The organism is Kitasatospora sp. NPDC034023, assembly GCF_055575795.1.
The window spans coordinates 1-56,076 of sequence record NZ_JBVIRY010000021.1; the positions used below are offsets into that span (position 1 = coordinate 1).

The window sequence follows — 56,076 nt, forward strand, 5'->3', positions numbered from 1 at the left end:
CATCCCCGCCGCGTCCGAACCCGCCTCCGGCTCCGACAGGCAGTACGAGAACATCCCCTCACCCCGCGCCAGCGCCCCCAGGTACTTCGCCTTCAGCTCCTCCGAACCCGACAGCTGCACCGGCAGCGACCCCAGCTTGTTCACCGCCGGGATCAACGACGACGACGCGCACACCCGCGCGACCTCCTCGATCACGATCACCGTCGCCAACGCGTCCGCACCCGCACCGCCGTACACCTCCGGCACGTGCACCGCGTGCAGGTCATTGCCCGCCAACGCGTCCAGCGCCTCCTGCGGGAACCGCCCCTGCTCGTCCACCTCCGCCGCGAACGGAGCGATCTTCGCCTCGGCCAGCGAACGCACCGCCTCACGAAGCATCTCGTGCTCCTCGGAGATACGGAAGAGATCGAAGTCAGCTGCCCCTGCGCTGCCCGCCATGATGCCTGCCTCGTCGTCCAGTGACCGAAGCCCGGCGAAGCCGGATCCGGCCCGATCGAACCGGTCCGATCGACGTCGAATCCGGGGTTAACTACCGTTCAGTAGCAATCCTAGGGCTCCGACCTGCGGCTGCCTAGCGTCCCGGGCGTGCGGCCGATCCCTGCACGCCCGGGCAGGACGGATAGCATCGGGGGCGTCCGTACCGGTCGGGTCCGCATCCAGACCGGTCGAGTCCGCCTCCAGGGAGAACCCGTGACCCTCCGCATCTCCGTGATCGGCACCGGCTACCTCGGCGCCACGCATGCCGCCGCGATGGCCGAGTTCGGCTTCGAGGTGCTGGGCCTGGACATCGACCCCGACAAGATCGCCATGCTCACCGCCGGCCGCGTCCCGATGTACGAGCCGGGGCTGTCCGAGCTGCTGCTCAAGCACGTGGCCGGGCACGAGGGTTCGACCGGGCGACTGCGGTTCACCACCTCCGCCCAGGAGGCCGCCGAGTTCGGCGACGTGCACTTCGTCTGCGTCAACACCCCGCAGCGCAAGGGCGAGTTCGCCGCCGACATGTCGTACGTCGACACCGCGATCGACGAGCTCGCACCGCACCTGACCCGCCCGGCCCTGGTGGTCGGCAAGTCCACCGTCCCGGTCGGTTCGGCGGCCCGGCTGGCCGAGCGGCTGGCCGCGCTCGCGCCGGTCGGCGAGGGCGCCGAACTCGCCTGGAACCCGGAGTTCCTGCGCGAGGGCTTCGCCGTCCAGGACACCCTGCGGCCGGACCGGATCGTGGTCGGCACCCAGAGCGAGCGGGCCGAGCGGCTGCTGCGCGAGGTGTACGCGGAGCCGATCGCGGCCGGGGTGCCGTTCGTGGTCACCGACTACGCGACCGCCGAACTGGTCAAGGCCGCCGCGAACTCCTTCCTGGCCACCAAGATCTCCTTCATCAACGCGATGGCCGAGGTCTGCGAGGCGGCCGGCGCGGACGTCACCCAGCTCAGCAAGGCCCTGGCCTTCGACGAGCGGATCGGCGGCAAGTTCCTCAACTCCGGCCTCGGCTTCGGCGGCGGCTGCCTGCCCAAGGACATCCGCGCGTTCATGGCCCGGGCCGGCGAGCTCGGCGCCGACCAGGCGCTGACCTTCCTGCGCGAGGTCGACTCGATCAACATGCGGCGCCGCTCCCGGATGGTCGAGCTGGCCCGCGAGCAGTGCGGCGGCGGCTTCCTGGGCCGGCGGGTCGCCGTCCTCGGCGCCGCCTTCAAGCCCAACTCGGACGACATCCGGGACTCCCCCGCCCTCAACGTGGCCGCCCAGATCCAGCTCCAGGGCGCCCAGGTCACCGTCTACGACCCGAAGGCCGTCGACAACGCCCGCAAGATGTTCCCCTCGCTCACCTACGCCGGCTCCGCCCTGGAGGCCGCCGAGGGCGCCCACGTCGTCCTCCACCTCACCGAGTGGGCCGAATTCCGCGAGCTGGACCCGGCCGAGCTGGGCGCCGTGGTCGCCGAGCGCCGCCTCCTCGACGGCCGCAACGTCCTCGACGCCGACGCCTGGCGCGCCGCCGGCTGGACCTACCGCGCCCTCGGCCGCCCCAGCTGAACCCCTGAGCCCCCGGCGCCCGCCCCCGAACCCGGGGGCGGGCGCCTTTTTCGGGCAACCGATTCGGGCAACCGATTCGGGCAACCGATTCGGGCAACCGAATTGAACATGTTCACCTAAGGCGACGACGACGGTACGGCCCGGGTCAGGCTCCGGGCCTTCGACGCCTGAGCCCTGGCCGGAATCCCGCGTCCCCGAACGTCGTTGGAACCGGCATGACGAGCTACGGCGACGACGCGACGGTCCGCGAGATCCTCACCGGCACCGGGGACACCTGGGCCGTGGTCGGCCTCTCCGACAACACCGCCCGGGCCGCCTACGGCGTGGCCCGGGTGCTGCAGCGCTACGGCAAGCGCATCGTGCCGGTGCACCCGAAGGCCGAAACGGTCCTCGGCGAGCAGGGCTACGCCTCGCTCGCCGAAATCCCGTTCGCGGTCGACGTGGTGGACGTGTTCGTGAACAGCGCGCTGGCCGGGGAGGTGGCCGGCCAGGCCGTGGCGGTCGGGGCGAAGGCGGTGTGGTTCCAGCTCGGGGTGGTGGACGAGGCCGCGTACGGGCGGACCCGGGAGGCCGGGCTCGCCATGGTGATGGACAAGTGCCCGGCCCTCGAGATCCCGCTGCTGGACGGGGACGGGGCCTAGGAGTTCGCGCCGTCCAGCTGGGCGATGGTGGCGATGGACGGGCGGCGGCCGGCGCGCAGTGAGGTGGCGGCGGACTCGGCGTCGCGCAGGACGCGGACGGCGTTGTGCCAGGTGAGCTTGGCCAGGTCGGCCTCCGACCAGTGGCGGCGCAGGAGTTCGGCGACCAGGTTGGGGTAGCCGGCCACCGAGTCCAGGCCGTCCGGCAGGAAGGCGGTGCCGTCGAAGTCGCCGCCGATGCCGATGTGGTCGATGCCGGCGACCTCGCGCATGTGGTCGAGGTGGTCGGCGACGGTGGCCGGGGTGGCGATCGGGCGCGGGTGTTCGGCCTCGAAGGCGTAATGCCGCTCCATGGCCGGCGGGGTGGTGTCCAGCGGATGGAAGCCGTGGGCGCGCATGTTGTCGTCGGCGGCGAGGGTCCACTCGATGGCGGCGGGCAGGATGAACTTGGGCACGAAGGTGGCCATCGCCACGCCGCCGTTGGCGGGCAGCTGGGCGAGGACGTCGTCGGGGATGTTGCGCGGGTGGTCGCAGACCGCGCGGGCGGAGGAGTGCGAGAAGACCACCGGCGCCTCGGTGACCCGCAGGGCGTCCCGCATGGTGTCGGCGGAGACGTGCGAGAGGTCGACCAGCATGCCGAGCCGGTTCATCTCGCGGACGACCTCCTCGCCGAAGCGGGTCAGCCCGCCGGCCACCGGCTTGTCGGTCGCGGAGTCGGCCCACGGCACGTTGTCGTTGTGGGTGAGCGTCAGGTAGCGCACACCCAGCTCGTACAGGGCGCGCAGGGTGGCGAGCGAGCAGTCGATGGAGTGGCCGCCCTCGGCGCCCATGAGGGAGGCGATCCGGCCCTCCGCGCGGGCGGCCTCGATGTCGGCGGCGGTGCGGGCCAGGCGGAGCCGGTCGGGGTAGCGCTCGACGAGGGCGTGGACGAAGTCGATCTGCTCGAGGGTGGCGCTCACCGCGTGGTCGCCGGCCAGCGAGGCGGGGACGTAGACGGACCAGAACTGCGCGCCGACCCCGCCCTCCGCGAGGCGGGCGAGGTCGGTGTGCAGGCGGTCGCTCTGGTCGGCGGCGAGGTCGAGCGCGCCGAGGTCGTACCCGGCCTGCTCGCGCATCGCCCAGGGGAGGTCGTTGTGGCCGTCCACCACGGGGGCGGTGCGCAGCAGGGCGCGGGCGCGGTCCAGCGGGGTGGGGGAGTCCGTCTCGGAAGTCATGCGAGCTGTTCTACCCCACCGCCGCGACCGTGGTTACTTGCCGAAGCCGAAGGAGGAGGAACCGGCCACCTTGGCCCGGAGCTTCTTGCCCTTCTCGGTGGCCTGGCTGTTCAGCTCGGCCTGGAAGTCGGTCATCCGCTCGGTGAGCTCGGGGTCGAAGGCGGCGAGCATCCGCACCGCGAGGAGGCCCGCGTTGCGCGCGCCGGCCACCGAGACCGTCGCCACCGGGACGCCGGCCGGCATCTGGACGATCGACAGCAGGCTGTCCATACCGTCCAGGTAGCGCAGCGGCACCGGCACGCCGATGACGGGCAGCGGGGTGACCGAGGCCAGCATGCCCGGCAGGTGGGCCGCGCCGCCGGCGCCCGCGATGATCGCCTTCAGGCCGCGCTTGTGGGCGTTCTCGCCGTACGCGACCATCTCGCGCGGCATCCGGTGGGCGGAGACGACGTCCACCTCGTAGGGGATCTCGAACTCGTCGAGGGCCTGGGCGGCGGCCTCCATGACGGGCCAGTCGGAGTCCGAGCCCATGACGATGCCGACGACGGGCTGGGCGGAGGCGCTCATTCGGTGATCGTTCCTCGCAGGTAGGCGGCCGCGTGGCGGGCGCGCTCGCGGACGTCTTCGAGGTCGTCCCCGAAGACGTTGACGTGGCCGACCTTGCGGCCGGGCTTCACGTCCTTCCCGTACATGTGGATCCGCAGCCCGGGGTCGCGGGCCATGCAGTGCAGGAAGGCGTGGTACATGTCCGGGTAGTCGCCGCCGAGGACGTTGACCATGACGGTCCACTTGGCGCGCGGCCGGGGGTCGCCGAGCGGGAGGTCGAGGACGGCCCGCAGGTGGTTCTCGAACTGCGAGGTGACGGCGCCGTCCTGGGTCCAGTGCCCGGAGTTGTGCGGGCGCATGGCCAGCTCGTTGACCAGGATCCGGCCGTCGCGGGTCTGGAACAGCTCGACGGCGAGGTGGCCGGTGATGCCGAGTTCGCCGGCGATCCGCAGGGCGAGCTGCTGGGCCTCGTCGGACAGGGCCGGGTCGAGGTCCGGCGCGGGGGCGGTGACCTCGGCGCAGACGCCGTTCTCCTGGACGCTTTCCACGACCGGGTAGGCGACGGCCTGGCCGCTGGGCGAGCGGACCACGTTGGCGGCCAGCTCGCGGACGAAGTCGACCTTCTCCTCGGCCAGCACGGGGACGCCGGCCAGGAACGGGGCCTGCGCCTCCTGCTCGCTGTCCACGACCCAGACGCCCTTGCCGTCGTAGCCGCCGCGGACGGTCTTCAGGACGACGGGGTAGCCCTCGCCCTCGGCCGCGAACGCGGTGACGTCGGCCGGGTCGGCGACGATCCGGTGGCGGGGGCAGGGCACGTCGATGGAGTCCAGCTTGGCCCGCATCACGCCCTTGTCCTGGGCGTTGACGAGCGCGTCCGGGCCGGGGCGGACGGCGATGCCGTCGGCCTCCAGGGCCCGCAGGTGCTCGGTGGGGACGTGCTCGTGGTCGAAGGTGACCACGTCGCAGCCCGCGGCGAAGCGGCGCAGGGTGTCGAGGTCGCGGTAGTCGCCGAGGACGACGTCGGAGACCACTTGCGCGGCGGAGTCCTGGGGCGTGTCGGCGAGGAGTTTGAACCTGACCCCGAGCGGGATGCCCGCCTGGTGTGCCATGCGGGCCAGCTGCCCGCCACCGATCATGCCCACCACTGGAAAATTCACATTGCCCGGGGAAGTCACGCCGCCAGGATATCCGGGCCGGTCGGGGGTGGTGGAGCCGCTGGTGGGCCCTCGAAAGCGGACGCGCGTAGATGTCAACCCGGGGGCCTCGCGGCTGAGCCGTTCGGCGGAAGCGGGTAGCCTGGACGGCCAGGTCCTGGTCTACGCGGTCAGATCATGTGCGTGCACGCAGGGCTCAAGGGGCGGCCGCGCCGCTGCGATCAGCCCTTTCGACCCGCAGGCACATGGAGGCAGTCCGGTATGGCGACGACCGCAGCTTCGAAACCCTCACTCGCGCAGAAACTGCGTGGGCTCAAGGGCGAAGTCGTGAAGTTCGGCATCGTCGGCCTGAGCGGCGTGGTGGTCAACTTCGCCGTCTTCTGGGTCTGCATCAACGGCCTGCACCTGGCCTCGGTGCGGTCGAACATCGCGGCGACGGTGATCGCTATCGCCACCAACTACCTCGGCTACCGCTACTGGCTGTACCGGGACCGCGACGCCGCCTCCCGCAAGCGGGAGATCACGCTCTTCCTGGTCTACAGCGGCATCGGCATGCTGATCGAGACCGGCGTGCTCGGCTTCTCGGTGTACGTGCTGAAGCTGGACTCGCACTACGAGCAGCTGGGCGCCAAGGTGATCGGCCTCGCGGTGGCCACCGTCTTCCGCTTCGTCTCCTACCGCACCTGGGTGTTCAAGGCCGAGCCGGAGCCGGTCGAGCTGCCGGCCCAGCAGGCGGCGGGCACCGCCAGCGGCCAGGAGCTGGCCGCCCAGGCCGAGCTGATGCTGGCCGCCGAGCAGATCCGCTACGCCAAGGCCGAATAGGCCCCGCGCCCGGTAGCCCTCCCCCGCGGGCCACGCGCACCACGCCCAGACCCGCGGACCGCACAGACCCCGCAGCCCCGGCAGGCCGATCCGGCCGCCGGGGCTTGCTGTCTGCGCCGCCGGCGGAGGAGAGTGGTGACCAAGGGCGAGCGCGGTCAGCGAACGATCACGGCCGGGGGGTCAGGAGGCTCGCCATGACGTTCGTCCAGATCATCGACTGCCAGACCGACAGGCTCGACGACCTCAACCAGCTGATGGACACCTGGGTCGAGGCGACCCGGGGCAAGCGGACCGCCTCGCACGCGGTGGTCGGCACCGACCGTTCCGACACCAAGCACGTGGTGGAGATCGTGGAGTTCCCCTCCTACGAGGAGGCGATGAAGAACTCCCACCTGCCCGAGACCGACCGGATCTTCCGGGAGATGGTGGCGCTCTGCGACGCGCCGCCGACCTTCACCGACCTCGACGTGGTCCGCGACGCGCGGTTCAACAAGGCCACCGCGAGCCGGGTCCTCGAACGGCTGTCGGCCGGCAACCTCGACATCATCGACGAGTGCATGACCGCCGACTACCGCGACCACGACTACGGCAGCGAGAGCGACGCGGTCGGCCCGGCCGCGTTCCGGGAGCGCTGCGGCAACTACCTGGGCGCCTTCGACTTCACCTTCGACACCGAGGGCCAGATCGCCGAGGGCGACGAGGTGGCCACCCGGTGGACCTGGCACGCCACCCAGAAGGCCGACTTCATGGGCGTGCCGAACACCGGCAAGTCGGTGGTCGGACGCGGCACGACCACCTTCCGCTTCAGGGACGGGAAGATCTGCGAGGGCTGGTGGCAGTGGGACGTGATGGGCCTGATGCGCCAGCTCGGCGTGCTGCCCAGCGCCTGACCCTGCCCGGCGAACCCCGACCGGCGACCCCGCTCGGTCCTCGTGCTCGGTCCTCGTGCTCGGTCCTCGTGCTCGGTCCTCGTGCTCGGTCCTCAAGCTCAGTCCTCGTGGCTGCGCCCGAGGAAGATCGCGAACACCGGGGGCTTCAGCGAGAGCAGTTCGAGCCGCCCGCCGTCCGCCTCCGCGAGGTCGCGGGCGACGGCGAGGCCGATGCCGGTGGAGTTGCGGCCGCTGACCGCGCGCTCGAACACCCGGTTGCCGAGGTCCGGCGGCACTCCGGCGCCTTGGTCCTGCACCTCGACCACGACCGAGGTGCCGGAGGGCCGGACCCGCAGGGTGATCGTCCCGGCGCCGTGCATCAGGGAGTTCTCGATCAGGGTGGCCAGCACCTGGGCGACCGTCCCCGGGGTGCCGACCGCGGTGATCCCGTGCAGGCCTTCCAGGGAGAGCACCCGGCCCTTCTCGCGCAGCGTCGGGCCCCACTCCTCCACCTGCTGCTTGATGACCTCGTCCAGGTCGAAGGCGACGGCGGTGGGGCTGCGCGGGTCGCGCTGGGTGGTGAGCAGCCGCTGGACGACGTCGGTGAGCCGCTCGACCTGCTGGAGGGCGATGGTCGCCTCCTCCTTGACGGTCTCCGGGTCCTCGGCGAGGGCGGTGATCTCCTCGAGTCGCATGGAGAGCGCGGTGAGCGGGGTGCGCAGCTGGTGCGAGGCGTCGGCGGCGAGCCGTCGCTCGGCGGTGAGCATCCGGGCGATCCGCTCGGCGCTGGTGTCCAGCACCTCGGCGACCCGGTCGAGTTCGGGCACCCCGTAGCGGCGGTCGCGCGGGCGCGGGTCGCCGGAGCCGAGCCGTTCGGCGGTCTCGGCGAGGTCGGTGAGCGGGCGGGCGAGCCGCTTGGCCTGCCAGACGGCGAGCGCCACGGCGGCCTGGACGGCGAGCAGGGCGACCACGCCGAGCAGCAGCAGGTTGTTGGCGATCTCGTGGTCGACGTCCTCGCGGGACTGCTCGACGGTGACGGTCTCGCCGCTGTTGCCGCGTTCGACGGCCTTCAGCAGGTGGCTGCCCGCCGGGCGCTGGCCGGCCGAGAGCACCTGCTGGCCGGGGATCTGCACCTCGACGTAGGTGCCCTCGGTGACCTGGCTCTCGAAGGCCCGCTCGTTGGTGACGCCCTCGTTCGCGCCGATCCGGCTCTCGACCAGGGCGAGCACCCGGACGGCGGCCGCGTCCACCCGGTCCTGGGCCGAGTTGACGATGGTGCGCTTCTCGACCAGGGCGAGCGGCACGCAGAACACCACGACGACCACCAGGACGACGCCCAGCAGCGAGTTGATCATCCGGCGTTTCACGCTGCCGCTCCCCGAGGTGTTCCGCTTCACCGGCTGTGGCCCGGTCCCGATCTCCGTACGGGGGCTAATTCTTCTCGAACCGGAACCCCACTCCGCGCACGGTGGCGATGTAGCGCGGGTTGGCCGCGTCGTCGCCGAGCTTCTTGCGGAGCCACGAGATGTGCATGTCCAGGGTCTTGGTGGAGGTCCACCAGGTGGTGTCCCAGACCTGGCGCATGATCTCCTCGCGGGTGACCACCCGGCCGGCGTCCCGGACCAGCACGCGCAGCAGCTCGAACTCCTTGGCGGAGAGGGTGAGCTCCTCGTCGCCGAGCCAGGCGCGGTGGGACTCGATGTCGATCTTCACCCCGTGCGCGCCGGTGGTGAGCTGGTCGACGTTGCCGCGCCGGAGCAGGGCCCGGACGCGGGCGAGCAGTTCGGCCAGGCGGAAGGGCTTGGTGACGTAGTCGTCGGCGCCGGCGTCCAGGCCGACCACGGTGTCCACCTCGTCGGCGCGGGCGGTGAGCACCAGGACGGGGCAGCTCTTGCCGTCGGCACGCAGGCGGCGGCAGACCTCCAGGCCGTCCATCTCGGGCAGGCCGAGGTCGAGGACGACGAGGTCGACCTCCTCGGTGAGGCCGGCGGCCAGTGCGGTCGGACCGTCCTCGCGGACGAGCACCTCATAGCCCTCGCGTCGCAGGGCCCGGGCGAGCGGTTCGGAGATCGCCGGATCGTCCTCGGCAAGCAGCACACAGGTCATGGGGTGATGGTAGTCCGCCGGGGTAAGCCCGTACGCCCTGTGAGGTAGTTCACAGAGCGTGATCGTTATACGGGCATCCGACTGAGTTCAACAGAGCGTTGCGGCCCGCCGGTTCAGCGAAGAATCCCCTACTGGATCTTGAATCCGAAGGAGGATAACCGCATCTACCATGGATCGATCGGGAAGATCTGTTCATCTCTTTGCCATTGCCATACCTAATTCGTGGCTTTTGTCATCTGATAGAGCCGAATATCGCCACGTAGAGTGGTTTCGTCCACGTCCGCCGCCACCCCCCTAGGCGGACGCTGTCAGGCAAGGAACCCCTACACATGGCGTCTACGACCCTGGACGCCGACGTTACGTCGGCCTCTCCCAGCGGCAAGACCTTCCTCGGTCACCCCCGAGGCCTCGCCACTCTCTTCATGAGCGAGATGTGGGAGCGCTTCAGCTACTACGGCATGCGCGCCCTGCTGGTGCTCTACATGACCGCCTCCATCACGGACGGCGGGCTCGGTATGAAGGCGGCGGTCGCCGCCGCCGTGTACAGCGTTTACACGGCCATGGTCTACCTGCTGGCCCTCCCGGGCGGCTGGATCGCGGACCGCTTCCTCGGCGCGCGCAAGACCGTCGCGGTCGGCGGCACGATCATCATGATCGGCCACTTCCTGCTGGCCGTCCCGTTCAGCGCGTCGTTCTTCGTCGGCCTCGCCCTGATCGCGATCGGCTCGGGCCTGCTCAAGGCCAACATCTCGACGATGGTCGGCCACCTCTACGACGGCCCGAACGACCCGCGCCGCGACGGTGGCTTCACCGTCTTCTACATGGGCATCAACCTCGGCGCCTTCGCGGCCCCGCTGGTCATCGGCACCGTCGGCCAGAACGTCAGCTGGCACCTGGGCTTCGCCCTGGCCGGCGTCGGCATGGCGCTCGGCCTGGGCCAGTTCCTGCTGGGCACCCGCCACCTGAGCCCGAAGAGCAACGTCGTCACCTCGCCGATCAGCGCGGACGAGAAGCGGAAGATCTTCACCAAGGCCGGCATCTGGCTGGCCGTCGCGGCCGCCTTCTACGTGATCGTCGCCGTCACCGGCCACTTCACCATCAACTGGGCGATCTGGCCGCTGTCCATCGCGGGCCTGGCGATCCCGGTCTTCGTCTTCGCCAAGGTGAAGCGCGACAAGGACCTCGACGCCGCCGAGCAGTCCAAGATGAGTGGCTACATCTGGTTCTTCGTCGCCGCCGCCGTGTTCTGGATGATCTACGACCAGTCCGGCTCGACGCTGAACATCTTCGCCGACGAGCACACCGCGTCCACGCTGCTCGGGTTCGACTTCCCGTCCAGCTGGTTCCAGTCGCTCAACCCGCTGTACATCATGGCGCTGGCCCCGGTCTTCGCCTGGATCTGGGTCGCCCTGGCCCGTCGGTCGAAGAACCCCAGCACCACCATGAAGTTCGCCTTCGGTCTGCTGATGATCGGCGCCTCCTTCATCGTCATGATGCTGGCGATGGCCTCCGCCTCCGGCGGCGCCAAGGTCACCCCGCTGTGGCTGGCCATGGTCTACCTGGTCCAGACCGTCGGTGAGCTCACCCTCTCCCCCGTCGGCCTGTCCGTCACCACCAAGCTGGCGCCCACCAAGTACGCCAGCCAGATGATGGGCGTCTGGTTCCTCGCGGTCACCGCGGGCGACTGCGTCGCCGCCATCTTCCAGCTGGTGCTGGGCGACAAGGTGGTCGGCGGCACCGCGTACTTCGCGGTGCAGGGCGCCATGGCGATCCTCGCCGGCATCGCGCTGGCGATGTACCGCAAGAAGGTCGTCAAGCTCATGGGCGACGTGCACTGACCCGACGTGCACTGATGCACTGACGATCGGCTCACGACTCCGGGGCCGCCGTGGATTCCTGAGATCCACGGCGGCCCCGGCCGTTTTCCCCCGTTCCCCCGACGGGACCGGGCCGGCCATGCCTACGGTGCCCGGTATGACGACCGACTCGCTCCCCCGTCAGTTGGCCCGCACCCGCCGGTTCACCCTCGGCGCCCCCACCCGGCCGCAGCCGTCCGCCGACGGCGCCACCGTGCTGTTCCTGCGCGGCCGGGACGGCACCGACCCGCTCACCTGCCTCTGGGCCCTGGACACCGACGGCGGCGGGGAACGACTGATCGCCGACCCGGCCGCCCTCGGCGCCACCACCGGCATCACGGCGTACGGCACCGACGCCGACGGACGGTACGCGGCCTTCGCACTGGACGGCGCGCTGTGGCTGGCCGACACCGCCGACGGCACCGTCCGCACCGTCCCGGCCGCCGGTGAGCCGCAGGAGGTGCGGCTGGACCCGACCGGCCGCCGGATCGCCTACGTCAGCGGCGGCGCCCTGCGGGTGGTCGGCGTCGACGGTGCGGACGACCGGGCGCTCGCCGAACCCGAGGCCGAGGACGTCTCCTACGGCCTCGCCGAGTACGTCGCCACCGGGGAGATGTACCGCACCGACGGCCACTGGTGGTCCCCCGACGGCAGCGCCCTGCTGGTCGCCCGGGTCGACGAGCGCCCGGTCACCCGTTGGTTCCTCACCGACCCGGCCGACCCGCGGCAACCGCCGCGCGCCATCCGCTACCCGCCGGCCGGCACCGCCAACGCCGACGTCTCGCTGTGGCTGCTCGGCCTCGACGGGAGCCGCACCGAGGTCCGCTGGGACCGCACCGCCTTCGAGTACCTCACCGCCGCCGGCTGGGACGGCCACGGCCCGTACGCCGCCGTGCAGAGCCGTGACCAACGCACCGTCCGCACCCTGGCGATCGGGGCGGACGGCACCATCCGGGTGCTCGCCGAGCGAACGGACCCGCATTGGGTCGAACTGCTCCCCGGCCTGCCGGTCCGGACAGCGGGCGGAGCATTGGTCGACACCGCCGACGACGGCGACACCCGGCACCTGACTGTCGACGGCAAGCCCGTCACCCCGGCCGGGCTGCAACTGCGGGCCGTCCTCGGGACAGAGGGCGAGCAGGTGCTGTTCACCGCCTCCGAGGAGCCCACCGAAACTCACCTCTGGACGTACGAACCGGGCCACGGCATACGACAGTTGAGCAGCGGCCCGGGCCTGCACGACGGGGTCGCGCGGGGCGGAACGCTGGTCCTCACCACCCGCTCCCCCGGCGGCCGCACCACCGTCCTGCGCGAGGGGCGTCCGGCGCTCCCGCTGGTTTCGCACGCGGAGCCGCCCGTGCTCGCCTCCCGCCCCGAACTGCTCCGCCTCGGCCCCCGCGAACTGCGCGCCGCGCTCTACCTGCCCACCGGCCACCGCCCCGCCGACGGCCCGCTGCCAGTCCTACTCGACCCGTACGCCGGGCCCGCCATGCAGAAGGTCACCACCGGCGGCGCCTGGCACGAGCAGGTGTCCCAGTGGTTCGCCGACCAGGGCCTCGCGGTGCTGGTGGTGGACGGCCGCGGCACCCCCGGACGCGGGCCGCGGTGGGACAAGACGATCTACGGCGACAAGGCCGGCCCCGCTCTGGAGGACCAGATCGACGGCCTGCACGAGACCGCCCGGCTGCGGCCCGGACTGCTCGACCTCGACCGGGTCGCCATCCGCGGCTGGTCGTACGGCGGCTTCCTCGCCGCGCTCGCCGTGCTGCGCCGCCCCGACGTCTTCCACGCCGCCTCCGCCGGGGCCGCCCCCACCGACCACAGGATGTACGACACCCACTGGCAGGAACGGTTCCTCGGCCACCCCGACGAGCACCCCGAGCACTACGACGCCGGCGACCTGATCGCCGAAGCGCCGAAGCTGCGCCGCCCGCTGCTGCTGATCCAGGGCCTCGCGGACGACAACGTCTTCCCCGCCCACACCCTGCGGCTCTCCCGGGCCCTGCTCGCCGCGGGCCGCCCGCACGAGGTCCTGCCGCTCGCCGCCACCGGCCACCGGCCGAGCGACGAGGCGGTGGTGGAGCACCTGCTGGGGCACGAACTGGACTTCCTCCGGCGCTCCTTGGCCTCGGATGACACACCCGGACCCGGACAGCAGGCCTCGGAATAGCGAAAGGCTCCCGCGCCCGCCACCCCGGGGGCGCGGGAGCCTCCCGCCGACCGCAGGTCAGACCTCGCGGACGCCCGCCCGCCAGACCGCGGCCGTCAGTGGCACGCCAGGCCGGTAGGCCAGGTGGACGTGCGAGGGCGCGTCGAGCAGCAGCAGGTCGGCCCGGGCGCCGGGCGCGACCACGCCGACGTCGGTGCGCCGCAGCGCGTGGGCGCCGCCCGCGGTGGCCGCCCAGACCGCCTCGTCCGGCGTCATCCCCATCTCCCGCACCGCGACCGCGATGCAGAACGCCATCGAACTCGTGAAGCTGGAGCCCGGGTTGCAGTCGGTGGACAACGCCACCACCGCCCCCGCGTCCAGCAGTCGGCGCCCGCTCGGGTACTCGGCCCGGGTGGAGAACTCCGCCCCCGGCAGCAGCGTCGCGACCGTCCCCGACCCGGCCAGCGCCGCCACGTCCTCGTCCGTCAGATGGGTGCAGTGGTCCGCCGAGGCGGCCCCCAGCTCGACGGCGAGCTGCACGCCGGGCCCGTACGAGAGCTGGTTGGCGTGCACCCGGGGGGTGAGGCCGCGCTCGATGCCGGCGGTCAGGATCGCCCGCGCCTGGTCGCCGTCGAAGGCGCCCTTCTCGCAGAACACGTCCACCCAACGGGCGTGCGGGGCGCAGGCGTCCAGCATCTCGCCGGTGACCAGGTCGACGTACCCGGCCGGGTCCTCGGCGTACTCGGGGGCGACCACGTGCGCGCCCAGGTAGGTGGTCTCCGGGGTGTGCCGCGAGGCGATCCGCAGCGCCCGGGCCTCGTCCGCCACCGTCAGCCCGTAGCCGGACTTGCACTCGATGGTGGTGGTGCCCTGGCGCAGCGCCTCCCGGACGAACCGGTCCAGGTTGGCGTCCAGTTCGGCGTCGCTCGCGGCCCGGGTGGCCGCCACGGTGGTGCGGATCCCGCCCGCCGTGTACGCCTGGCCGGACATCCGGGCGTTGAACTCGGCGGTGCGGTCGCCCGCGAACACCAGGTGGGCGTGCGAGTCGACGAAGCCGGGCAGCAGGGCCCGGCCCTCGGCGTCGAAGCGCTCGTCCGCGCCCGGGGCCTGCGCCGCCGGCCCGACCCAGGCGACGGTGGCGCCGTCCAGCACCACGGCCGCGTCGGTCAGCAGGCCGAGCGGCCCGGCGCCCTGCCCGGGGTCGTTGGTGACCAGGCTGCCGATGCCCGTGATCAAGGTGGTCCTGGTGCTCAAGACAAGGCCTTCCGAGGGGAGTTGGGGAGGTGGGCTCAGTAGTCCAGCGCGCCGATGGCGGACCGCAGCGCCCCCGGAACGTCGGCCACCAGCTGGTGCGCGCCGTCCCGGACGACGTGCCGGCCGCCGACCACCACGTGCCGCACGTCCGCCGCCGAGGCCGCGAAGACCGCGATCTCGGCGCCGAGCCGGGGCGGCGGGCCCGCGGTGCGGACGGAGTCCAGCGCGATCACCGTGAAGTCGGCGAGCGCCCCGGCCTCGATCCGCCCGGCCTCCGGCCAGCCGAGCGAGGCGTGCCCGTCCTCGGTGCCGGCCCGCAGCAGCGCGTTGGCCGTCCAGTGGCCGCGGGTGCGGGTGCGCAGCCGCTCGTCCAGCTCCAGCGCGCGGGCCTCCTCGAACGGGTCGACGACCGCGTGGCTGTCGCTGCCCAGGGTGATCGGGCAGCCCGCCGAGGCGAGCCGGCGGGCCGGGCCGATGCCGTCCGCGAGGTCCCGCTCGGTGGTGGGGCACATGCAGACGGTCGTGGAGGAGTCGGTGAGGAGCTTGACGTCCTCGTCGGTGAGGTGGGTGGCGTGCACGACCGAGGTGCGTGGGCCGAGCGCGCCGTGGTCGGCGAGCAGCCGGGTCGGGGTGACGCCGTGCGCGGCGAGGCAGGCGTCGTTCTCGGCGGTCTGCTCGGACAGGTGGACGTGCAGCGGCGCCCTGCGCATCGCCGCCCAGTGCGCGACGGTGCCCAACTGCTCGGCCGGGACGGCCCGGACCGAGTGGATGGCGGCGCCGATCCGGGCGTGCTCGCGCGGCTTGAGCGCGTCCGCCCGCTCGGCCCAGGCCTGCGCGTCGCCGTCGCCGAACCGCTGCTGCGGCTTGGTCGGCTCGGCGCCGAAGCCGGCGGACAGGTAGCAGGTGTCCAGCAGGGTGATCCGGATGCCGGCCCGGGCGGCGGCCTCGATCAGCGCCTCGCCCATCGCGTTCGGGTCGGTGTAGCGGGCGCCGCCGGGCGCGTGGTGCAGGTAGTGGAACTCGCCGACGGCCGTGATCCCGGCCAGCGCCATCTCGGCGTAGACGGCGGTGGCGAGGTCCAGGTAGCTGTCCGGGTCGAGCGCGCCGGCGAACCGGTACATGGTGTCGCGCCAGGTCCAGAAGGTGCCGGAGCCGACCTGCACGTGCCCGCGCAGCGCGCGGTGGAAGGCGTGCGAGTGGGCGTTCGCCTGGCCGGGCAGCAGCAGCCCGTCGAGGCGGACGGCGCCGGGCGGGCAGGGCCCGCTGTCCGGCGTCACCGAGGTGATCAGGCCGCCGGGGCCGGTGGCGATCAGCACGTCCCGCTCGACCACCGGCCCGTTGGGGTGCGGCAGCCAGGCGTGCTGCGCCCAGTAGCTCACCGCGGTCACCGCGGCCGTTGAGGACGGTGAGGTCGCTGAGGTCACTGACACGCCAGGTCCTCCAGTACGTCGGCGAGGGCGGTGACCCCGGCCAGGCAGTCCGCCACCTCGGCGTGTTCGGCCGGGGAGTGCGAGACGCCGCTGGGGTTGCGCACGAACAGCATGGCGGTCGGGATCGCGGACGCCAGGATCCCGGCGTCGTGTCCCGCGCCGGTGGGCAGTACCGGGGCGTCCAGCAGCTTGGCGAGCCGGTCGCGCAGCGGACCGTCGAAGTCCACCACCGGGGTGTACGACTCGCGGGTCAGCTCGACCCGGACGCCGTCGCGCCCGCCGCGCTCGGCGGCGGCCTGCTCGATCTCGGCGACCAGCGCGGTGAGGGTGCGCTCGTCGGCCGCCCGGGAGTCCAGCCAGCCGCGCACCAGCGAGGCGATCGCGTTGGTGCCGTTGGGCTCGACCGCGACCTTGCCGAAGGTGGCCAGCGCACCCGCCTGCTTCGCCTTCTTGCGGGCGGCGAGCACCGTGTTGGCGTAGGTCAGCATCGGGTCGCGGCGGTCCTCGATCCGGGTGGTGCCGGCGTGGTTGGCCTCGCCGTGGAAGTCGAACCGCCAGCGGCCGTGCGGCCAGATCGCGCCGGCCACGCCGACCGGCTGCCCCTCGGCGAGGTAGCGGCCCTGCTCGACGTGGAGTTCGACGAAGGCGCCGATCCGGGCCAGCCGGTCGTCGTCCGCGCCGATCCCGGTCGGGTCGTAGCCGGCCTTCTCCATCGCGTCGGGCAGCCGGACGCCGGCGGCGTCGCGCAGCTCGTACGCGGCCTCGCGGGAGAGCACCCCGGCGGTCAGCCGGGAGCCGATGCAGGCCACGCCGAACCGGGCGCCCTCCTCGTCACCGAAGTTGACGACCGCCAGCGGCCGGGTGAACTCGGTTCCCCGGGCGCGGAGTTCGTCCAGCGCGGCGAAGGAGGAGACCACCCCGAGCGGGCCGTCGAAGGCGCCGCCGTCCGGGACGGAGTCCAGGTGCGAGCCGGTGACGACGGCCCCGCCGGCCTGCGGGTCGCCCAGCCAGGCCCACTGGTTGCCGTTGCGGTCCAGCTCGTACGCCAGGCCGCGGCTGCGGGCCTGCTGCTCGAACCAGGCGCGGCACTCGGCGTCGGCGGAGTTCCAGGCGAACCGGCGGTAGCCGCCGGAGGAGGCGGAGCGGCCCACGGGGAGCAGCTCCGCCCACATCTCTTCGAAACCGGAGGTCACAGCTCACCCATCGGGACGCGGACCCCGCGCTCGGCGGCGACCTCGGTGGCCCGGTCGTAGCCGGCGTCGACGTGCCGGATGACGCCCATGCCCGGGTCGTTGGTGAGCACCCGGCGGATCTTCTCCCCGGCCAGCGCGGTGCCGTCGGCGACGGTGACCTGGCCGGCGTGGATCGAGCGGCCGATGCCGACGCCGCCGCCGTGGTGGATGGAGACCCAGGAGGCGCCGGAGGCGACGTTGACCATGGCGTTGAGCAGCGGCCAGTCGGCGATCGCGTCCGAGCCGTCCAGCATCGCCTCGGTCTCCCGGTACGGGGAGGCGACCGAGCCGCAGTCCAGGTGGTCGCGGCCGATGACGATCGGCGCGGACAGCTCGCCGGAGGCGACCATGTCGTTGAAGCGCTCGCCGGCCTTGTCGCGCTCGCCGTAGCCGAGCCAGCAGATGCGCGCGGGCAGGCCCTGGAAGTGCACCTTCTCCTGGGCCAGCTTGATCCAGCGGGCCAGCGACTCGTTCTCCGGGAACAGGTCGAGGACGGCCTTGTCGGTCTTGTGGATGTCCTGCGGGTCGCCGGACAGCGCCGCCCAGCGGAACGGGCCCTTGCCCTCGCAGAACAGCGGGCGGATGTACGCGGGGACGAAGCCGGGGAAGGCGAAGGCGCGGTCGTAGCCGGCCAGCTGGGCCTCGCCGCGGATCGAGTTGCCGTAGTCGAAGACCTCGGCGCCGCGGTCCAGGAAGCCGACCATCGCCTCGACGTGCGCGGCCATCGACTCGCGCGAGCGCTGGGTGAACTCGGCGGGCTTGGCGGCGGCGTAGTCCGCCATGTCGTCGAAGGCGACGCCGACCGGCAGGTAGCTGAGCGGGTCGTGGGCGCTGGTCTGGTCGGTGACGATGTCGATCGGCGCGTCCATCGCGAGCAGCTGCGGGAAGAGCTCGGCGGCGTTGCCCAGCAGGCCGATGGAGAGCGGCTGCTTCTTGTCGCGGGCGGCGGTGGCCAGCTCCAGAGCGTGGCCGAGGTCCTTGGCCTCGACGTCCAGGTAGCGGTGCTCGATCCGGCGGGAGATCCGGGACGGGTCGCAGTCGATGCAGATCGCCACGCCGCCGTTCATGGTCACGGCCAGCGGCTGGGCGCCGCCCATCCCGCCGAGGCCGGCGGTGAGGGTGATGGTGCCCTCCAGCGTGCCGTTGAAGCGCTTGTTGGCGACGGCGGCGAAGGTCTCGTAGGTGCCCTGGAGGATGCCCTGGGTGCCGATGTAGATCCAGGAGCCGGCGGTCATCTGGCCGTACATGGTGAGCCCGAGGCTCTCCAGCCGGCGGAACTCCTCCCAGTTGGCCCAGTCGCCGACGAGGTTGGAGTTGGCGATCAGCACGCGCGGCGCCCACTCGTGGGTCTGCATCACGCCGACCGGTCGGCCGGACTGGACCAGCATGGTCTCGTCCTGCTTCAGGCCCTGCAGCGTCTTCACCATGGCGTCGAAGGAGCGCCAGTCCCGCGCGGCCTTGCCGGTGCCGCCGTACACGACCAGCTTCGACGGGTGCTCGGCCACCTCGGGGTCGAGGTTGTTCATCAGCATCCGCAGGGCGGCTTCCTGCTGCCACCCCTGCGTCGTGAGTCCCGTACCACGCGCCGCGCGCACCTCACGCGGACCGCTCGCCTGCTGCACCATAGTCCCGGCCTCCTGCGGATGGATTCATTCAAGCTCTGCTCGACTGAATATAACTAAACAGCAGGGTTTCGACCAGACCCCGGAACAATCCGATCAGCCCCGGCATCCGCCGACTTGGCGCGCTAGCCTGAACGCGGCGAACACCAGCCGCTCGGCCCAGCTCCAGGGAGCGGAGGACACGATGACGGCCATCAGCGTGCGGCCCGGCAGACTCCGGGATGTGGCGGAGGAGATCGAACAGCGCACGGGACTTCGCGTCCAGATCATCGGAGGAACGCTGCTGATGCCCCCGACTCTCCGCGGTAAGCACGCGGGGACCGTCAAGCGCTTGTCCCGCCAGCTCGACGACAAACTTCCGGCCGGTCTCGGCGCCTATGAGGTCTCGTCGATCAACATGCCCGACGACGCGGAGGACTACGCGACACCCGGCTTGGTCGTCCTGCCGTCCGACTGGGAGGACGACGACGACTGGCTGGCAGACCCCCACGACGTCGAGCCGGCCGTGGAGGTCGTCTCAACCTCTGAGCGTGTCAGCCACATCGCCGCCAAGACCAAGACCAGTTGGTACGCGATCGCGGGCGTGCCGGTCCTCCTCGCGGTCGATCCCCGCCAGGGCGCCTGGACCCTCCACACCCACCCTCGCGACGGCGAGTACCAGGGCGTGCTGCACGGCAAGTACGGCGAGCCCGTCCCGCTGACCTCACCGCTGCCGGCCGAACTGGACACGTCCCGGCTCCCGCTGTACGCCCCCCGCAGCTGAGTCAGGCCGCCGCGTCGCCGTCCCAGTCGATGCCGATCTCGGCGAGCCAGCGGCGGTCGGCGTCGTCGGGAGCGGGCGGGGACGGCGGGCGGGGAATGTTCTGGACGGGGCCGAGGCCGTACTTCTCGGCGGCCGCGCCGGCCCGGGCGTCGGCTTCGACGACGCCGACGTGCACGGCCGACTCGTCGCCCGGGTCGAGGACGGTCAGTTCGGGTTCGGGCAGGCGCCGCAGGGTGACGCGGCGTCCGCAGGCGGGGCAGGACCATTCGTCGGCACCAGAGGACAGGCGGGCGACGAACTTCATCTCGTGGATCACGCGCATGGGCGCACCCCCTGTAGGAGGGGATGCCCGGGTTCGTGACGGCTATTCCGGCCGCGCCCATTCCGGGCCGCGTTTGTTCCGGGAGCCGGGCTTATTCCAGGAAGAGGCCGCGCGCCGTCGCCGACTGCTCGATCGCCTCCAACCGGGCCTCGGCACCGGGGAGTTCGTCGCACATGGCCTGCAGCAGCACCCGGCCGAGCATCATCGGCGCGCACGCGGTGTCGAAGACCAGCCCGGTGCCGACGGCGGCCGGCAGCATCAGGTCGGAGAGCTTGGCGACCGGCGCGAACGCGCTGTCGGCGACGGTGAGCACCGTCAGCCCGCACTCGCGGGCCACCGTCAGCGCGTCCATCAGCTCCCGCGGGTAGCGCGGCAGCGCGAAGCAGAGCAACGCGGTGGCCCCGGCCGCGGCGGCCTGTTCCAGCCGGTCGGCGAGCATGCTGCCGCCCTCGTCCAGCAGCCGGATGTCCGGGTGCACCTTGGCGGCGAAGTACGAGAAGCCGCACGCCTGCGCCGAGGCGGCCCGCAGGCCGAGCACCGGCAGCGGGCGGGAGGCGGCGAGCATCCGGGCGGCCCGGATGATCGGCTCCGGGTCGGCGAGGAGTTCGGCGAGGTGGCGCAGGTGCGCGATCTCGGCGAGCACGGCCTGCTGGTGCTCGTTGCGCACCGCGTCGTCCGGGGTCTCCGGCGCGGCCGGTTCTCCCCCGCCGAGCTCGCGCAGTTGCTTGCGCAGCGCCGGGTAGCCGTCGTACCCGAGCGCGACCGCGAACCGGGTGACGGACGGCTGGCTGACGCCCGCGAGTTCGGCGACCTCCACACTGGACAGGAACGGCGCCTCGGTGGCGTGCCGCACCAGCGAGTGCGCGATCCGACGCTGGGTCGGGGTCAGCCGGTGGCCCTCGAACAGCTGGAGCAGCCGGGCGGAGGGGCCGACGCTGCCGGTCTCGTCGGTGGCGGTCATCAGCGGTACCTCCGGGTGCGAGCGGTTCGGACGACGACTGTGCAGCAGCGGGCCGCGCCTGGCAAAGACGTCTCGTACGGCGGAACGCCTCGTGGGACGTCCCGGGGGTCGGACAGGAGCGGAGAGGGCCGGGGACGGTCCGCGGCTCGGGGTAACCCTGATTTGTCCCTGAGCCCGCCCGGATTCCCCCCGCGAACAGGTGGACCGGGCGGGGCCGCCGCGCCACGCTGTCCCCCATGGACACTCGCCAGGACGACCTGCGGCGCGACCTCGACGCCACCCTGCAGGCCCGCAAGGAGCTCGGCAAGGAGTACGAGGACGAGCTCGTCGACTCCTTCATGAAGCGCCTGGACGCCCGGCTGGACGCCCGGGTCGAGCGCTCGGTGGCCCAGCGGCTGGACGACTACGAGCCGCGCTCGCACCCCGACCGCCACCAGCGCCCCCGCCGCCAGGGCTGGGGCAGGCGCTCCGGCACCGGGCTCGCGGTGGCCTCGATGGCACTCGGCATCCCGCTGACGGCGATCGCCACCGACCCGTCGAGCGGCTCCGGTTTCGCCGGTCTGCTGGTCTGCTGGGCGGGCATCGTCGGGGTCAACGTCGCCGCCGCGTTCGGCGATCGCCGCCACCGCGAGGAGCGCCGGCCGCGGGGCGACTGGGACTGAGTCCCGGTCACCCCGCGCCGAGGGGCGTCGGACGGCAGGCGCGTCCGACCGCGGGTGCGTCAGGCCAGCGGGCCGGTGACCTGCTCGACCGCGCGCACCAGCTCGCCGGAGGCGACCAGCGCCGCGGCCGCTTCCAGGTCCGGCGAGAGGAAGCGGTCGCGGCCGGCGCCGCCGACCCCCGCCTCCCGGGCGACGGCCAGCGCGGCCGCGGTGGCCGGGGCGATCCGGCCGGCCGAGTCGGCCTGCTGACGGATCTCCAGCGCGCGGGCGGCGGCGGTGAGTTCGACGGCGAGGATCCGGCCGAGGTTCTCGACGGCCTGGCGCAGCTTGCGCGCGGCCGACCAGCCCATCGACACGTGGTCCTCCTGCATCGCGGAGGACGGGATCGAGTCGACCGAGGCCGGGACGGCGAGCCGCTTGTTCTCGCTGACCAGCGCCGCCTGGGTGTACTGGGCGATCATCAGGCCGGAGTCCACGCCCGGGTCGTCGGCCAGGAAGGCCGGCAGGCCGTGCGAGCGGGCCTTGTCGAGCATCCGGTCGGTGCGGCGCTCGGAGATCGAGCCGAGGTCGGCGGCGGCGATGGCGAGGAAGTCCAGCACGTACGCGACCGGGGCGCCGTGGAAGTTGCCGTTGGACTCCACCCGGCCGTCCGGCAGCACCACCGGGTTGTCCACCGAGGCGGCCAGCTCGCGGGAGGCGACCAGCCGGGCGTGGGCCAGGGTGTCGCGGCCGGCGCCGGCCACCTGGGGGGCGCAGCGGATCGAGTAAGCGTCCTGGACCCGCGGCGCGTCGTCCTGGTGGTGGCCGGTGAGGCCGGAGTCCTTGAGGACGGCCAGCATGTTGGCGGCGCTCAGCGCCTGGCCCGGGTGCGGGCGGATCGGGGCGTGCAGCTCGGGGGCGAGCACCTTTTCGGTGCCGAGCAGCGCCTCCAGGGTCATCGCGGCGGTGATGTCGGCGGTGGTGAACAGCCGCTGCAGGTCGGCGATGGCCATCACCAGCATGCCGAGCATGCCGTCGGTGCCGTTGATGAGGGCCAGGCCCTCCTTCTCCAGCAGCTCGACCGGCTCGATGCCGGCGGCGGCGAGCAGCTCGGCGGCGGGCTTCTCCACGCCGTCCGGGCCGGTGGCGGTGCCCTCGCCCATCAGGACCAGCGCGCAGTGCGACAGCGGCGCGAGGTCGCCGGAGCAGCCGAGCGAGCCGAACTCCCGGACCACCGGGGTGATGCCCGCGTTGAGCAGGGCGGCCATGGTCTGGGCGACCAGCGGGCGCACACCGGTACGGCCGGAGGCCAGCGTCTTCATCCGCAGGAACACCAGCGCGCGAACCACTTCGCGCTCGACCACCGGGCCCATGCCGGCGGCGTGCGAGCGCACCAGCGACCGCTGCAGCTGCGCGCGCAGCTCGGGGCTGATGTGCCGCACGGCGAGCGCGCCGAAGCCGGTCGACACGCCGTAGACGGGGCGCGGCTCGGCCGCGAGGGCGTCGATCCGGGCGCGGGCGGCCGCCATCTCGGCCTGCGCGTCGGGACCGATCTCGACCCGGGCGTTGCCCCGGGCGACGGCCAGAACGTCCTCGGCGCTGACGTCGGCCTTGCCGACCAGGACCAGCGGAGCGTCGGGGGCCACAGCACTGTGCATATCCATATACACCATCACATCAGGTGAATGAGAATATGACAACAGGTGTTCGTCATCCGGATTCTCCTTCGCCCGGATCCGCGCCGCACGCGGCGACCCCCGTCCCGGCTCACCTCAGCTCCGCCTCGATCAGGTCGACCGCCCGGGCGGTGCCGCCCTCGGCCCGTCCGGCGGCGGACAGCTCCCGCAGCCGCTCGGCCACCGCCGGGTCGCCGACCAGCTCCAGCAGCGCCGCGCGCAGCGCCTCCGGGGTGGCCCGGTCGGTGTCCAGCCGACGGGCGACGCCGAGTCCCACCAGCGCGTCCGCGTTGGCGAACTGGTCGACGGCCTGCGGCACCGCGATCATCGGCACCGCGTGGAACAGCCCCTCACTGGAGCCGCCCATACCCGCGTGGGTGACGAAGGCGTCCGCCTGGGCGAGCACCGACAGCTGCGGCACCCACCGGTGCACCTCGACGGTGTCCGGCACCTCGCCGAGCTCGGCCAGGTCGGTGTGCTCGCCGACCTGCAGCACCGTGTGCCAGCCCGGCAGGTCGCCGAAGGCCTGGACGCAGGCCCGGTAGAACGCCGGATGGTGGGTGAACGCCGAGCCCAGCGAGACCAGCAGCACCTTCTCGGCACCGGCCGGCCGCTGCCACTCCCCCTGGTGGGCCCGGTCGCCGAAGCAGGGCCCGACGAAGCTGAAGCGCCGGTCGTCGACCCGGTCGGCGTTGGGCTGGAGCGCGCGCGGGACGAGCGCGACGCACCGCTCCGGGCGGCCCTTGAAGGCCTCGACGTCGCGCTCCACCGTGCCGGCTTCGGCCAGCCACTCGGCGAACCGCCGGTAGTGCTCGGGGCCGCCCGGGCCGTTGCGGGTCGCCTCGAAGACCTCGGCCAGGTCCTCCTCGATGCCGTCCCAGCCGACGAAGGTGGACGACAGCTGCACCACCGGCACGCCCAGCCGCTCGCCGAGCGCCCGCCCGGCGAAGCCCGCGATGTCGTAGAGCACCAGGTCGGGGCGGTCGCCCTCGAAGGCCTCCAGCATCGCAGACCACATCGACAGCGTGTCGTCCAGGAACACGTCCTGGATCGCCACCGGGTCCTCCGGCCAGCCGCCCGGGTCGTCCGCGAGCGGCAGCTTGGTCGGGTAGGGGACGAAGGCCGCGCCGGTGGACTCGACGATCTCCCGGAAGGACGGGTCGTTGACGTAGCTGACCCGGTGGCCCCGGGCGACCAGCTCGGTGATCACGGCGAGGCTGGGGTTGACGTGCCCGTGGGCCGGGACGGAGACCATCAGGATGTGTGCGGGGCGTGCGGGGCGGGTCATGGGCACCTCCGGAACGGCGGATGAGACGAGACGGACCGTCTCGCAAGGGCTTGAGAAGACAATACGTCTCGTCTCGTCATTGCGCATAGACTTTTTCCCATGACATCCGGAACCGCCCCCGATCCGGCCCGCCGCAGCGAGCGCGCCCGCACCGCCGTCCTCGCCGCCGCCGCCGAACTCGTCGCCGACGTCGGCTACCGCAAGCTGACCATCGAGGCCATCGCCGCCCGGGCCGGCGTCGGCAAGCAGACCATCTACCGATGGTGGCCCTCGAAGGGCGCCGTCGTCTTCGACGCCTTCCTCGCCGGCAGCGAGCACGAGGGCAGCCTCGCGCTCCCCGACACCGGCGACCTCGCCGCCGACCTGCGGACCGTCCTGCGCCCCACCACCGACGAACTCGCCGACCCGGCCACCGACCGCACCTACCGCACGATGATCGCCGAGATCATCACCGACCCCGCGCTGCACGCCGACTACCGCACCCGCCTCCTGGACCCGCTGCTGGAGGTCACCCGCGACCGGCTGCGCAGCGCCCGCGAGGCCGGCCAGATCGCCCCCGACACCGATCTCGACCTGGCCGTCGAACTCGTCTACGGCCCGCTCTACTACCGCTGGCAGTACCGGCTCGGCCCGCTCACCCACGAGCACGCCGACCGCCTGGTCGACGCCGTCCTGCGGGCCCTCAACCCGCCTACGACTGCGGGCGGTTCGAACGCCTGACCCACAGGACGACCAGGAGGGTCATCAGCAGGACGGCCAGCAGGACCGTGGTGAACCACCCGAGAAAGCCGTGGAAGAAGCCGTGGAGGAAGCCGCGCTTCACCTTCGTCTTCGTCTTCGTCTTCGACTTCGATTTCGACTTCGACCCGGAGACCTGGGTGATCCGGTGCACCCGAGCCCCGTCGCGCACCCGCGGCACCGCCGGCGCCGTCCGCACCGCCCCCGCCGTCCCCACCACCGGCACCGCCGACGCCGGAGCGGCCACCACCACCCCGCCCCCGAGCACCAGCATCCCGGCCACCGCCGCACCCACCAACCGTCTGCCCACGACCGCCCCCGCTCCCGCTCCCGCTCGACCGGCCACCCACCCTCCCACCGCCCCACCCGGCCACGGCACCCCCGGCCCCCAACCGCGACGCACCCGCGACCCACCGGTCACCAAACCGGCACACGACAGCGGCGGACCACCGAAGACGGCCTCGGCACCCCCGCCCGGGGCCGCCGTACGCGCCGTCAACGGGCCGCCACGTCATCAGTGGCGACCGAAGCACGCTCCCGCCGAAACCGCTTCCCCGCTCAGACCACCGGCGGTGAGGCCGCGCCGGCCAGGGAGACGGCGACCAGGGCTCGCATGGCGCAGGCGGCCTGGCCGAGGGGGAGGGTGGCGTCGTCGGCGAAGAGTTCGACGAGCCAGCCGCCGGCCGGGTTCTGGCCGCCGGCGGCGACCATGCCGCGGTAGCCGGAGACGACGAGCATGGCTTCCTCGGCCGGGTCGTTGCCCACGGCACCGGCCCGGAGGGCGAAGGCGCCGCCGCGGACGGCGCGGCGGGTCATCGGGTAGTGGCGCAGGTCGAAGACGGCGTCGGGGGCCTCGATCTGGGCGCGCTGGGTCTCGGCGCGGGTGCTGCTGGGGCCGCTGGTCATCCGGTAGACGGCGTGCTGGGCGGTGCGCATGAGGTGGGAGCCGGGCGGGACGTACGAGATCCACCAGCCGACGGCGTCGAGCAGCCGGGCGGAGGTCTCGGCGACGACGGCGAGTTTGCCGAGGGTGTCGGCCGGGTGGACGGCGCGGGCGGCGGCGGCCTGGTCGAGGGCGGTGAGGACGGCGGTGAGCAGCTGGCCGGGGTCGGCGCTGTGGGCGGCGCCGCGGAACCGCCGCCGGTCGCCGGCGCCGGCCCGTCCGTTCGCGCCGCGCCGCCCGTCGGCCCGGTGGTGGGGGTCGGCGGCGTCGGCGAGCAGCACGGTGGGGTCGGGCGAGAAGCCGGGGCCGTGGCTGCGTCCGGCGACCACGGGGTGGGCGGCGCGGGCGGCCTTGGCCCGGTACTGGGCGGCGTCGGCGAGCCGGAAGAGCCGGTCGGGGGTGGTGACGGGCCCGATCGAGTCTCCGGTGGAGGCGACGCCGCAGGCCACGCCCTCGCCCTCGGACAGGGCGAGCGCGCGGGCGCACAGCTCCTCGGCGACGGCGACCACTTCGTCGGCCTTCTGCCCTTCCACGAGCAGGCAGAACTCGTCCCCGCCGAGCCGGGCGGCGAGGCTGCCGGGGAGTTTGGCGGCGGCCAGCGAGAGCTGGTGGGCGAACCGTTCCAGCAGCCGGTCGCCCATCTCGTGGCCGAGCTGGTCGTTGACCCGCTTCAGCCCGTTGACGTCGCAGACGACCAGCGAGACCACGGTGTTGTCCCGGTTGTGCGCTTCCAGCGCGCTCTCCAGCCGGGCGTCGACGGCGCGCCGGTTGGCGAGGCCGGTGAGCGGGTCGGAGAAGGCGAGCTTGCGCAGGTCGGCGAGGCGCTCGGTCTGGGCGAGTCCGGCCGAGACCTGGGCGGCGAGCAGGGTCGCGTGGTCGGCGTCGGCGTCGGTGAACTCGGGCATGCCGATCGACCGGGCGAGGTACAGCTCGCCCCAGGCCTGCCCGTGCAGCACGATCGGCGCGACCACGCAGCAGGCCCGCCCGCGCCGGCGCAGCGCCGCGGCGCGTTCCTGGCAGTACGCACCGGCGGTCGGGTGCGCGTGGCCGGTGTGCGGTTCGCTGCTTTCGGCGCTCTGCAGCCAGGCGCGCGGCAGGCGCCCGGTGGTCCAGCGTTCCTCCAGGTACGTGACGATCTCGGGGAAGTCGGCGACGGGGTAGGACTCGTCCTCGGGCAGTTCCTCCTCGCCGGGGGCGAGGTCGCCGTGGTTGACCAGGACCCGCAGCCGACCGGATTCGCGGTCCCAGACCGAGACGGCGGCCATGGTGGCGCCGAGCGCCTCGGTGGCGCGGGTGGCGGCGGCCCGGACGGCTTCCAGCGGGGTGAGCGCGCCGGCCATGTCCTGGGCCAGCTCGACCACGGACTGCAGTCTCAGGTCGGGCAGCGGGTCGCGGTGCCGCGAGCCACCGCAGTCGCAGCCGCGGTCCGTCATGATCGCCTCACTGCTCACCGGCTCGCCTCGCTCCCTGTGCTCGGTCCTGCCGGACCCCCGTCGGCCGGGCGCACCCGACCGGCCGCTTGCACCAAGACTATGGCGGTTTCGCTCGGTTATGCCCCGTTTGCCCGGATGGACCCACGCCAGACCGTACGGGTTTCAACCGTTCGGCACCCGGAGACGGCCGACGGAGCCCTTCCCGTGCCCCCGGCTACCCCGCCTACGGCCGGCTATTCCGCCACCCCGCCCACGGCCGGCTCGGCTACCCCCGCACACGGCCGGCTACGCCGCTACTCCGCCTACAGCCGCCGGGTGAGCAGCCACGGTTCGACGAGCCCGAGCCCCCGCACCGGCCGCCGCCACATCGGCTGCAGGTGGAAGCGGGCGCCGGTGTCCGGCGCGGGCATCGGCAGCCCGGAGGCGGGCATCCCGGCGGCGGCCGACAGTGCCTCGGCCAGGCCTGGCCCTTCCGAGTCGGCCGGGGCGACGCTGCCGTTCTGCTCCAGCGCGGCGGCGAACTCGCCGTCGATCAGCACCGCGTCCTTGGGCGCGATCGAGGTGAGCCGGCTGGCCAGGTTGACGGTGGTGCCGAAGACGTCGCCCATCCGCGAGGTGACCGTGCCGAAGGCCATGCCGACCCGCAGTGGCGGGATGGCCTCGTCCCCGGCGAGTGCCTCGACCAGGCCGAGCGCGATCTCGGCGGCGGTCGCCGGGTCCTCGGAGACGTAGAGGATCTCGTCGCCGAGGGTCTTGATCACCCGGCCGCCCTGGCCGACGATCAGGTCGGAGCAGGTGTTCTCGAAGGTCTCGACGAGTTCGCCGAGCTCCTCCTCCTCCAGCCGCCGGGACAGCCGGGTGAAGCCGACCAGGTCGGCGAAGCCGACGGCGAGCCGCCCGCTGGTGATCTCGTTGTCCTCGGCGGCCTGCACCACCCGGCCGGTGACGGCGGCCAGCTGGCGCCGCCAGACGTACACCAGGAACTGCTCCAGTTCCGGCAGCAGCAGCTCGACCAGCGGGTAGGCGACGTCGGCCCGGGTCAGCCCGGGCTCGACGGACTGGGTGAGGTTCTCCAGGAAGGTGTCCATCTGCCAGCCGGCCAGCCGGGCCGTGGTCTGGCCGGTGGAGCGGGCGACCTGGATCGCCATCGACTCGCTCAGCAGCCCGGACTCGACCAGCCCGGCCAGCCGCCGCAGGGCGATCACATCGCCGTCGGTGAGTGCCCGGGACTGGCCGATGTCGGGGAAGCCCATGGCACGCCAGAACCGGGTGGCCAGCTCCATCGGGACGTCGGCGGCGCGCGCGGCCTGGTACGGCGTGTAACGGCGTGGCGCGTCCAGGATCAGGCGTTCCAGTTCGAGCGCGACCGTGGGGTCGTGGCTGCCCGCCGTCGCGCCGCTGCTGCCGTCCTCTGCCACCGGTCCGTCCCCGTGCGGTCGCCGCACTCGCCTCGTGTCCTACCTGTCCGGGCCCGCCGCCCGCCACCCGGGCGGGCAGTGGCGCGCCTCACACCGTTGCCAGGTGGAATGTTCGCACGGAATCACCGGATCCGGGGCATCCGCCCGAGTCAAGGAGAAGTGAAGACTGCCGTTCAGCGGGGTTCGGGGCGCACGTGGACGACGTCGCCCGCGCCGACCGCCCGGCGTGCTCCGTCGGGCGTACGAACCACCAGCCGCCCGTCGCCGTCGATCGCCACCGCCTCGCCGGTCAGCTCGGTGTCGCCGGGCAGGTGGACCTTCACCTGGCGGCCGAGCGTGCTGCAGCGGTCCACGTAGGCGCGCAGCAGGTCGCTGGTGTGCGGGTCGCCGGCGGCGGCCGTCCACTCGCGGTACAGCCCGGCGAGTTCGCGCAGCAGGGCCCGCAGCAGGGTGCTCCGGTCCGTGGTGGCGGCGCCGGCCAGCGCGAGCGAGGCGGCGGTGGGCACGGGCAGCTCGTCGGCCCGCAGCGAGACGTTCAGGCCGAGGCCGACGACGACCGCGCCGCCCGCCAGCTCGGTGAGGATGCCGCCGACCTTGCGCTCCGCGCCGTCGATCTCCACCTGCAGGTCGTTGGGCCACTTCAGCCCGACCTCGACCTCGGCGACCCGGCCGAGCGTGGCGGCCGCGGCCACCCCGACCAGGATCGGCAGCCAGCCGTAACGCTCGACCGGCACCTCCTCGGGACGCAGCAGGAGCGACAGGAACAGCCCGGAGCGGGCCGGGGCGGTCCACTGCCGGTCCAGCCGGCCGCGCGCGGCGCTCTGCGCCTCGGCCACCAGCACCGCGCCCTGGGCGGCGCCGGCCTTGGCCCGGGCGGCGAGGTCGCTGTTGGTGGAGCCGGTCTCGGTGACGACGTCCAGGGAGGTCCAGAGGCCGCCCGGGACGAGCAGGTCGTGGCGCAGCGCCTTCTCGTCGAGCGGCGGACGGTCCAGGTCGGTCCAGGGCGACGGTCCGGTGTGGCCGAAGCCGCGCAGTCCGCTGCGGCGGGGGGTGTCGGGGGCGTCCATGGGGGAAACCCTAGGTGGTGGGTGCCGGCATGGGACGTAGGCCGCCCCATCGTCCCGCAGAACGGCCGTCAACCAAACTGTGTCGATGGCCATAACGCCAGGACATGACGGATGGCCCTCCGCGCTCGCTACGCTACCCAGCGGTAGTTCGTAGCGCCGCCCTGCCCTCATGCGCGGGCCCCCACCACCCGGTCCGCGCGCAATCGAACAGGTCGCGGCCATGGATCAGGGAGAGCCACCGGATGACCGAGGCGTCGTACGACCCCCACACCACCGCGGGCAAGCTCGCCGACCTGCGGCGCAGGCTGGACGAGGCGGTGCACTCCGGCTCGTCCAAGGCCGTGGAGAAGCAGCACGCCAAGGGCAAGCTGACCGCCCGCGAGCGGGTCGTGGAGCTGCTCGACGAGGACTCCTTCGTGGAGTTCGACGAGTTCGCCCGGCACCGCTCGACCAACTTCGGCCAGGAGAAGAACCGCCCGTACGGTGACGGCGTGGTGACCGGCTACGGCACCGTCGACGGCCGCCAGGTCGCGGTCTTCGCCCAGGACTTCACCGTCTTCGGCGGGTCCCTCGGCGAGGTCTTCGGCGAGAAGATCGTCAAGGTGATGGACTTCGCGCTGAAGACCGGCTGCCCGGTCATCGGCATCAACGACTCGGGCGGCGCCCGGATCCAGGAGGGCGTGGTCTCGCTCGGCCTGTACGGCGAGATCTTCCGCCGCAACGTGCACGCCTCGGGCGTCATCCCGCAGATCTCGCTGATCATGGGTCCGTGCGCGGGCGGCGCGGTGTACTCCCCCGCGATCACCGACTTCGTGGTGATGGCCGACCAGACCTCGCACATGTTCATCACCGGCCCGGACGTGATCAAGACCGTCACCGGCGAGGACGTCGGCATGGAGGAACTGGGCGGCGCGCGCACCCACAACACCAAGTCCGGCAACGCGCACTACCTGGCCTCGGACGAGAAGGAGGCGGTCGAGTACGTCAAGAGCCTGCTCTCGTACCTGCCCTCCAACAACCTGAGCGACCCGCCGTCCTACCCCGAGCAGGCCGACCTCACGGTCACCGAGGACGACCTCGAACTCGACACGATCGTGCCGGACTCGGCGAACCAGCCGTACGACATGCACAAGGTGATCGAGCACATCGTCGACGACGGCGAGTTCCTGGAGACCCAGCCGCTGTTCGCGGGCAACATCATCACCGGCTTCGGCCGGGTCGAGGGCCAGTCGGTCGGCATCGTCGGCAACCAGCCGATGGACCTGGCCGGCTGCCTGGACATCAACGCCAGCGAGAAGGCCGCCCGCTTCATCCGCACCTGCGACTCGTTCAACATCCCGGTGCTGACCTTCGTGGACGTGCCCGGCTTCCTGCCCGGCACCGAGCAGGAGTGGGACGGCATCATCCGCCGCGGTGCCAAGCTGATCTACGCCTACGCCGAGGCCACCGTCCCGCTGATCACCGTGATCACCCGCAAGGCCTTCGGCGGCGCGTACGACGTCATGGGCTCCAAGCACCTCGGCGCCGACCTCAACCTGGCCTGGCCGACCGCCCAGATCGCCGTGATGGGCGCGCAGGGCGCGGTCAACATCCTGCACCGCCGGGAGATCGCCGAGGCCGAGGCGTCCGGCACCGCCGGGGAGAAGCGGGCCGAGCTGATCGCCTCGTACGAGGACACCCTGCTGAACCCGTACCTGGCGGCCGAGCGCGGCTACGTGGACGCGGTCATCGCGCCGAGCGAGACCCGCCGGCACATCGTCCGGGGCCTGCGGGCGCTGCGCGGCAAGCGCGAGGTGCTGCCGCCGAAGAAGCACGGCAACATCCCCCTGTAGGCCCCATCCCTGTCGGGAGAGAACCAGCCATGTCCCCGATCCACGTGCTGCACGGGCAGCCGACCCCCGAGGAGCTGGCCACCGTTCTGGCGGTGGTCCAGGCCCGGGCCGCCGCCGCGCAGGCCGCCGCCGAGGCGGCGCGTCAGGCCGGCGTCGGCCCGGCCTCCCCCTGGAACGACCGCTCCCGCCTGCTCCGCCCCGCCGTCCACCCGGGCGTCCACGCCTGGCGGACGTCGGGCTGGGCACGCTGAACCGACCGTACGCGGCGCAGGAAGTCGGCCCGTCCGACTTCCTGCGCTGCTATTCGCCCGCTCGCCCGTGACGCTGCTCGGGGCGCCCCTTCGGCTCGGGGCGGTCGTGCGCCGTTGCCCGCCCGGATTGCCCTAAACCTGAGTACGGATACTCAGGCGCCCGGGCCCGGCCGCGGCGCACTCTGGACGGGTGCTCTGGTCAGACCCCCGCGACGAGCCCTCGCCCGAGGCCCGTCGGATGCAGGAGCGGATGCAGCGGGCCGGACGGGTGCTCGCCGCCCTGGTGCTGGTCGGCGCCGTCCTGATCATGATCGCCCGGTCGTTCACCTGAACGGCGGACACCGGCACCCCCTACGCTGGTGGGCATGACCGACCAGCGCGCCCTCGTCCTCGCCTCCGCCTCCCCCGCCCGCCTCGGGCTGCTGCGCCAGGCGGGTCTCGACCCGCGCGTGGTGGTCAGCGGCGTCGACGAGGACGCGATCAGCGCCGCCTCCCCCGCCGAGCTCGCGCTCGTCCTGGCCGAGGCCAAGGCGAAGACCGTCGCCGCCGAACTCACCGGCAGCGAGCTGGTGATCGGCTGCGACTCCGTCCTGGAGCTGGACGGGCAGGCGCTCGGCAAGCCCGCCGACGCCACCGAGGCGCTGGCCCGCTGGCAGTCGATGCGCGGCCGCGCCGGGGTGCTGCGCACCGGCCACTGCGTGATCGACACGGTGACCGGTCGGCAGTCCTCGGCCACCGCCTCCACCACCGTCCGCTTCGGCACCCCGGACGACGACGAGATCGCCGCGTACGTGGCCTCCGGCGAACCGCTGTACGTGGCCGGGGCGTTCACCCTGGACGGCCGCTCGGCCCCGTTCGTCGACGGCATCGACGGCGACCCGGGCAACGTCATCGGCCTCTCCCTGCCGCTGCTGCGCCGCCTGCTCGCCGACCTGGACGTGCGCATCACCGATCTGTGGACCAAGTGACCTGCCGCTTCCTCCCGTTGGCCCTCTAAGCTGACGGGCGTTTCGAACGGGGAGGGAACGCGGCGATGACCGACAGCGTGCTCAACGTGGTGCTGGGCCTGGTGGCCAGTGCCATCAGCGCCGGCCTCGGCTGGCTGGCCCAGGCCCTGCGGCGGCGCCGCCGGGTCGAGCGGGTGCGGGAGTTCCTGGGGCTGCCCGCCGACAGCGAGTGCCTGATCGTGGTGCCGCGCAGCATCGGCGCGGGCTCGCACGCGACCACCGTGACCCGCCGGGACGCCTACGCCCTGATGTGGTTGGCCGGGCTGGTCGAGGAGTGCGGGGCGCGGCCCGAGCTGGTCGCGCACGACTCCGCGCACCGGGGTCTGGGCGCCAAGACCGAGCTCTGCCTCGGCGGCCCGGTCAGCAACGATCGGATGGCCGCCCACCTGGCCTGGGGTCTGCCGGGCGCGATGCTCACCTCCGGCCCCGACCCGGGCAGCAACGTGCTCGTGGTGGGCGACCGGGACTTCACCGCCGACCAGGACCAGGCGCACACCCTGCTGGCCCGGATCGCCACCCCGGACGGCGGGCGCCCGGTGTTCCTGGTCTCCGGCCAGACCGGCACCGCCAACCAGGCCGGCGTGCGCTACCTGGTCGCGCACCACCGCGAACTCGCCCGCAAGCACGGCCGCAACGGCACCTTCGCGCTGGTCCTGCGGGTGGTCAATCCGAAGGCGTACGGGCCGGACATGGTGGAGCTGGTGGCCGATGTGACGGCCGAGGCGCTGCAGCGGCCCGCCGCCCGCTCCGGCGCCGCCTGAGCGGGCGGTGTGAGACCGTGACCCACGCCCGCGCGAGACTGTGGCCCACGCCACCGTCCCGCCACGCCGCCGCTGCGTCACCCCCCGTGGCCCCTACCGCTCCGGCTCCACCGGTCGCGACCTGCGGAGTCTTCGTACCGGCCGGTATCGGGGCGCCGGATCCCATCACCGAGCGTGTGGGATAGTTCACAACCGGGGGCTACTCGCCGGTACTGCCCAGGAATCCATAAACTCAACGAGGTTCAAGAAGGGAGCCACAGTGCGCAAGGTGCTCATCGCCAACCGCGGGGAAATCGCCGTCCGCGTCGCCCGTGCCTGCTCGGACGCCGGTATCGCCAGCGTCGCCGTCTACGCCGAGCCGGACCGGGATGCGCTGCACGTCCGCGCGGCCGACGAGGCTTACGCGCTGGGTGGTGACAGCCCCGCCACCAGCTACCTGGACATCGCCAAGGTCCTCAAGGCGGCCGCCGACTCCGGCGCGGACGCCGTCCACCCCGGCTACGGCTTCTTGTCGGAGAACGCCGACTTCGCCCAGGCCGTCCTCGACGCGGGTCTGATCTGGATCGGCCCGCCGCCGCAGGCCATCCGCGACCTCGGCGACAAGGTGACCGCCCGGCACGTGGCGCAGCGCGCCGGTGCCCCGCTGGTCGCCGGTACGCCGGACCCGGTCTCGGGCGCCGACGAGGTCGTCGCCTTCGCCCGGGAGAACGGCCTGCCGGTCGCCATCAAGGCGGCCTTCGGCGGCGGCGGTCGCGGCCTCAAGGTCGCCCGCAACCTGGAGGAGATCCCGGAGCTGTACGACTCCGCGGTGCGCGAGGCGGTCGCCGCCTTCGGTCGCGGCGAGTGCTTCGTCGAGCGTTACCTGGACAACCCGCGGCACGTCGAGACCCAGTGCCTCGCCGACAAGCACGGCAACGTGGTGGTCGTCTCCACCCGTGACTGCTCGCTGCAGCGGCGCCACCAGAAGCTGGTCGAGGAGGCGCCCGCGCCGTTCCTGACGCCCGAGCAGAACGCCGAGCTGTACCGGGCGTCCAAGGCCATCCTGAAGGAGGCCGGCTACGAGGGCGCCGGGACCTGCGAGTTCCTGGTGGCGATGGACGGCACGATCTCCTTCCTGGAGGTCAACACCCGTCTGCAGGTGGAGCACCCGGTCACCGAGGAGGTCACCGGCCTCGACCTGGTCCGCGAGATGTTCCGGATCGCCGACGGCGAGGAGCTCGGCTACGACGACCCGGAGGTGCGCGGCCACTCCTTCGAGTTCCGCATCAACGGCGAGGACCCGGGCCGCGGCTTCCTGCCCGCGCCCGGCACCGTGACGCTGTTCGCCCCGCCGTCCGGCCCGGGCGTGCGCCTGGACTCCGGCGTGGAGACCGGCTCGGTCATCGGCCCGGCCTGGGACTCGCTGCTGGCCAAGTTGGTCGTCACCGGCCGCGACCGCAAGCAGGCCCTGGAGCGGGCCCGCCGCGCGCTGACCGAGTTCAAGGTGGAGGGCATGGCCACCGCCATCCCGTTCCACCAGGCGGTCGTCACCGACCCGGCGTTCGCGCCCGAGGTGCACGGCAGCGACGAGCCGTTCACGGTCTACACCCGGTGGATCGAGACCGACTTCGACAACACCATCCCGCCGTTCGCCGGTGCGGCCGGCGACGGCGAGGAGGCCGAGGGCCGGGAGACGGTCGTGGTCGAGGTCGGCGGCAAGCGGATCGAGGTCTCGCTGCCGTCCTCGCTGGGCGTCTCGACGGCCCCGGCGGCCGGTGCGACGGGCGCCGCCAAGGCCAAGCGCCGGGCGGGCGCCAAGAAGGCCGGTTCGGCCGTCAGCGGTGACACCCTGGCCTCGCCGATGCAGGGCACCATCGTCAAGGTCGCCGTGGAGGAGGGCCAGGTCGTCGCCGAGGGCGAGCTGATCGTGGTCCTGGAGGCGATGAAGATGGAGCAGCCGCTGAACGCCCACCGGGCGGGCACCATCGTCGGCCTCAAGGCCGAGGTCGGCGCGAGCGTCAGCAGCGGCGCCGCGCTCTGCGAGATCAAGGACTGACCCGCCCCGTCGGGCACCGACCGGTCCGTACGCCCTTCGGGGTGTGCGGACCGGTCGCTTTGTGCGCCGGTTGCGGCTCTCCGCGCCGCTGCGGCCGGGCTGCTCAGCGCCCGCGCGGCAGGCCCATCTCGGCCAGCCGGACCGGCATCCCGCCCGGGCCGCCGTGGGCGCCGGGGCGGCGCTGGCCGGGCAGCGGGGCGCCGCCGGGGGGCGGGCCCGGGCGGCGGGCCATCGGGCCGGGCTGGGTCTGGTGGACCGGCCCGCTGCCGGTGCCGTGCACCGGGGCGTCGCCGCTCGGGGCCGCCCCGATCGGCGCCAGGTCGATCTGCACCCCGCAGTCGGCGAGCGCGTCCAGTTCGCGGGCGGTGGCGTCGTCCGCGGCGGCCTGCTCGTCGGTGACCAGCCGGGTGATGGTCTCGGTGGCGACGGTCTGGAACATGCCGGCCGCGCCGAGCTTGGTGTGGTCGGCGAGGACGATGACCTCGGCGGCCGCCAGCACCATGGCCCGGTCCACGCTCGCGGACAGCATGTTCGCGGTCGACAGCCCGCGCTCGGCGGTCAGCCCGCTGCCGGAGATGAAGGCCTTGGTGACCCTCAGCCCCTGCAGCGACTGCTCCGCACCGCTGCCCACCAGCGCGTAGTTGGAGCCGCGCAGGGTGCCGCCGGTCATCACCACCTCGACCCGGTTGGCGTGTGCCAGCGCCTGGGCGACCAGCAGCGAGTTGGTGACCACCGTCAGACCCGGCACCCGTGCCAGCCGGCGGGCCAGCTCCTGGGTGGTGGTGCCGGCACCGACCACCACCGCGTCGCCCTCCTCCACCAGGCCGGCGGCGAGGTCCGCGATGGCGCTCTTCTCCGCCGCGGACAGGTGGGTCTTCTGCGGGTAACCGGGTTCGCGGCTGAAGCCGCCGGGGAGCACCGCGCCGCCGTGCCGGCGGTCGAGGAGCCCTTCTGCCTCCAGGGCCCGCACGTCACGGCGCACGGTCACTTCGGAGGTCTGGACGACGCGGGCCAACTCCCGGAGCGAGACCGCTCCGTTGGCGCGCACCATTTCGAGGATCAACTGGCGACGTTCTGCAGCAAACACAGAACCGACGGTAACCTGCGTGACCGTCTGCTTTCAGGCGTTTGCTGCTAGTAGCGGGAATTGCTCACGCACGAGCGGCGCGTGACCGTACAATACGCGCCGTCAACAGCCCGGGACTGCGCCCGCCGTCCGGGTGACGATCACTCATGCGCGAGGGGCGGCCGCCGATCGGCAGCCGCCCCTCAACTGTGCGCCGGACGCTCAGGATTCGCCGTCGGCCCGCTTGCGGATGTGCAGCTGCCGGGCGGCCTCGGCGGTCGAGCCGGAGACGGACGGGTAGACGGTGAAGGCGCTGGCCACCTGTTCGACCGTCAGATTGGCGTCCACCGCGAGCGAGATCGGGTGGATCAGTTCGCTGGCGCGCGGGGCGACGACCACGCCGCCGACCACGATGCCGGTGCCCGGACGGCAGAACAGCTTCACGAAGCCGTCCCGGATGCCCTGCATCTTCGCCCGCGGGTTGCCGCGCAGCGGGAGCTTGACCACGACGGCGTCCATCTTGCCGCACTCCACGTCGGCCGCGGTGTAGCCGACGGTGGCGATCTCCGGGTCGGTGAAGACGTTGGAGGCCACGGTCTTGAGGTTCAGCGGCTGCACCGCGTCACCGAGCGCGTGGTACATCGCGATCCGACCCTGCATGGCCGCCACCGAGGCGAGCATGAAGACGCCGGTGCAGTCGCCGGCCGCGTACACGCCGGGGGCGGTGGTGCGGGAGACCCGGTCGACCTGGATCTGGCCCCAGTCGTTGAGCTTGACCCCGGCCTCCTCCAGTCCCATCTCGGAGGTGTTGGGGATCGAGCCGACCGCCATCAGGCAGTGCGAGCCCTCGATCACCTTGCCGTCGGCCAGGGTCACCTCGACCCGGTCGCCGATCCGCTTGACGCTCTCGGCCCGCGAACGGCCCATCACGTTCATGCCGCGGCGACGGAAGACGTCCTCCAGCACCTCGGCGGCGTCCGGGTCCTCGCCCGGCAGCACGCGGTCGCGACTGGAGACCAGGGTGACCTTGGAACCGAGCGCCTGGTACGCGCCGGCGAACTCCGCACCGGTCACACCGGAGCCGACCACGATCAGCTCGCGGGGCAGCTCCTCCAGGTCGTACACCTGGGTCCAGGTCAGGATCCGCTCGCCGTCCGGCTGGGCGTCCGGCAGCTCGCGCGGGTGGGCGCCGGTGGCGATCAGCACCGCGTCGGCGCGCAGCGAGTGCACGGCCCCGTCCGGCGCGTCCACCAGCACCTCGCGGGAGCCGTCGGCGGCCTGCCCGCCGGTGCCGAGCCGGCCGCGGCCGCGCAGCACGGTGACGCCGGCCCGGGTGACGGACTGGGTGATGTCGTGGGACTGAGCGATCGCCAGGCGCTTCACACGGCGGTTGACCTTGCCCAGGTCCACGCCGACGACCCTGGCGGCCTGCTCGTTGGGAGGCGTGTCGTCCGCGACGATGATGCCGAGTTCCTCGTACGAGCTGTCGAAGGTGGTCATCACCTCCGCGGTCGCGATCAGCGTCTTCGACGGAACGCAGTCCGTGAGCACCGCCGATCCGCCCAGACCGTCGCGGTCGACGACGGTCACCTCCGCGCCGAGCTGTGCGGCGACCAGGGCCGCCTCGTAGCCGCCGGGTCCGCCACCGATGATCACGATCCGAGTCACGCTCCCCATTGTCCCGCACGCCGAGAGCGCCGCCACGCCGGGGTCCGGCCTCCGTACCTCCGTCCGGTAGCCCGGTCCGCGCGCCGCCCGGGCTACGCTTCCCCCCATGCCCCTTTACGCCGCGTATGCCACCAACCTCGATGCCCGGCAGATGACCCGCCGAGCCCCGCACTCCCCCCTGCGCGGCACGGGGTGGCTGGACGGCTGGCGGCTCACCTTCGGCGGCGAGCAGCTCGGCTGGGAGGGCTCGCTGGCCACCGTCGTCGAGGACGAGAAGGACCAGGTCTTCGTCTCGCTGTACGACGTCTCGCCGGTGGACGAGGACGGCCTGGACCGCTGGGAGGGCGTCCAGCTCGGCATCTACCGCAAGATCAAGCTCCGCGCGCAGACCCTGGACGGCTCCATCCCGGTCTGGACGTACGTGCTCAACGACTACGAGGGCGGTCTGCCCGCGGCCCGCTACCTCGGCCTGGTCGCCGACGCCGCCGAGAGCGCCGGTGCCCCGCACGACTACGTCATGGACCTGCGCCGCCGTCCCTGCTGACCGGCCGTCGCCGGTGTCCGCCCGGGCCCCCGGCGCGGCTCGGCGACAACGGCACGTACGCGAAGGGGCAGCGCGGCGCGAAACGACTCCGATCCGCCGACGCGACTGTGGAAAGCGACGGACCTGTCACCCGGATGGCGCCACCGAGCTGTGTTTTCGGGTCAACCGGGTAACAATCCGGCATGCCGCAGCGGATTTTCTACGCGCGTAGCCGATTCCCGTCTATCCTCGGTCCCGTGAACGCTTCTCCTCAGTCGGTCGTCTCCGCCGACCCCTACGCCGCCGCCCAGGCCGCCGCCGAGCGCCTGCGCGAGCTGACCGGTGCCGAGCGGCACGACGTCGCCCTGGTGATGGGCTCCGGCTGGGTGCCGGCCGCCGACGCCCTGGGCGAGACCGTGGCCGAGTTCCCGGTCACCGACCTGCCCGGTTTCCCCGCCCCCGCCGTCGCCGGCCACGCCGGCAAGATCCGCTCGGTGAAGATCGGCGACAAGCGCGCGCTGATCTTCCTCGGCCGCAACCACTACTACGAGGGCCACGGCGTGGCCACCGTCGTCCACGGCGTGCGCACCGCCGCCGCGGCCGGCTGCGGCATCATCGTGCTGACCAACGGCTGTGGCGGCCTGCGCCAGGGCTGGACCCCCGGCCAGCCGGTCCTGATCAGCGACCACATCAACCTGACCGCGGACTCCCCGATCGTCGGCGCCAACTTCGTCGACCTCACCGACCTGTACTCCAAGCGCCTGCGCGCGCTCTGCCACGAGGTCGACCCGTCCCTGGACGAGGCCGTCTACGTGCAGTTCCGCGGCCCGCACTACGAGACCCCGGCCGAGGTCAACATGGCCCGGGTGATCGGCGGCGAGCTGGTCGGCATGTCCACCACCCTGGAGGCCATCGCCGCCCGCGAGGCCGGCTCCGAGGTCCTCGGCATCTCCCTGGTCACCAACCTGGCGGCCGGCATGACCGGCGAGCCCCTCAACCACGAAGAGGTGCTGGAGGCCGGCAAGGCCTCCGCCGAGCGCATGGGCGAGCTGCTGGCGAAGGTCCTTGAGCGGATCTGACGCCCACCAGGCGCACAATGCATGAGCGACGGGGCCCACGGCCGGCCGTGATCCGCTGATCACACCCGCCCGCGGGCCCCGTCCGCATGCGTACCCCCTCTTTGCGGAACCCCCCGGTCGACAACCGACGAACTTCCCGATGGAGCAGGCAGCGATGACGCAGGCACCCACCACCGACCTCCTCTCCCGGGCCCGGGCCTGGCTGTCCGAGGATCCCGACGCGCAGACCCGCGAGGAGCTCAGCGCCCTGCTGGCCCGGGCCGAGGGCCCGGACGCCGAGTCGGACAGCAAGATCGCCTGGGCGGAACTCGCCGAGCGCTTCGCCGACCGCCTCCAGTTCGGCACCGCCGGCCTGCGCGGCGAACTCGGCGCCGGCCCGATGCGGATGAACCGCGCCGTGGTGATCCGGGCCGCTGCCGGCCTGGTCTCCTACGTCCGGAAGCAGGGCCTGGGCGACCTGGTCGTCATCGGCTACGACGCCCGCCACAAGTCGTACGACTTCGCCCGCGACACCGCCGCCGTGGTGGTCGGCGCCGGCCTGCGCGCCGCACTGCTGCCCCGCCCGCTCCCCACCCCGGTGCTCGCCTTCGCCGTCCGCCACCTGGGCGCGGCCGCCGGCGTCACCGTCACCGCCAGCCACAACCCGCCTCAGGACAACGGCTACAAGGTCTACCTGGGCGACGGCTCGCAGATCGTCCCGCCGGCCGACGCCGGGATCGCCGTCGAGATCGACGCGATCGGCTCACTGGACGAGGTCCCGCGCGCCGAGGACGGCTGGGAGGTGCTCGGCGAGGACGTCGTCGAGGCCTACCTGGCCCGCGCCGTGTCCATCGTGGACCCGCACAGCCCGCGCGAACTCGACGTCGTCTACACCCCCATGCACGGTGTCGGCCGCGACACCCTCGTCGCCGCCTTCCGCCAGGCCGGCTTCCCCGCGCCCACCGTGGTCGCCGAGCAGGCCGAACCCGACCCGGACTTCCCGACCGTGGCCTTCCCCAACCCGGAGGAGCCGGGGGCGATGGACCTCGCCTTCCGCACCGCCGCCTCGGTCGGCCCGGACATCGTGATCGCCAACGACCCCGACGCCGACCGCTGCGCGGTGGCCGTCCCCACCAACGGCAACGCGGCCGGCAGCGGCAACGGCACCTCCGGCTGGCGGATGCTGCGCGGCGACGAGGTCGGCGCACTGCTCGGCTCGGCCCTGGTCGCGAAGAAGGCCGAGGGCACCTTCGCCACCACCATCGTCTCCGCCACCCTGCTCGGCCGGATCGCCGAGGCGGCGGGCCTGGGCTACGCCGAGACGCTGACCGGCTTCAAGTGGATCTCCCGCGCCGAGGGCCTGCGCTACGGCTACGAGGAGGCGCTCGGCTACTGCGTCGACCCGCAGGGTGTCCGGGACAAGGACGGCATCACCGCCGCCCTGCTGGTCGCCGAGCTCGCCGCCACCCTCAAGAAGTCCGGCCGCACCCTGTCCGACCTGCTGGACGACCTGGCGCTGGAACACGGCCTGCACGCCACCGACCAGCTCTCGGTCCGGGTCCAGGACCTCTCGCTGATCGCCGACGCCATGCGCCGCCTGCGCGAGCAGCCCCCGACCGTCCTGGCCGGCCTGACCGTCACCCGCGCCGACGACCTCGCGGCCGGCTCCGCCGACCTGCCGCCCACCGACGGCCTGCGCTACTACCTGGCCGGCGAGGCGGTCCGCTCGGCCCGCATCGTGGTCCGCCCCTCCGGCACGGAGCCCAAGCTCAAGTGCTACCTGGAGGTCGTCCTCCCGGTCGCCACCGCCGCCGACCTCGCCCGCACCCGCGACCGCGCCGCCGCCCTCCTCGCCACCATCAAGCAGGACCTCGCCGCCGCCGCGGGCATCACCGCCTGACGCATCTCGCATACGGAAGGGCCCGCCGGTGACCGGCGGGCCCTTCGTGTCCGTGGGTCGGCCTCAGGCGGCGATGACCGTGATCAGGGCGAGCAGGCCGAGCAGGGCGGGGGCGATCAGCCACCAGCACCAGCGCACCACGACCGGGCCCGCGGCGTCGGGGCGGGTGGCGTTGCGCTCGGCCATCTCCTGCAGCACGTTGGTCACCTGGTCGGACCAGGCGCGGGTGGGGTCCGGGGAGCCCTGGACGACGGGGTTGGTCCGGGCGGCGAGGCCCATCCCGAGGCCGGTCCGGGAGGCGTGCTCGGCGATGCTGCGGCTCTGGGCGCGGGTGGCGCGCTTGCGCTGCCGCAGTGACACCGGCACGGCCCAGACCTGGTACTTCTTGCCGCCCGCGAGCAGCTCGACCGAGTAGCCGGCGCGCAGGGCGTCCACCGAGGCCCACGGCGCGGTGATGGTCCGCCACGGGTTGCGCACCACCAGTCGGCTGCGGGACGCCCGCACGACCGGGCGCAGCGTGTAGGCGATCACCGGGAGGGCGAACACGGGTACGGCGGCGAGCGCGACGTACGGGGTCTTCCCGGTGCCGGTCACGGCCGCGTCGCCGATGAGCCAGGCGGCGACGGCGAGCAGGAACACGCCGGAGATCACGCCGGGGACGGAGCGGTACACGCGGTCCGCGTACTCGGGTTCCCCGGCGGGGGCGGCCGGGCCCTGGTGGGGCTTGCCGTCGGAATCGGTCATGGCGTCGATTCTGCCCCATGCCCCTCACCCGGAGGTCTCGGTCCGGCCACGAAAGGCCGCCACCCTAGCGGACGGCTACGCGCGTAGATATGCTGGTCTGGTGACTATGTCCACTGTTGCAGCCAATGCCCCCGGCGTTGCGGGCAGCGGCCTTCAGGACGTTGCGGCGTCCGAGGCCTCGCTCCGCCGCTTCCTGCACGGCCTGCCCGGCGTCGACCAGGTCGGCCTGGAGGCGCGTGCCGCCACTCTCGGTACCCGCTCGATCAAGACCACGGCGAAGGCGTACGCCATCGACCTGGCGATCTCCATGATCGACCTGACCACGCTGGAGGGCGCGGACACGGTCGGCAAGGTGCGCGCGCTGTGCGCCAAGGGCAGGACCCCCGACCCGACCGACCCGACCACCCCCCGCGTCGCCGCCATCTGTGTCTACCCGGACATGGTCGCCACCGCGAAGGCCGCCCTGCGGGGCACCGACATCCAGGTCGCCTCGGTGGCCACCGCCTTCCCGGCCGGCCGCGCCGCCCTCCCGGTCAAGCTCGCCGACACCGCCGACGCGGTGGCCGCGGGCGCCGACGAGATCGACATGGTGATCGACCGCGGCGCCTTCCTCTCCGGCCGCTACTACGACGTCTTCAACGAGATCGTCGCCGTCAAGGAGGCGTGCAAGCGCCCCGACGGCAGCTCCGCCCACCTCAAGGTGATCTTCGAGACCGGCGAGCTGCAGACCTACGACAACGTCCGCCGGGTCTCCTGGCTGGCGATGCTGGCCGGCGCCGACTTCATCAAGACCTCCACCGGCAAGGTCGCCGTCAACGCGACCCCGCCGGTCACCCTGCTGATGCTGGAGGCGGTCCGCGACTTTCGCGCGCAGACCGGCGTCCAGGTCGGCGTGAAGCCCGCCGGTGGGATCAAGACCACCAAGGACGCCATGAAGTACCTGGTGATGGTCAACGAGACCCTCGGCGACGACTGGCTGACGCCGCACTGGTTCCGCTTCGGCGCCTCCAGCCTGCTCAACGACCTGCTGATGCAGCGCCAGAAGCTCGCCACCGGCCGCTACTCCGGCCCCGACTACGTGACGGTGGACTGATCACCATGGCCAAGAAGAAGAACATCGAGGAGCCCGCGGCCAAGCCCGCCGGAGGCCTCTTCGCCTACGCCCCGGCCCCCGAGTCCCCCGCCGCCGCGGGCGACATCGCCACCTCCTACGGCCACTTCATCGGCGGCGAGTTCGTCGACTCCTCCGGCAGCGAGTCCCTGAAGACGGTCAACCCGGCCACCGAGCAGGTGCTCGCCGAGTTCGCCCAGGGCACCGACGAGGACGTGGACCGCGCGGTCGCCGCCGCCCGCAGGGCCTTCGCCGACTGGTCGGCGCTGCCGGGCAGCGAGCGCGCCAAGTACCTGTTCCGGATCGCCCGGATCATCCAGGAGCGCAGCCGCGAGCTGGCCGTGCTGGAGTCGATCGACAACGGCAAGCCGATCCGCGAGACCCGCGACGTCGACCTGCCGCTGGTCGCCGCGCACTTCTTCTACTACGCGGGCTGGGCCGACAAGCTCGACTACGCCGGCTACGGCCCGAACCCGAAGCCGCTCGGCGTGGCCGGCCAGGTCATCCCGTGGAACTTCCCGCTGCTGATGCTGGCCTGGAAGATCGCGCCCGCGCTGGCGACCGGCAACACGGTCGTCCTGAAGCCGGCCGAGACCACCCCGCTGACCGCGCTGCGCTTCGCCGAGATCTGCCGCCAGGCCGGTCTGCCGAAGGGCGTCGTCAACATCGTCACCGGCGACGGCCGCACCGGCGCCGCGCTCACCGCGCACCCGGACGTCAACAAGGTCGCCTTCACCGGCTCCACCCCGGTCGGCCGTGCGATCGCCAAGCAGCTGGCCGGCACCCGCAAGAAGCTCTCGCTGGAGCTGGGCGGCAAGGCCGCCAACATCGTCTTCGACGACGCGCCGATCGACCAGGCGGTCGAGGGCATCGTCAACGGCATCTTCTTCAACCAGGGCCACGTCTGCTGCGCGGGCTCGCGCCTGCTGGTCCAGGAGTCGATCCAGGACGAGCTGCTGGACGCCCTCAAGCGCCGGATGTCCACCCTGCGGGTCGGCGACCCGCTGGACAAGAACACCGACATCGGCGCCATCAACTCGGCCGAGCAGCTGGCCCGGATCACCGCGCTGACCGACGCCGGCGAGGCCGAGGGCGCCGAGCGCTGGTCGCCGGCCTGCGAACTCCCGGGCACCGGCTTCTGGTTCAAGCCGACCCTGTTCATGGGCGTCAGCCAGGCCCACCGGATCGCCCAGGAGGAGATCTTCGGCCCGGTCCTGTCGGTGCTGACCTTCCGCACCCCCGCCGAGGCGATCGAGAAGGCCAACAACACCCCGTACGGCCTCTCCGCCGGCATCTGGACGGAGAAGGGCTCGCGCATCCTCTGGGCGGCCAACAAGCTCAAGGCCGGCGTGGTCTGGGCCAACACCTTCAACAAGTTCGACCCGACCTCGCCGTTCGGCGGCTACAAGGAGTCGGGCTACGGCCGCGAGGGTGGCCGCCACGGTCTGGAGGCCTACCTCGATGTCTGACACGACCTTCGCGCGTCTTGACGTCCTCAAGACCTACAAGCTGTACGTCGGCGGGAAGTTCCCGCGCTCCGAGAGCGGGCGGGTGTACGAGGTGACCGACTCCACCGGCGAGTGGCTCGCCAACGCCCCGCTGGGCACCCGCAAGGACACCCGTGACGCCGTCCTGGCCGCCCGCGCCGCGGTCAAGGGCTGGGCCGGCACCACCGCGTACAACCGCGGCCAGGTGCTGTACCGGGTGGCCGAGATGCTGCAGGGCCGGCGCGAGCAGTTCGCCGCCGAGGTGGCCCTCTCCGAGGGCATCGGCCCGAAGAAGGCCGCCGCGCTGGTGGACGCCGCGATCGACCGCTGGATCTGGTACGCGGGCTGGACGGACAAGGTCGCCCAGATCGCGGGCGGCGCCAACCCGGTCGCCGGTCCGTACTTCAACCTGTCGACCCCGGAGCCGACCGGCGTGGTCGGGATCGTCGCCCCGCAGGCCGGCTACGGGCACTCGCTGCTCGGCCTGGTCTCGGTGATCGCCCCGGCGATCGCCACCGGCAACACGGTCGTGGTCGCGGCCGCCGCGGACGCCCCGCTGCCCGCGCTGTCGCTGGGCGAGGTGCTGGCCACCTCGGACGTCCCGGGCGGCGTGGTCAACATCATCTCGGGCAAGACCGCGGACATCGCGCCCACCCTGGCCTCGCACCAGGACGTCAACGCGGTGGACCTCACCGGAGCCATCGCCGCCGACGGCCCCGGCGCGGCGCAGGCGCTGGAAGCGGCCGCCGCGGATACCCTGAAGCGGGTAGTCCGTCCGGAGCTGGACCCGTTCGCCCAGGACTGGACCAATGCGCCCGGTACCGACCGGCTACTCTCGTTCCTCGAGACGAAGACGGTCTGGCACCCGATGGGTATCTGACCCTCGCCCCTCGGGGTGACAACTCCACAAGCTGGCCGTCCCCAGTGCCCTACCCCCCCGGGGCCCGGACGGTCATTGGACGGACCCGCGCCTCTCCCCCCCTGGCGCGGGTCCGTCGGCGTTCCGCCGCCGTACGACACCGGCCCGCGCGGCCGGCCGTCACAGCAGAAGTCCGGACCGACCGGTTTCGGCAACGGGCCGGGATGCGTCAGACTGGTGTCCCGTGAGTGACTCCCCCCTGAACCCCGCACCGGCCGCGCATGCCCGGGTGATCCTGCTCTCCGGGCCCTCCGGGTCGGGGAAGTCCTCGCTCGCCGAGCGCAGCGGCCTGCCGGTGCTCCAGCTCGACGACTTCTACAAGGACGGGGACGACCCCACGCTGCCCCGGCTGCCGGACGGTGCCGTCGACTGGGACTCCCCGCTGGCCTGGCACCGCGACCAGGCCGTCGCCGCCATCCGCGCCCTGCACGAGCACGGCCGCACGGACGTCCCGGTGTACTCGATCCCGGACAACGGCCGGGTCGGCACCCACGCCCTGGAGCTGGACGGCGCCTGCGCGTTCATCGCGGAGGGCATCTTCGCCGCCGAGATCACCGCCGAGTGCGCCGAGGAGGGCCTGCTCGGCGACGCCCTGTGCCTGCGCAACGGCGCGCTCACCACGGCCTGGCGCCGGCTGCGCCGGGATGTCCGGGAGGGCCGCAAGTCGCTGCCGGTGCTGCTGCGCCGGGGCTTCCGGCTGATGCGGGCCGAGCGGTCCATCGTCGGGCGGCAGGTCACGCTCGGCTCGTACGCGTGCGCGGGGCCGGAGGCCGAGCGGCGGATCCGCGCCGCGGCCCGGCCGGCGGAGCTCTCCGCGGCCTGAGCCGGCCCACAGCGGCCCACAGCGGCCCTGAACCGCCGGAGCCGCCGGAACGGGTGCGGACAGCAGAAAACGACGGGCCCGGTGCGTCTCCCCCGCACCGGGCCCGTCGCCTTCCCGAACGGTCCTCGGGCTCCCCCACGGACATGCTCCCCCGAGCCGCTGTCCCCGGACCGTGACCGTTCGCTTCCCGTCCCCCGACGGGAGTCCTTTGTTACGCGACCAGCTCGCCGAACGCCCGGACGGTGTCGCCCGACTTGTTCAGGTGCTCGTCGTCGCGCAGCCGGCGCAGGGCACGCCAGATGCTGCTCTTGACCGTGCCGACGCTGATCCCCAGCACGTCGGCGATCTCCGGGTCGGTCTTGCCCTCGTAGTACCGCAGCACCAGCATGGTCCGCTGGTTCTCCGGCAGCTTCGCCAGCGCCTGCCAGAGCACGGTGCGCAGCTCGGTGCCGCCCATCGCGTCGGTGTCGCCGGCCGTCTCCGGCAGCTCCTCGGTCGGGTACTCGTTGACCTTGCGGCGCCGCCAGGCGGAGATGTGCAGGTTGGTCATGGTGCGGCGGAGGTAACCCCCGACCGCGGCCTTGTCGGTGATCCGGCCCCAGGCCCGGTAGGTGCTGAAGAGCGCGCTCTGCAGCAGGTCCTCGGCCTCGTAGCGGTCACCGGTCAGGTGGTAGGCCGTGGCGTACAGGGAAGCGCGGCGCTCGCGCACGTACGCGGTGAACTCCGTGATGTGGTCCTCCGCGGCGGCCGAGTGCTCCCCCTGCGCGCCTCCCTGCCCGGCCTCGGTGGTGCGGGCCGCGGCGGGGTTCAGCCGCAGCAGCGTCGCACCGGCGGCCTCGCGACCGGACGGTTCCCCCGAACCGACCGTCCGCAGACCGTTCCCCCCGGTCCCCCGGTTCCCCCCGGGGGCGTCCGTGCCCTCGACGCGGACGGGGAGGATCCCCCGCAGCGTGAGGGTGTTGGCGGAGTCGACCGCACTCCCCAGTCGGCCGATTCCGTACAGCTCCCCCGTCCTGCCGCCGCCGCTCACCCGACGGGCGCCAGGGTTTCCACCGGTGCTGTGCGCGCACCCCCGTACGGTCACGGCACCGGAGTTCTCGTCGGTCCTGACCTCGTACCGGGTCCGGTGGGTGGTCGCTGACGAACGCGCGGTGCGTACAGCCGGGTTGGTCCGGGTCTGAAGCATGGCGTTCATCGTGCGCCCCCTTGGTTCGGTACGAGCGGTTCCGGTTGCCGCCTTTCAGCCGGCCTTGCGGCCCGCTGTCCTGCGGCGACATGGAAAATCCTGCCCGCCGGTTGTGATGGCGCTGTCCGCCGACTGTCACAGGGGTGTCACAGGCGGGGGCCTTTCGTCCCGGTCCGCCTCCCTCCGTACCGGACGCCGGTGGCGGTCCTTCCGGTTCCCGAACGGGCCGTGAGTGATCCGGGGGGTGATTCGGGGCTGCGGGTGGGCCAAAATGGGGCCGTGCCTTTCCTCCTACTGATCGAGGACGACGACGCCATCCGGACCGGCCTCGAACTCGCCCTCACCCGCCAGGGCCACCGCGTGGCCACCGCCGCCTCCGGCGAGGACGGTCTGAGGCTCTTCAAGGAGCAGCGGCCCGACCTCATCGTGCTGGACGTGATGCTGCCCGGAATCGACGGCTTCGAGGTGTGCCGCCGGATCCGGCGCACCGACCAGCTGCCGATCATCCTGCTGACCGCCCGTTCGGACGACATCGACGTGGTGGTGGGCCTGGAGTCCGGCGCCGACGACTACGTGGTGAAACCGGTGCAGCCGCGCGTGCTGGATGCGCGGATCCGGGCGGTGCTGCGCCGCGGCGAACGGGAGAGCTCGGACTCCTCCGCGTACGGCAGCGTGGTGATCGACCGGGCGGCCATGACCGTCACCAAGGACGGACTGGACCTCCAGCTCACCCCGACCGAGCTGCGGCTGCTGCTGGAACTCAGCCGCCGCCCCGGGCAGGCGCTCTCCCGCCAGCAGCTGCTGCGGCTGGTCTGGGAGCACGACTACCTCGGCGACTCGCGCCTGGTGGACGCCTGTGTGCAGCGGCTGCGGGCCAAGGTCGAGGACGTGCCGTCCGCGCCGACGCTGATCCGCACCGTGCGCGGGGTGGGCTACCGGCTGGACCCTCCGGCCTGACCGGCCGGCCCGAACCGGCGCCCGTCCGACTCCTGAACTCCCGTACCCACGACAGGCTCCTGTGACTGACCATCAGACGACTGCCCGGCGCTTCCCGGCGGGCCGGTGGCGCCGGCTGCGCTCCCTACGGGTGCGACTGATCGCGGTGTTCGCGGCGGTCGCGCTGCTCGCCGCCGTCTCGGCCTCCGGCATCGCGTACTGGCTGAACCGCGACGCGGTGCTCAAGCGCGCCCAGGACACCGCGCTGAACGACTTCCGGGTCTCGCTCAGCCGCAACGTCTCCGAGCTGCCGCTGAACGCCGGCTGCCCGGAGCTGGCCGAACTGGCGTCCAACGTGGCCAGCTCCGGCCTGAGTTACGACGTCGTGGTGGTCGATCCGACGCACCCGGAGTGCCCCTCGACGTCCTCCGATCCCGCGCACTTCACGCTGGCCGACGTGCCGACCGCGCTGCAGTCCACCGTCGCCAAGCCCCGCGAGGTCACCGAGAGCAACCCGTACCCGTACCACCTGTACTGGCAGCGGCAGAACCTGGACGGCCGACCGTTCGTGATCGGCGGCACCAAGGTGGTGCCGGGCGGCCCGACGGCGTACATGTTCAAGTCGCTGGAGAACGAACGGGCCGACCTCAACACGCTGGGCTGGTCGCTGGCCATCGCCACCCTGCTCGCGCTGATCGGCTCGGCGCTGCTCGCCCAGGCCGCCTCGGCCACCGTGCTGCGGCCGGTCAAGCGGCTCGGCGACGCCGCCCGGCGCCTCGGCCAGGGGCACCTGGACACCCGGCTCGAAGTCGAGGGCTCGGACGAACTCGCCGACCTGGCAAGGACGTTCAACCGGGCCGCGGAGTCGCTGCACGAGCAGGTCGAGGAGCTGAGCGCGCGCGAGGCGCAGAGCCGGCGGTTCGTCGCCGACATGTCGCACGAACTGCGCACCCCGCTGACCGCGATGACCGCCGTCACCGACATCCTGGAGGACGAGGCCGAGTCGCTGGACCCGATGATCGAGCCGGCCGTCCGGCTCGTGGTCAGCGAGACCCGGCGGCTGTCCGACCTGGTGGAGAACCTGATGGAGGTGACCCGCTTCGACGCGGGCACCGCCAGGCTGGTCGCCGACGAGGTGGACATCGCCGACCTGATCATGTCCTGCATCGACGGACGGGCCTGGTACGACGCGGTCGAGGTGGACGCCCCGCGCGGCATCCTGGCCGTGGTCGACCCGCGCCGGCTCGACGTGGTCTTCGCCAACCTGATCGGCAACGCGCTCAAGCACGGCGGCTCACCGGTGCGGGTCAGGGTCCGGCAGGCCGCGGACTCGGTCGTGGTCGAGGTCTCCGACAGCGGCCCGGGCATCCCGGAGGACGTGCTGCCGCACGTCTTCGACCGGTTCTACAAGGCCGACCGGGGGCGGGCCCGCTCGGAGGGCAGCGGCCTGGGGCTGTCGATCGCGATGGCCAACGCGCAGATACACGGGGGGACGATCACGGCGGCGAACGGGGAGGTCGGCGCGGTGTTCACCCTGACACTGCCGCTGACACCGCCGCCTCCGCCGTCCGCGGGGGAGGCCGAGCGCGGCCCCGCCCGCGACGCCGTAGAGGACAAGGACGCCACGTGACCGCCCCCGCCCGTACCACCCTGCGCCGTACCGCCGGCGTACTGCTCCTGCTCGCACTGGCCTCCGGCTGCGGTATCCGGCCGACCGCCGTACCGGTCGACGGCGGCGCCCCGGCCAGCCGCACGGCCTGCCCGACCACCCCGCACATACCGACCGCGCTGGTCACCCCGCCCGGCCCCGCGCCGGCCGTGACCCCGGCCCGCGGTGCCTCCAAGGGCGCCGCGAGCCCGAGCCCGTCGCCCACGCCGGTGGTGCCGGGCAGCCCGCCCCCGGACAACGTGTTCAGCGCGGTGCCGACGGCCGCTCCGTGTAAGTAGCAGGGAGTGCCGGGGGCGTGTTCGGGAATGTTCACGCCCGGCGTGGAACCGCCGTGCCACCGGCTCACGTCCTTCCCCCCGTGCAGCGAGATGGCACCAGGACACGCGACGAGCGTTCCGGCGCGGGGACCGAGAGCAGGCCGGCGGCGGCCGTCCACCGATCCCTCCGGCAGACCGGGCTGGCGGGCCTCGCCTGCCACCTGGCACTGGTGCTCTGGCTGGTGCTGAGACCGCTGCCGGTGGCCTGGGTGTACGACGCCAACCTGACCCCGCTGGCCTCGCTCCGGTCCTCCACCGCCTGGCAGGTGGTCGGCGAACTCCTGCTGCTGGCCCCGCTCGGCGTCCTGCTGCCGCTGGCCGGCGGCCGCCTCCGGGCCCCCTGGCTGCCCTCCTTCCTGCGCACCACCGGCGCCTCCGCGCTGCTGGCGACCGGGCTGGAGTTCCTCTCCTCCTGGACGCCCGGGCACGTCCTCAACGTGGACCACATCCTGTTCGCCGTGATCGGCGTGGCCGCCGTCCACCTCGCGCTGGTCCCCGGCCTGCGGCACCTGCTGCGGGAACGGCGGCCGCGGGCGCCCCGGGTGCCCGTCCTGGCCGTCCCACCGGTGACCGTCCCGGCCGCCGCCGTCGGCCGGGTGGCGGCCGTCGCGCCCGCCGCCCGCCCGCGCGCCTACGCGGAGCCGACGCCGCCCGCCCGCTGAGCCGGCGCCGGCACCACCCGGCCGCCGACCTCGATCAGCCCGCCCGGGCGCGGCCCGGTCATCAGCTGCGAGCCCCGGCCCTGGGTGACGGTCAGCGCCCGGCCGAGCCGCGCGGTCAGCAGCAGGGCGGCCGCGCCGGTCGCCTCGTCCTCGTCGATCCCGTCACCCCGCCCGGGGAAGGCCCGCGCCCGGACGGTGCCGGCCGCCTCGTCCTGCCAGGCCCAGGCGTAGATCCACTCCCCCGGCGGCGGCACCTCCAGCGCCTCCACCTCGGCCGCCGAGCCGTACTGCCGCAGCGTCCGCGGCGGGGCCCACTCCGGCCGGGCCTCGATCCGGGTCAGCCCGCCCTCGCGCCGGACGCCCACCACGCCGGCGGCCGTGACCAGCCGGTCCACCCCGAGCACCCAGGCGGCGCCCACGCACGGGTGGCCGGCGAAGGGCAGGCGCAGCGTCGGCGTGTAGATGTCGATCTCCCCGCGCTCCGGGTCGTCGACGAACACCGTCTCGCTGAAGCCGAGTTCGCGAGCGATCTCCTGCCGGTCCGCCCGCTCCGGCACGGCGGCGCCGTCGCGCACGACGCCGAGCGCGTTCCCGTACCCCCCACCGGGCCCGCAAAAGACCCGCAGCACCTCATAATCAGTCATTTCCCACCTCGTCAATTGCCGTTCCGGAAGAGCGCAACGACACCGTGATGCAAAGGCGACGACGAATGTCAGCCGCCTCCAGTACTGTGCGCTCTCGTCCCCAAACGGTTCAGCCGTTGATTCTTCCCTCCCACAGGAAACCCCCCTTGAACAATCTCGACTTCGGCGCTGAGCCGCTGTTCTCCTGGTACGCCGTCCTGCTGGCGCTCAGCGGCGTCATCATGGTCGGCCTCGGGGCCGTCGCCGGCGGTCTGAAGACCGGTCTGCGCGTCCTCAACGTCCTCATCGGCCTCGGATTCCTGGGGTACGCCTACTACCTCGTGTTCGTCTTCGAGGGCGGCACGTACTACATCTTCTTCAAGGTCTTCATCCTGCCGGTCGCGATGATCGTCTACTCGGTGAAGGCGATCACCGAGCGCAGCAATGCCAAGCAGCAGGCGGCCGCGCAGGCCGCCGCCGCGTTCAACCCCAACGCGCCCCAGGCGCCGTACAACCCGAACGCCCCGCAGGCGCCGTACAACCCCAACGCGCCGTACAACCCGAACGCCCCGCAGCCGGGCGCGCCCGTGCCGCCGCAGGGCGGGGCTCCCGTCCCGCCGGCCGCGCACCAGGCCGCGCCGCCGGCCGCCGCGCCGTACCAGCCGGGTGTCCCGCCGCAGCCGGTGGCGGACAACCCGTACGCGCAGCCCGCGCCGCCGGCCCAGCCGCAGCCGCCGCAGCAGCCGGCCGGCTGACCGGGTCCGCACCCGCCGTACGAACGCCGGAAGGCCCGCCCGTCCCCGCTCCGCAGCGGATGACGGACGGGCCTTCCGGCCTGTCGGGGTCCGTGTCCGGGGTCGGCGCCCGGTGGCGCGCTACGCCTTCCTGCGGCGGCGCGCCACGACCAGCGTGCCCAGCCCGAGGGCGATCGCGACCGCACCGGTGATCGCCATCGGCTTCGTTCGGGTGCCGCCACCGGTGGAGGCCAGTCCGGCGTCCGCGGCCGGGGCCGCGACGGCGACCACCGGCGAGCCGCCCGCCGCCGGACTCGGCGCCTCGCTGGTGGCCTGCGTGATCGGGACGACCGGGACGACCGGGGCGGTGGCCGGCCGGGTCGCGGTCGGTGTCGGGGTGGCCGGGGAGCTGGGGGTCGGCGTGGCGGTGGCGCCCGCCGGGGCCTCGATGGTGATGCCGGCCTTCGGGCTGGACGCCTCGGCCCCGTTCTCGCCCGCACCGGGCAGGCTGCCCGCGAGGGCCGCCAGGGACTGGGCTCCGACCGGGGCGTCCTTGGTGAAGGACAGCCGGACGTCGATCGTGCGGCTCTCGCCCTTCGCCAGGGCGATGACATCGGCGTTCCTGTCGCCGGTCCGCAGCCCCAGGTAGAGCCAGCCCGGGTGCTCCGAGTTGCCGCCGGGGGTGCCCTCCAGCCATCTGCCGTCGGCCGTCCGGAACTCGAATATGACGGTCTCGGAGGGGAGTTCGGTCGCCCCCTGGAACACGATCGCGGGCAGCAGGCGGAGGTCCTTGCCGCTGTTGTTGGTGAAGACCAGCTTGAACGGCTTCGCCTCGCCGCCCGCCCTGAACGCGGCGGGCACCCCGTCGAGCCTGGCGTCCGCCGTGGCGGCCGGCGTGGGCACCGGGGTGGTCGGCGTGACGGACGGGGCGATGACCAGGCCCGAGTAGCCGCTCATCGCCTGGGAGATGCGCTGCTCCGGCGGCAGGGCGGGGTCGGAGACGACGGCGGTGAAGCCCGGCGTTACCCGGCCGGCCGGGGCGTCGGCGGCGACGGTCAGCCGCAGCCGGTAGACGGCCTCGGCGCCCGCCGCCAGGTGCGGCACGGCGGGCTGGTTGAGCTCCCAGACGGCGCCGACGCTCGCGGTGTCCGCCCTGGCGTCCTGCCACTGTGTGCCGCCGGGCGCCTGGTACTCCAGCGTGAACTGGCTCTGCTTGGTGCCGGTACCGGTGTCCCCGATGACGAAGGTGGCCAGGGGCACGTCCATCTGGTGGTCGGCGGTGTTCTTGAGCGTCGCGGTGAACTCCACCGGCGCGCCGCCCGCCTTGACGGTGCCGGGCAGGCCCGAAAGGGTCGCCGTGACCGGTGAGGACTGGGCCTCGGCGCCCTGGGCGGCCGCGACGACCACCGAGGCGGCGAGGACGGTCGGGGCCTCGACGGCAGCCGCACCCGAAGCCAGCGTGACGACGGCGGTCGCGGCCAGGAATCTGCGATGCCGAGTGCGCAATTTCAACCCCACGAGAGAATTCGGACAGAGCCCAACAGAACGTGAAATCGCTTGCGTGAGAGGCCATTTCCTAGCGATGGCGCGCCGATGTTCCGCCCCCCGACCACCAGCGACTGCGGCATCATACCGAGCCGTTTCCACGCGCCCGTGACGGGAGGGTGAGGGGCTTCGGAACGGTCGGCCGTCCTCAGGGTCACCCTGAGGACGACCCCGACATCCGACTACGTCTCCCCGGTGACCCGTCGGGGTGCGGAATCACCTGGCGGGCTGAGGACTTCGGGGCCGCGGCGGCGAAGTATGGACGTATGCCCGCCGGACCGACCGGACCGGGCCGCCACCGTGCGGAGCAGATCAGGAGACCATCATGAGCAAGCAAAGCGAGCGAACCATCAAGAGGTGCGCAGGGGCGAAGGCCCCTGCCGAGCGCAGCGAGGTGGGAGCATGAGCGCTCGCCTTGCCCGTCCTCGCCACAACCGTGTGATCGCCGGCGTCTGCGCCGGGATCGCCGCCCGCTTCGGGCTGACCCCGTGGACCGTCCGGCTGATCTTCCTGCTCTCCTGCCTGCTGCCCGGCCCTCAGTTCCTGCTCTACCTCGCCCTCTGGCTGCTCCTCCCCCAGGAGCCGTGAGACCGGGCGGTGTGAAGACGACGGGCCGCCCGTCCCCGGTGATCCCGGGGGCGGGCGGCCCGTCGTCGTGCCGGCGGCTCGGATCAGCCGCCGAGGCCCGGCAGGCCGGGCAGGGCGCCGGTCAGCCCGCCGACGGGGGTCTTGTCGAGACCCGGGACGGTCGGGACGGCGGCGCGCTGCTGGGTGACGCCGGCGAGCGGGGCCTCCGCGGCCGGGGCGGCGTGGCCGGCGGTCGGGGCGAGGGTGCCCAGCGTGCCGGTGACCTTGTCGCCACCGGGCAGCTTGGCGGCGGTGTCGGTGACCGCCCCGGTCACCGCGGGGTTCGTCACCGCGCCGGTGGGCAGCCCGAGGCCGCCGGGCGCCGGGGCGGCGTCGGCGGAGGCGGTGCCGGCGCCGACCGCCGCGATGGCGATGCCGAGCGCCGCGGTGCCGGCGGCCTTGAGAGCCTGCTTCATGGTTCG

53 protein-coding genes are annotated in these 56,076 nt (G+C 72.9%); 28 read left to right on the forward strand and 25 right to left on the reverse strand.

The window, feature by feature from the left end; all coding sequences use genetic code 11:
* Nucleotides 1-438 (reverse strand): acyl-CoA dehydrogenase family protein (locus ACZ52R_RS25805; protein WP_465616352.1); only part of this gene is annotated, 438 nt, incomplete at its 3' end.
* Nucleotides 439-690: 252 nt separating this feature from the next.
* Between ACZ52R_RS25805 and ACZ52R_RS25810 the strand changes: the two genes are divergently transcribed.
* Together ACZ52R_RS25810 and ACZ52R_RS25815 are read left to right on the forward strand one after the other, a co-directional pair.
* On the forward strand, nt 691-2,028 hold the full coding sequence (locus ACZ52R_RS25810) for a UDP-glucose dehydrogenase family protein (protein WP_360495401.1): 1,338 nt from the start codon (nt 691-693) through the stop codon (nt 2,026-2,028).
* Between the two features lie 215 nt (nt 2,029-2,243).
* Nucleotides 2,244-2,669 (forward strand): CoA-binding protein, encoded by a 426-nt coding sequence (locus ACZ52R_RS25815; protein ID WP_465754240.1) that lies wholly within the window; start codon nt 2,244-2,246, stop codon nt 2,667-2,669.
* Here ACZ52R_RS25815 and ACZ52R_RS25820 read toward each other — a convergent pair.
* Genes ACZ52R_RS25820 through ACZ52R_RS25830 form a run of 3 tightly spaced genes read right to left on the reverse strand, consistent with a single transcriptional unit; the run spans nt 2,666 to nt 5,583 of the window.
* Nucleotides 2,666-3,880 (reverse strand): dipeptidase, encoded by a 1,215-nt coding sequence (locus ACZ52R_RS25820; protein WP_465662371.1) that lies wholly within the window; start codon nt 3,878-3,880, stop codon nt 2,666-2,668. The two genes, ACZ52R_RS25815 and ACZ52R_RS25820, sit on opposite strands and share 4 nt — an antisense overlap.
* A gap of 33 nt (nt 3,881-3,913) precedes the next feature.
* Nucleotides 3,914-4,447, reverse strand: coding sequence for a 5-(carboxyamino)imidazole ribonucleotide mutase (gene purE / locus ACZ52R_RS25825; protein ID WP_360495389.1), 534 nt, complete (start codon nt 4,445-4,447; stop codon nt 3,914-3,916).
* Nucleotides 4,444-5,583, reverse strand: coding sequence for a 5-(carboxyamino)imidazole ribonucleotide synthase (locus ACZ52R_RS25830; RefSeq protein ID WP_465616379.1), 1,140 nt, complete (start codon nt 5,581-5,583; stop codon nt 4,444-4,446). The genes purE and ACZ52R_RS25830 overlap by 4 nt, the downstream gene beginning before the upstream one ends.
* Before the next feature lie 258 nt (nt 5,584-5,841).
* On the opposite strand from ACZ52R_RS25830, the gene ACZ52R_RS25835 reads away from it, so the two are divergent.
* Together ACZ52R_RS25835 and ACZ52R_RS25840 are read left to right on the forward strand one after the other, a co-directional pair.
* Entirely contained in the window at nt 5,842-6,402 is a 561-nt protein-coding gene (locus ACZ52R_RS25835) for a GtrA family protein (RefSeq protein WP_465754241.1), read from the forward strand.
* A gap of 194 nt (nt 6,403-6,596) precedes the next feature.
* On the forward strand, nt 6,597-7,292 hold the full coding sequence (locus ACZ52R_RS25840; protein ID WP_465754242.1) for an ester cyclase: 696 nt from the start codon (nt 6,597-6,599) through the stop codon (nt 7,290-7,292).
* 98 nt (nt 7,293-7,390) lie between these two features.
* On the opposite strand, the gene ACZ52R_RS25845 is transcribed toward ACZ52R_RS25840, so the two are convergent.
* The gene (locus ACZ52R_RS25845) at nt 7,391-8,638 is read right to left on the reverse strand and encodes an ATP-binding protein (RefSeq protein ID WP_360495381.1); all 1,248 of its coding nucleotides are present in this window, start codon (nt 8,636-8,638) and stop codon (nt 7,391-7,393) included.
* A gap of 64 nt (nt 8,639-8,702) precedes the next feature.
* On the reverse strand, nt 8,703-9,377 hold the full coding sequence (locus ACZ52R_RS25850) for a response regulator transcription factor (protein ID WP_030058577.1): 675 nt from the start codon (nt 9,375-9,377) through the stop codon (nt 8,703-8,705).
* A gap of 329 nt (nt 9,378-9,706) precedes the next feature.
* Here ACZ52R_RS25850 and ACZ52R_RS25855 point away from each other — a divergent pair, with 329 nt between their 5' ends.
* Both ACZ52R_RS25855 and ACZ52R_RS25860 read left to right on the forward strand, forming a co-directional pair.
* A complete protein-coding gene (locus ACZ52R_RS25855; RefSeq protein ID WP_465616341.1) occupies nt 9,707-11,215 on the forward strand; it encodes a peptide MFS transporter in 1,509 nt (502 codons plus the stop codon).
* A 136-nt stretch (nt 11,216-11,351) separates the two neighbouring features.
* Nucleotides 11,352-13,403, forward strand: a complete 2,052-nt coding sequence (locus ACZ52R_RS25860; RefSeq protein WP_465754243.1) for a prolyl oligopeptidase family serine peptidase — start codon at nt 11,352-11,354, stop codon at nt 13,401-13,403.
* Between the two features lie 57 nt (nt 13,404-13,460).
* Here ACZ52R_RS25860 and hutI read toward each other — a convergent pair whose 3' ends face one another.
* Genes hutI through hutU form a run of 4 tightly spaced genes read right to left on the reverse strand, consistent with a single transcriptional unit; the run spans nt 13,461 to nt 18,923 of the window.
* Entirely contained in the window at nt 13,461-14,636 is a 1,176-nt protein-coding gene (gene hutI / locus ACZ52R_RS25865; protein ID WP_465754244.1) for an imidazolonepropionase, read from the reverse strand.
* Nucleotides 14,637-14,671: 35 nt separating this feature from the next.
* Nucleotides 14,672-16,024 carry a formimidoylglutamate deiminase gene (locus ACZ52R_RS25870; protein WP_465754269.1) on the reverse strand — a complete coding sequence of 451 codons (1,353 nt, stop codon included), beginning with the start codon at nt 16,022-16,024 and terminating at the stop codon, nt 14,672-14,674.
* A 32-nt stretch (nt 16,025-16,056) separates the two neighbouring features.
* Nucleotides 16,057-17,238: an allantoate amidohydrolase gene (locus tag ACZ52R_RS25875; RefSeq protein WP_465616375.1), complete on the reverse strand. Its 1,182-nt coding sequence runs from the start codon at nt 17,236-17,238 to the stop codon at nt 16,057-16,059.
* Between the two features lie 17 nt (nt 17,239-17,255).
* The gene (gene hutU / locus ACZ52R_RS25880) at nt 17,256-18,923 is read right to left on the reverse strand and encodes a urocanate hydratase (RefSeq protein WP_360495355.1); all 1,668 of its coding nucleotides are present in this window, start codon (nt 18,921-18,923) and stop codon (nt 17,256-17,258) included.
* A gap of 181 nt (nt 18,924-19,104) precedes the next feature.
* On the opposite strand from hutU, the gene ACZ52R_RS25885 reads away from it, so the two are divergent.
* Nucleotides 19,105-19,683, forward strand: coding sequence for a Uma2 family endonuclease (locus ACZ52R_RS25885; RefSeq protein ID WP_465754245.1), 579 nt, complete (start codon nt 19,105-19,107; stop codon nt 19,681-19,683).
* 1 nt (nt 19,684) lies between these two features.
* Here ACZ52R_RS25885 and ACZ52R_RS25890 read toward each other — a convergent pair whose 3' ends face one another.
* Both ACZ52R_RS25890 and ACZ52R_RS25895 read right to left on the reverse strand, forming a co-directional pair.
* Entirely contained in the window at nt 19,685-20,005 is a 321-nt protein-coding gene (locus tag ACZ52R_RS25890) for a hypothetical protein (RefSeq protein ID WP_465616333.1), read from the reverse strand.
* 91 nt (nt 20,006-20,096) lie between these two features.
* A complete protein-coding gene (locus ACZ52R_RS25895) occupies nt 20,097-20,966 on the reverse strand; it encodes a MurR/RpiR family transcriptional regulator (protein WP_465754246.1) in 870 nt (289 codons plus the stop codon).
* Nucleotides 20,967-21,202: 236 nt separating this feature from the next.
* Between ACZ52R_RS25895 and ACZ52R_RS25900 the strand changes: the two genes are divergently transcribed.
* A complete protein-coding gene (locus ACZ52R_RS25900; RefSeq protein ID WP_360495346.1) occupies nt 21,203-21,628 on the forward strand; it encodes a hypothetical protein in 426 nt (141 codons plus the stop codon).
* 59 nt (nt 21,629-21,687) lie between these two features.
* On the opposite strand, the gene hutH is transcribed toward ACZ52R_RS25900, so the two are convergent.
* Complete coding sequence (hutH, locus tag ACZ52R_RS25905) at nt 21,688-23,265, reverse strand: histidine ammonia-lyase (protein WP_465616331.1); 1,578 nt, start codon at nt 23,263-23,265, stop codon at nt 21,688-21,690.
* A gap of 109 nt (nt 23,266-23,374) precedes the next feature.
* A complete protein-coding gene (locus ACZ52R_RS25910; protein WP_465754247.1) occupies nt 23,375-24,571 on the reverse strand; it encodes a macrolide family glycosyltransferase in 1,197 nt (398 codons plus the stop codon).
* 99 nt (nt 24,572-24,670) lie between these two features.
* Between ACZ52R_RS25910 and ACZ52R_RS25915 the strand changes: the two genes are divergently transcribed.
* Entirely contained in the window at nt 24,671-25,291 is a 621-nt protein-coding gene (locus ACZ52R_RS25915; RefSeq protein WP_465754248.1) for a TetR/AcrR family transcriptional regulator, read from the forward strand.
* Here ACZ52R_RS25915 and ACZ52R_RS25920 read toward each other — a convergent pair.
* From ACZ52R_RS25920 to ACZ52R_RS25935, 4 genes are all read right to left on the reverse strand, one after another.
* On the reverse strand, nt 25,263-25,619 hold the full coding sequence (locus tag ACZ52R_RS25920) for a hypothetical protein (protein ID WP_465754249.1): 357 nt from the start codon (nt 25,617-25,619) through the stop codon (nt 25,263-25,265). The two genes, ACZ52R_RS25915 and ACZ52R_RS25920, sit on opposite strands and share 29 nt — an antisense overlap.
* 248 nt (nt 25,620-25,867) lie before the next feature.
* Complete coding sequence (locus ACZ52R_RS25925) at nt 25,868-27,703, reverse strand: GGDEF domain-containing protein (RefSeq protein WP_396288719.1); 1,836 nt, start codon at nt 27,701-27,703, stop codon at nt 25,868-25,870.
* A 284-nt stretch (nt 27,704-27,987) separates the two neighbouring features.
* Entirely contained in the window at nt 27,988-29,103 is a 1,116-nt protein-coding gene (locus ACZ52R_RS25930) for an adenylate/guanylate cyclase domain-containing protein (protein ID WP_360495331.1), read from the reverse strand.
* A gap of 173 nt (nt 29,104-29,276) precedes the next feature.
* Nucleotides 29,277-30,170 carry a biotin--[acetyl-CoA-carboxylase] ligase gene (locus ACZ52R_RS25935; RefSeq protein ID WP_465616324.1) on the reverse strand — a complete coding sequence of 298 codons (894 nt, stop codon included), beginning with the start codon at nt 30,168-30,170 and terminating at the stop codon, nt 29,277-29,279.
* Nucleotides 30,171-30,412: 242 nt separating this feature from the next.
* Between ACZ52R_RS25935 and ACZ52R_RS25940 the strand changes: the two genes are divergently transcribed.
* The 6 genes from ACZ52R_RS25940 to ACZ52R_RS25965 all read left to right on the forward strand — a co-directional run bounded on the left by ACZ52R_RS25940 (nt 30,413) and on the right by ACZ52R_RS25965 (nt 36,056).
* Nucleotides 30,413-32,002: an acyl-CoA carboxylase subunit beta gene (locus ACZ52R_RS25940; protein ID WP_465616322.1), complete on the forward strand. Its 1,590-nt coding sequence runs from the start codon at nt 30,413-30,415 to the stop codon at nt 32,000-32,002.
* Between the two features lie 29 nt (nt 32,003-32,031).
* Nucleotides 32,032-32,253, forward strand: coding sequence for an acyl-CoA carboxylase subunit epsilon (locus tag ACZ52R_RS25945; RefSeq protein ID WP_360495324.1), 222 nt, complete (start codon nt 32,032-32,034; stop codon nt 32,251-32,253).
* Between the two features lie 190 nt (nt 32,254-32,443).
* The gene (gene mmpB, locus ACZ52R_RS25950; protein ID WP_360495322.1) at nt 32,444-32,584 is read left to right on the forward strand and encodes a morphogenic membrane protein MmpB; all 141 of its coding nucleotides are present in this window, start codon (nt 32,444-32,446) and stop codon (nt 32,582-32,584) included.
* Between the two features lie 34 nt (nt 32,585-32,618).
* The gene (locus ACZ52R_RS25955) at nt 32,619-33,221 is read left to right on the forward strand and encodes a Maf family protein (protein ID WP_465616320.1); all 603 of its coding nucleotides are present in this window, start codon (nt 32,619-32,621) and stop codon (nt 33,219-33,221) included.
* A 65-nt stretch (nt 33,222-33,286) separates the two neighbouring features.
* On the forward strand, nt 33,287-34,021 hold the full coding sequence (locus tag ACZ52R_RS25960) for a hypothetical protein (protein WP_465754250.1): 735 nt from the start codon (nt 33,287-33,289) through the stop codon (nt 34,019-34,021).
* A 259-nt stretch (nt 34,022-34,280) separates the two neighbouring features.
* A complete protein-coding gene (locus ACZ52R_RS25965; protein ID WP_360495313.1) occupies nt 34,281-36,056 on the forward strand; it encodes an acetyl/propionyl/methylcrotonyl-CoA carboxylase subunit alpha in 1,776 nt (591 codons plus the stop codon).
* 103 nt (nt 36,057-36,159) lie between these two features.
* Here the strand turns inward: ACZ52R_RS25965 and ACZ52R_RS25970 are convergent, their stop codons facing one another.
* Nucleotides 36,160-37,107 carry a DeoR/GlpR family DNA-binding transcription regulator gene (locus tag ACZ52R_RS25970; RefSeq protein WP_396288788.1) on the reverse strand — a complete coding sequence of 316 codons (948 nt, stop codon included), beginning with the start codon at nt 37,105-37,107 and terminating at the stop codon, nt 36,160-36,162.
* Nucleotides 37,108-37,344: 237 nt separating this feature from the next.
* Complete coding sequence (locus ACZ52R_RS25975; protein ID WP_360495307.1) at nt 37,345-38,799, reverse strand: NAD(P)H-quinone dehydrogenase; 1,455 nt, start codon at nt 38,797-38,799, stop codon at nt 37,345-37,347.
* A gap of 97 nt (nt 38,800-38,896) precedes the next feature.
* On the opposite strand from ACZ52R_RS25975, the gene ACZ52R_RS25980 reads away from it, so the two are divergent.
* The 3 genes from ACZ52R_RS25980 to ACZ52R_RS25990 all read left to right on the forward strand — a co-directional run bounded on the left by ACZ52R_RS25980 (nt 38,897) and on the right by ACZ52R_RS25990 (nt 42,271).
* On the forward strand, nt 38,897-39,334 hold the full coding sequence (locus ACZ52R_RS25980) for a gamma-glutamylcyclotransferase family protein (protein WP_360495304.1): 438 nt from the start codon (nt 38,897-38,899) through the stop codon (nt 39,332-39,334).
* Between the two features lie 236 nt (nt 39,335-39,570).
* Entirely contained in the window at nt 39,571-40,392 is an 822-nt protein-coding gene (locus ACZ52R_RS25985; protein ID WP_189916164.1) for a purine-nucleoside phosphorylase, read from the forward strand.
* 154 nt (nt 40,393-40,546) lie between these two features.
* Entirely contained in the window at nt 40,547-42,271 is a 1,725-nt protein-coding gene (locus tag ACZ52R_RS25990; RefSeq protein WP_465616315.1) for a phospho-sugar mutase, read from the forward strand.
* A gap of 63 nt (nt 42,272-42,334) precedes the next feature.
* Here the strand turns inward: ACZ52R_RS25990 and ACZ52R_RS25995 are convergent, their stop codons facing one another.
* On the reverse strand, nt 42,335-43,015 hold the full coding sequence (locus ACZ52R_RS25995; RefSeq protein ID WP_465754251.1) for a PH domain-containing protein: 681 nt from the start codon (nt 43,013-43,015) through the stop codon (nt 42,335-42,337).
* Nucleotides 43,016-43,121: 106 nt separating this feature from the next.
* Between ACZ52R_RS25995 and deoC the strand changes: the two genes are divergently transcribed.
* The 4 genes from deoC (at nt 43,122) to ACZ52R_RS26015 (ending at nt 47,355) form a co-directional block, all read left to right on the forward strand.
* A complete protein-coding gene (gene deoC, locus ACZ52R_RS26000; RefSeq protein WP_465616311.1) occupies nt 43,122-44,108 on the forward strand; it encodes a deoxyribose-phosphate aldolase in 987 nt (328 codons plus the stop codon).
* A 5-nt stretch (nt 44,109-44,113) separates the two neighbouring features.
* Nucleotides 44,114-45,595: an aldehyde dehydrogenase family protein gene (locus ACZ52R_RS26005; RefSeq protein WP_465616309.1), complete on the forward strand. Its 1,482-nt coding sequence runs from the start codon at nt 44,114-44,116 to the stop codon at nt 45,593-45,595.
* Entirely contained in the window at nt 45,588-46,493 is a 906-nt protein-coding gene (locus tag ACZ52R_RS26010) for an aldehyde dehydrogenase family protein (RefSeq protein ID WP_360495289.1), read from the forward strand. The genes ACZ52R_RS26005 and ACZ52R_RS26010 overlap by 8 nt, the downstream gene beginning before the upstream one ends.
* Nucleotides 46,494-46,716: 223 nt before the next feature.
* A complete protein-coding gene (locus tag ACZ52R_RS26015) occupies nt 46,717-47,355 on the forward strand; it encodes an ATP-binding protein (RefSeq protein ID WP_465616307.1) in 639 nt (212 codons plus the stop codon).
* A gap of 211 nt (nt 47,356-47,566) precedes the next feature.
* Here the strand turns inward: ACZ52R_RS26015 and ACZ52R_RS26020 are convergent, their stop codons facing one another.
* Nucleotides 47,567-48,229 (reverse strand): SigE family RNA polymerase sigma factor, encoded by a 663-nt coding sequence (locus tag ACZ52R_RS26020; RefSeq protein WP_360265355.1) that lies wholly within the window; start codon nt 48,227-48,229, stop codon nt 47,567-47,569.
* 591 nt (nt 48,230-48,820) lie between these two features.
* Here ACZ52R_RS26020 and ACZ52R_RS26025 point away from each other — a divergent pair.
* The 4 genes from ACZ52R_RS26025 to ACZ52R_RS26040 all read left to right on the forward strand — a co-directional run bounded on the left by ACZ52R_RS26025 (nt 48,821) and on the right by ACZ52R_RS26040 (nt 52,125).
* On the forward strand, nt 48,821-49,498 hold the full coding sequence (locus tag ACZ52R_RS26025) for a response regulator transcription factor (RefSeq protein WP_360495283.1): 678 nt from the start codon (nt 48,821-48,823) through the stop codon (nt 49,496-49,498).
* Between the two features lie 61 nt (nt 49,499-49,559).
* Nucleotides 49,560-51,107 carry an ATP-binding protein gene (locus ACZ52R_RS26030; protein ID WP_465616305.1) on the forward strand — a complete coding sequence of 516 codons (1,548 nt, stop codon included), beginning with the start codon at nt 49,560-49,562 and terminating at the stop codon, nt 51,105-51,107.
* Nucleotides 51,104-51,424: a hypothetical protein gene (locus ACZ52R_RS26035; RefSeq protein WP_360495278.1), complete on the forward strand. Its 321-nt coding sequence runs from the start codon at nt 51,104-51,106 to the stop codon at nt 51,422-51,424. Before ACZ52R_RS26030 ends, ACZ52R_RS26035 begins: the two co-directional genes overlap by 4 nt.
* A gap of 80 nt (nt 51,425-51,504) precedes the next feature.
* Nucleotides 51,505-52,125, forward strand: a complete 621-nt coding sequence (locus ACZ52R_RS26040; RefSeq protein WP_465616303.1) for a VanZ family protein — start codon at nt 51,505-51,507, stop codon at nt 52,123-52,125.
* Here ACZ52R_RS26040 and ACZ52R_RS26045 read toward each other — a convergent pair.
* Nucleotides 52,095-52,769 carry a PhzF family phenazine biosynthesis protein gene (locus tag ACZ52R_RS26045; protein ID WP_465662387.1) on the reverse strand — a complete coding sequence of 225 codons (675 nt, stop codon included), beginning with the start codon at nt 52,767-52,769 and terminating at the stop codon, nt 52,095-52,097. The genes ACZ52R_RS26040 and ACZ52R_RS26045 overlap by 31 nt on opposite strands.
* A 146-nt stretch (nt 52,770-52,915) precedes the next feature.
* On the opposite strand from ACZ52R_RS26045, the gene ACZ52R_RS26050 reads away from it, so the two are divergent.
* Entirely contained in the window at nt 52,916-53,503 is a 588-nt protein-coding gene (locus tag ACZ52R_RS26050; RefSeq protein ID WP_465662389.1) for a hypothetical protein, read from the forward strand.
* Between the two features lie 120 nt (nt 53,504-53,623).
* Here ACZ52R_RS26050 and ACZ52R_RS26055 read toward each other — a convergent pair whose 3' ends face one another.
* Nucleotides 53,624-54,988: a hypothetical protein gene (locus ACZ52R_RS26055; RefSeq protein ID WP_465754252.1), complete on the reverse strand. Its 1,365-nt coding sequence runs from the start codon at nt 54,986-54,988 to the stop codon at nt 53,624-53,626.
* A 441-nt stretch (nt 54,989-55,429) separates the two neighbouring features.
* Here ACZ52R_RS26055 and ACZ52R_RS26060 point away from each other — a divergent pair, with 441 nt between their 5' ends.
* A complete protein-coding gene (locus tag ACZ52R_RS26060) occupies nt 55,430-55,615 on the forward strand; it encodes a PspC domain-containing protein (protein WP_360495264.1) in 186 nt (61 codons plus the stop codon).
* Nucleotides 55,616-55,698: 83 nt separating this feature from the next.
* Here ACZ52R_RS26060 and ACZ52R_RS26065 read toward each other — a convergent pair whose 3' ends face one another.
* Nucleotides 55,699-56,070, reverse strand: coding sequence for an ATP-binding protein (locus ACZ52R_RS26065; RefSeq protein ID WP_360495261.1), 372 nt, complete (start codon nt 56,068-56,070; stop codon nt 55,699-55,701).
* Nucleotides 56,071-56,076: the final 6 nt, after the last annotated feature.

Coding starts and splice junctions, on each gene's coding strand:
- ACZ52R_RS25815 (WP_465754240.1), top strand. CDS start 2,244: ATGACGAGCTACGGCGACGACGCGACGGTCCGCGAGATCCTCACCGGC.
- ACZ52R_RS25820 (WP_465662371.1), bottom strand. CDS start 3,880: ATGACTTCCGAGACGGACTCCCCCACCCCGCTGGACCGCGCCCGCGCC.
- purE (WP_360495389.1), bottom strand. CDS start 4,447: ATGAGCGCCTCCGCCCAGCCCGTCGTCGGCATCGTCATGGGCTCGGAC.
- ACZ52R_RS25835 (WP_465754241.1), top strand. CDS start 5,842: ATGGCGACGACCGCAGCTTCGAAACCCTCACTCGCGCAGAAACTGCGT.
- ACZ52R_RS25840 (WP_465754242.1), top strand. CDS start 6,597: ATGACGTTCGTCCAGATCATCGACTGCCAGACCGACAGGCTCGACGAC.
- ACZ52R_RS25850 (WP_030058577.1), bottom strand. CDS start 9,377: ATGACCTGTGTGCTGCTTGCCGAGGACGATCCGGCGATCTCCGAACCG.
- ACZ52R_RS25855 (WP_465616341.1), top strand. CDS start 9,707: ATGGCGTCTACGACCCTGGACGCCGACGTTACGTCGGCCTCTCCCAGC.
- ACZ52R_RS25860 (WP_465754243.1), top strand. CDS start 11,352: ATGACGACCGACTCGCTCCCCCGTCAGTTGGCCCGCACCCGCCGGTTC.
- ACZ52R_RS25875 (WP_465616375.1), bottom strand. CDS start 17,238: ATGTGGGCGGAGCTGCTCCCCGTGGGCCGCTCCGCCTCCTCCGGCGGC.
- hutU (WP_360495355.1), bottom strand. CDS start 18,923: ATGGTGCAGCAGGCGAGCGGTCCGCGTGAGGTGCGCGCGGCGCGTGGT.
- ACZ52R_RS25885 (WP_465754245.1), top strand. CDS start 19,105: ATGACGGCCATCAGCGTGCGGCCCGGCAGACTCCGGGATGTGGCGGAG.
- ACZ52R_RS25890 (WP_465616333.1), bottom strand. CDS start 20,005: ATGCGCGTGATCCACGAGATGAAGTTCGTCGCCCGCCTGTCCTCTGGT.
- ACZ52R_RS25895 (WP_465754246.1), bottom strand. CDS start 20,966: ATGACCGCCACCGACGAGACCGGCAGCGTCGGCCCCTCCGCCCGGCTG.
- ACZ52R_RS25900 (WP_360495346.1), top strand. CDS start 21,203: ATGGACACTCGCCAGGACGACCTGCGGCGCGACCTCGACGCCACCCTG.
- hutH (WP_465616331.1), bottom strand. CDS start 23,265: ATGCACAGTGCTGTGGCCCCCGACGCTCCGCTGGTCCTGGTCGGCAAG.
- ACZ52R_RS25910 (WP_465754247.1), bottom strand. CDS start 24,571: ATGACCCGCCCCGCACGCCCCGCACACATCCTGATGGTCTCCGTCCCG.
- ACZ52R_RS25915 (WP_465754248.1), top strand. CDS start 24,671: ATGACATCCGGAACCGCCCCCGATCCGGCCCGCCGCAGCGAGCGCGCC.
- ACZ52R_RS25935 (WP_465616324.1), bottom strand. CDS start 30,170: ATGGACGCCCCCGACACCCCCCGCCGCAGCGGACTGCGCGGCTTCGGC.
- ACZ52R_RS25940 (WP_465616322.1), top strand. CDS start 30,413: ATGACCGAGGCGTCGTACGACCCCCACACCACCGCGGGCAAGCTCGCC.
- ACZ52R_RS25945 (WP_360495324.1), top strand. CDS start 32,032: ATGTCCCCGATCCACGTGCTGCACGGGCAGCCGACCCCCGAGGAGCTG.
- ACZ52R_RS25955 (WP_465616320.1), top strand. CDS start 32,619: ATGACCGACCAGCGCGCCCTCGTCCTCGCCTCCGCCTCCCCCGCCCGC.
- ACZ52R_RS25960 (WP_465754250.1), top strand. CDS start 33,287: ATGACCGACAGCGTGCTCAACGTGGTGCTGGGCCTGGTGGCCAGTGCC.
- ACZ52R_RS25970 (WP_396288788.1), bottom strand. CDS start 37,107: ATGGTGCGCGCCAACGGAGCGGTCTCGCTCCGGGAGTTGGCCCGCGTC.
- ACZ52R_RS25975 (WP_360495307.1), bottom strand. CDS start 38,799: ATGGGGAGCGTGACTCGGATCGTGATCATCGGTGGCGGACCCGGCGGC.
- ACZ52R_RS25980 (WP_360495304.1), top strand. CDS start 38,897: ATGCCCCTTTACGCCGCGTATGCCACCAACCTCGATGCCCGGCAGATG.
- ACZ52R_RS25990 (WP_465616315.1), top strand. CDS start 40,547: ATGACGCAGGCACCCACCACCGACCTCCTCTCCCGGGCCCGGGCCTGG.
- ACZ52R_RS25995 (WP_465754251.1), bottom strand. CDS start 43,015: ATGACCGATTCCGACGGCAAGCCCCACCAGGGCCCGGCCGCCCCCGCC.
- deoC (WP_465616311.1), top strand. CDS start 43,122: ATGTCCACTGTTGCAGCCAATGCCCCCGGCGTTGCGGGCAGCGGCCTT.
- ACZ52R_RS26005 (WP_465616309.1), top strand. CDS start 44,114: ATGGCCAAGAAGAAGAACATCGAGGAGCCCGCGGCCAAGCCCGCCGGA.
- ACZ52R_RS26010 (WP_360495289.1), top strand. CDS start 45,588: ATGTCTGACACGACCTTCGCGCGTCTTGACGTCCTCAAGACCTACAAG.
- ACZ52R_RS26045 (WP_465662387.1), bottom strand. CDS start 52,769: ATGACTGATTATGAGGTGCTGCGGGTCTTTTGCGGGCCCGGTGGGGGG.
- ACZ52R_RS26060 (WP_360495264.1), top strand. CDS start 55,430: ATGAGCGCTCGCCTTGCCCGTCCTCGCCACAACCGTGTGATCGCCGGC.
- ACZ52R_RS26065 (WP_360495261.1), bottom strand. CDS start 56,070: ATGAAGCAGGCTCTCAAGGCCGCCGGCACCGCGGCGCTCGGCATCGCC.